Origin of the sequence: Enterobacter sp. BIGb0383 (genome assembly GCF_003751845.1) — a bacterium.
Lineage (GTDB): Bacteria > Pseudomonadota > Gammaproteobacteria > Enterobacterales > Enterobacteriaceae > BIGb0383.
The window spans coordinates 1-57,671 of record NZ_RJKQ01000004.1; the positions used below are offsets into that span (position 1 = coordinate 1).

Consider the following 57,671-nt stretch of genomic DNA (forward strand, 5'->3'; position numbering starts at 1 on the left):
AATCCGTATCTTCGAGTGCCCACACAGATTGTCTGATAAATTGTTAAAGAGCAGTGCGACGCGCCTTTCGGCTTACTGTCGCGAGGTGGCGTATATTACGCTTTCCCTCTGAGAAGTCAACCGTTTATTTTCGGTTACCTTCAACTGTCAGGCCGGTGTTTATGCCGTTGTGCCGTGTCAGTGGAGGCGCATTATAGGGAGTTATTCCGGGCTGACAAGAGGAAATTTAAAAAAAGATTCTAAGCGGGGATTTTTTCACCGCAATGGGGAGAAAAGCGCCATTAAACGCCCTGCTTGTCGTTTTTGTAATCGAAATCACATCTCTGGTGGCATACTTAGCCGCAGTAAAAAGAACATAAAGAAGGAACGGCATCTATGTCTTTACGCGCACAGCAGCTCGCCGCGCAAAAGAATCTCTCATATATAGTGGCGGAAAAGCTGGCCCGACACATTCTGGCGGGTAAATTTGCGCCGGGTTCCATTCTGCCCGGAGAGATGGCGCTGGGTGAACAATTCGGCGTGAGCCGCACGGCAGTCAGAGAAGCGGTCAAGACCCTGACCGCCAAAGGTATGGTTCTGCCGCGTCCGCGTATTGGCACTCGCGTCATGCCGCAAAGCAGCTGGAACTTCCTCGATAAAGAGCTGCTGACCTGGTGGATGACGGAAGATAACTTTGAAGAGGTCATCAGCCACTTCCTTATTATGCGCAGCAGCCTGGAGCCACAGGCCTGTCTCCTGGCCGCGACGCAGGGTAATGCGGAGCAAAAGGGACAGCTCAATACGTTGATGGAAGGGATGGTGCTGCTGAAGAAGCACTTTGACCGCCAGCGCTGGATAGAAGTGGATATGGCCTGGCATGAGCATATCTATCAAATGAGCGGTAATCCCTTCTTAACCTCGTTCGCTTCGCTGTTCCATTCGGTGTACCGTCACTACTTCTCCTCTATTACCCATAATGAAGTGGTTAAACTCGATCTGCATCAGGCGATAGTCGATGCCATTCAGGAGAGCGACGGGACGCGGGCATTACTGGCCTGTCAGGCTCTGCTGGCGGCACCCAACGCCCTTCCCCTCGACACACAGGACAAGGCATGACAGAGAAAAAAGCGCGCAGTATGGCAGGACTGCCGTGGATCGCCGCGATGGCGTTCTTTATGCAGGCGCTCGACGCGACCATTCTGAATACCGCCCTTCCCGCTATCGCCCAAAGCCTCAACCACTCGCCGCTGGCGATGCAATCCGCCATTATCAGCTATACCCTGACCGTTGCGATGCTGATCCCGGTCAGCGGCTGGCTGGCAGATCGCTTCGGCACCCGACGCGTCTTTATGCTGGCGGTTAGCCTCTTTACCCTCGGATCGCTGGCCTGTGCTCTTTCCGGCTCGCTGGCCGAGCTGGTAACTTTCCGTATTATCCAGGGCGTGGGCGGAGCGATGATGATGCCAGTGGCGCGTCTTGCTCTTCTGCGGGCATATCCGCGCAGCGAACTGCTCCCGGTTCTGAACTTTGTCACCATGCCGGGGCTGGTTGGCCCGATTTTGGGACCAGTGCTGGGTGGGGTGCTGGTCACCTGGGCCAGCTGGCACTGGATCTTCCTGATTAATATTCCTATCGGTATCGCCGGGCTGCTCTACGCCCGCAAATATATGCCGAACTTCACCACGCCGCGCCGCCGTTTTGACGGCGTTGGCTTTCTGCTGTTCGGCTTTAGCCTGGTACTGTTTTCCTGCGGGATGGAGATGTTCGGTGAGCGGCTGGTCACCAGCTGGATTGCGCTGGCCATTATCATCACCAGTCTGCTTCTGCTGGCGGCCTATGTCCGCCACGCCCGTCGCCATCCTACGCCGCTGATTGCGCTACCGATGTTTAAGATCCGCACCTTCTCGGTGGGCATCGCGGGCAACCTCGCCACGCGTCTCGGCACCGGCTGCGTACCCTTTTTGATGCCGCTAATGCTCCAGGTCGGTTTTGGTTACCCGGCGCTGATCGCCGGCTGCATGATGGCACCAACGGCGATGGGCTCAATCCTGGCGAAATCGATGGTCACCCAGGTACTGCGCTGGTGCGGTTACCGCAAGACGCTGGTTGGCGTGACGTTGTTTATCGGCCTGATGATTGCGCAGTTCTCGTTCCAGTCCCCGGCGATGCCGGTATGGATGCTGATCCTGCCGCTGTTTATTCTTGGAATGGCCATGTCGACCCAGTTTACCGCCATGAATACCATTACCCTTGCTGACCTGACCGACGAAAGCGCCAGCGGTGGCAATAGCGTGCTGGCCGTTACGCAGCAGCTGTCGATCAGTCTGGGTGTGGCGGTAAGCGCGGCGGTATTGCGTATCTATGAGGGAATAGAGGGCACCAGTACGGTGGATCAGTTCCACTATACCTTTATTAGCATGGGGGCGATTACGGTTCTGTCGGCGGGGATGTTTATGCTGTTAAAACCAAAAGACGGCCGCAACCTGATTAAGGAGCGGCATTAAACCGAACCGCGCACCATCAGTTCCGGGGTGAGCTGCAGGCGTTGCTGGGCAAGTTCCGGCTCCGCCATGCGGTTGATCAGCACATCAATCGCCAGCTCGCCGAGTTCATCTTTTGGCTGATGGATTGTCGTCAGAGGCGGCGTCATATAGCGCGCCAGTTCGATATCGTCATAGCCGACAATCGCCATATCCTGCGGAATATGCAGCCCGGCCTGATACAGCGCCTGATAGGCACCCACCGCCATCGCATCGTTACCGATAAATACCGCATCCGGTGGCGTCGCGTGGGCCAGCAGTTTCTGCATCGCATCAAAACCGCCGCCAAACTCAAAGTCGGCAATCACTTCATAATCTGCCGGAACGGTCAGCCCGCTGCGGGACATCGCCTCCCGATAACCTTCAAGACGAAGTCGCGCCGGGGTTTTATCCAATGGGCCAGTTATGCAGGCGATACGGGTATGGCCTTTATCAATCAGATACTGGGTCGCCATATCGCCACCCAGCAGAGAGTTATCCTGAATCAGATCGCTGTCGCCCTCGAACGGCGACCAGTCCATCATTACCGTCGGGATCGACGGGTAGCGGCGAATAATCTCAACCGAAGGCTGATGCGTTTCGGTGCACAGCAGCAGCAGCCCGTCGACGCGTTTTTGCATCAGCATCTCAAGGTTGCGGTTCATCCGCTGCTCGTCGCCTTCAGTATTGCAGAGCACGAGGCTGTAGCCACGCTCAAAACAGCTGCGCTCGACGCCGCGAACCAGTTCGGAATAGAAGGGGTTGCTGCTGGCGGTAATCAGCATGCCGATGGTGCGGGTCTGCTTCAGCTTAAGACTGCGTGCCAGCGCGGAAGGCGCGTAGTTGAGCGTCTTAATCGCCGCGTCCACTTTTTCAATAATCGCCTCGCTCACAAAGCGATCTTTATTGATAACGTGAGAGACGGTAGAAGTAGAAACACCCGCCAGGCGAGCAACATCCTTCATTGTGGCCAAAATTTACCCCTGCTGACCTAAGAATTCGTCTATCTCTTTGCGCCAGGGAACCGAAGGCTGCGCACCTTTGCGCGTCACGGCAATGGCCGCGGCGGCATGGGCAAAGCGAATCGCCTCGGCCAGTGGTTTCTCTTCCAGCAGCGCCGTAATCAACGCCCCGTTGAAGGTATCCCCGGCGGCGATAGTATCGATGGCCTGCACTTTAAAGCCGGGAATACGACTGCCTTCGCCGTTAACGCTGGCCCAGACGCCACGGCTGCCCAGGGTGATCAGTACGGTTTTGATGCCTTTGTCATGGAGGATCTGCGCCGCTTTTGCCGCGTCAGCTTCATTATCCACGCGAACGCCAGTCAGCTTTTCCGCCTCGGTTTCGTTCGGGGTAATGATATCGAGCAGCGACAGGAGCTCATCTGACAGTTCACGGGCCGGAGCCGGGTTTAGCGCCACCAGCGTCTGGTTCTCGCGGGCAATTTTTGCCGCCGCCAGCACGCTTTCAATCGGCGATTCCAGCTGCATCAGCAGCGCGGAAGCCCCGGCGATACGCTCGCGCTGAGCTTCAACCAGTTCCACCGTTAATGCCGCGTTGGCACCGGCATGAATACCGATGACATTCTCCCCTTCGCCGTTAACAAAGATTAGGGCCACACCGGTGGATTCACCCGCAATGACGCTAACGGGTGCGATGTCGATATTGTCGCTGGCCAGCTGTTTACGCACGCGTTCGCCGGTATCGTCATCGCCGGTACAGGCGATAAACGCAATCTTTGCGCCGCTGCGACCCGCCGCGACGGCCTGATTGGCACCTTTGCCGCCAAAGGCGATCTGGTACTGGCTCCCCAGCAGGGTTTCGCCCGGTGCAGGGAAGGATTCAAGGTTGAGAATGTGATCGGCATTGATACTGCCAAGGACGACGAGACTGCCTGCAGTTTTCATGTTCAGAATATCCACTAAGATGCGCCACCGGGAACCGGTGGCGCGTGCCCTGCTTTTCTTTTACGTAGTCCTTCAGGTCGTCTGCCCGTGGCGCGACCCAAATGGCTTTCTTACTGCTTGATAACCAGTTTCAGATCCACCGGGATTTTGGCGTAAACTTTTTCGCCTTTCAGGACTTTATCCGCGGTTTCAACGCCGGTAGCACCGATCTGCTCAGGCAGCTGAGCGATAGTTGCCGCCAGTTTGCCATCTTTAACGGCTTTTTCACCGTCCGGCGTACCGTCAAAGCCAACAACCATCACGTCGGTTTTGCCTGCGGTCTGCAGCGCACGCAGTGCACCCAGCGCCATTTCATCGTTCTGTGCAAATACAGCCTGCACGTCCGGATGCGCGGTCAGCAGGTTCTGCATAACGTTCAGACCTTTAGTACGGTCGAAGTCAGCAGGCTGGCTGGCCAGAACGTTAAATTTGTGTGCCGCAACGGCCTGCTGGAAGCCTTCGCCACGCTCACGCGCTGCTGAAGTCCCTGCAATGCCCTGCAGTTCAATCACTTTCGCGCCTTCACCGGCCTGCTTAGCGATGTAGTTACCGGCGATTTTGCCGCCCAGCACGTTATCAGAAGCGATGTGGCTGACCACTTCACCCTGAGAGGCCACGCGGTCAAGGGTGATCACCGGGATTTTCGCCTGGTTAGCCATTTTCACAGCGTTACCTACAGCGTCGGAATCGGTCGGGTTGATCAGCAGCAGTTTAGCGCCACGGACGGTCAGGTCCTGAACGTTCGCCAGCTCTTTGGCCGGGTTATTCTGGGAGTCGAGGATAACCAGGTCATAGCCCAGTTTGTCCGCTTCTTTCTGCGCGCCATCCTTCAGAGAAACGAAGAACGGGTTGTTGAGCGTGGAGATAACCAGTGCAATGGTGTCTTTTGCCATTGCGTTTGCGCTCACCGTCGCGCTCAGCGCCACGGCAGAAACCAGAGTAGCCAGCTTTTTCATGTTCATATTTATGATGTCCTGTATGTGTGAAGTACTTACTGCTTCTTGTTGTCTACCAGCACCGCCAGCAAAATCACCACGGCTTTTACAATCATCTGGTAGTAAGAGGAAACACCTAATAAATTCAAACCATTGTTAAGGAACCCGAGGATCAGCGCACCGATCAGCGTACCCACAATCCGGCCTTTACCGCCTGCCAGACTGGTTCCTCCTAATACAACTGCTGCAATCGCATCCAGCTCATAACCCGTCCCCGCCGTAGGCTGGGCGGAAGAGAGACGCGCCACTTCGATAATACCCGCCAGCGAAGCCAATAAACCGCACAGTGAATAAACGATAATTTTGACTTTGTCGACGCTAATCCCGGACAGACGAGTCGCAGACTCATTGCCGCCGAGGGCATAGATATAACGTCCCAGACGCGTGTGATGCAACATATACCAGGCCGCGATAAACACAATCGCCATAATCCATACCGGCGTCGGAATGCCCAGCGGGCGCCCTATCCCAAACCAGCCAAAGACATCGGCGTTGTCGGTGAAGCCGGTATTAACAGGACTGCCGTTGGTGTAGACCATGGTGACGCCGCGCAGCAGCAGCATCATCACCAGAGTGGCGATAAATGCCTGCACCCGACCTTTAGCAACAATCACCCCGGTGATCCCGCCAATCGCCGCACCCAGCGCCAGGGCCGCAGCCACTGCCACCAGCGCATTCACTTCGAAACCGACGATAGAGGCAGCAACCGCACCGGTCAGCGCCAGCAGCGAGCCGACGGACAGGTCAATCCCCGAGGTCAGGATCACCAGCGTCATCCCCACCGCCATAATGGCGTTCACGGAGGTCTGCTGCAGAATATTGAACAGGTTATTGACGGTAAAAAAGTTCGGGCTCATGGTCGAGACGATCGCGATCAGCACCAGCAGGGCAATCAGCGATTTTTGCTCCATCAGCCACGCTTTGGTGAAATAACGGCGACCAGTAACAGCCTGGGTAGTCATCTTTTTTACTCCTGATTCACACGATTAAGCTTGCCCACAGCGGCAGCCATCAATACTTCCTGGGTGGCCTGCTCGCGCGTGAATTCACCGCCGAGATGCCCTTCATGCATAACGATAATACGATCGCTCATACCTAATACTTCTGGCATTTCGGATGAGACCAGAATAATGCTCAGGCCATCGGCTTTAAACTGGTTAATTAATTGATAAATCTCTTTTTTCGCCCCAACATCCACCCCGCGGGTTGGCTCATCGAGGATCAGCACTTTCGGCCGGGTCATTAAGCCGCGGGCGATCGCCACCTTTTGCTGATTACCGCCGGACAGCAGGCCAATGGCCTGTTCCATTGACGGGGTTTTAACATTAAACAGACGGATGAAATCACCCACCGCCTGCTGTTCATCTTTATGTTTCAGGCCGCCGCCGCTGCGGCTAAAGTAGCGAAGGGCAGTCAGGGACATGTTCTCTTTGACCGACATCCCCAGCACCAGGCCATCGCGCTTACGGTCTTCGGAGATATACACAATCCCGTTCGCCAGCCCATCCTGCGGAGAGCGGGTAACCACTTCATGACCGTCGAGGGTGACGTAACCGCTGGCACGCGGCAGCGCGCCGTAGAGCACCTTCATCAGTTCAGTACGACCCGCGCCCATCAGGCCCGCCACGCCGAGGATTTCCCCTTCACGCAGCGTAAAGCTGACGTTATTCACGCCGGAGCCGCACAGGTTATCGACCTTCAGGCGCACGTTACCCGGCGCTTTGTCCAGACGCGGGTACTGGTCTTCCAGCTTGCGGCCCACCATCATCTCAATCAGCGAATCTTCCGTGAGGCTGACGACTTCACGTTCGGCAATAAACTGGCCGTCGCGGAAGACCGTCACGTCATCGCAGATTTCGAAGATCTCTTTCATGCGGTGGGAGATATAGACAATTCCGCGTCCCTGAGCTTTCAGCTCACGAATAACGCGGAACAGAGATTCGGTTTCGGTATCGGTCAGGGCATCGGTCGGTTCATCCATCACGATGACTTTCGACTCGAAGCTCAGCACTTTGGCGATCTCCACCATCTGCTGATCGCCGATGGACAGCTCGCCCACCAGCCGGTCGCTTTTAAAGCGCAGGTTCAGCTTCGCCAGCAGCTTATCGGCTTCGGCGTACATGGTTTTCCAGTCGATTTTGCCAAAGCGCCCCACGTACTCACGGCCAAGGAAGATATTCTCGGCAATGGAGAGCTGCGGGATCAGGTTCAGCTCCTGGTGAATAATCCCGATACCGGCTTCCTGGGAGGATTTAGGACCGTTAAACGTGGTCTCTTTTCCCAGCCACAGCAGCGAACCGGCGTCGCGCTGATAGATACCGGTCAGGACTTTCATCATGGTGGATTTGCCGGCGCCGTTTTCGCCAACCAGCGCCATAACGCGGCCAGCGTAGACATTCAACGCTGCGCCGGAGAGGGCTTTCACCCCGGGGAACGATTTTTCGATCCCTTTTAGCTGTAATAATGCGTCCATGAGGGCCTCAGAAGGTGACGCCAGCACAGAGAATGATATTCGCATACGGGGAACACTCCCCGCTGCGAATTACCGCCTGACTGTCTGCGGTTTTTTGTTTGAACTGCTCATGTGTGATGTAACGAATTTCTATGGTGTTTCCCTGGTGTTTCTGCAGCTGCCCGATATGGCCGAGCAACGTTTCGTGGAGCTGCGGATTGTGCTGCTTAATTTCCGCGGCAAGAATAGCCGATTCAACCTGCATTTCAGCCGTGACCACTTCCAGTACCTGCATAAACGCAGGCACGCCCTGGGTTAACGCCATATCAATACGCGTTGTGCTACCAGGAATTGGCAGACCGGCGTCACAAACCACCAGCGTATCAGTATGCCCAAGACGGGAAATGACTGACGAAATCTCAGAGTTAAGAACCGAACCTTTCTTCATTGTTTTATTACTCCATTAGCGAAACGTTTCGCTGATGATGAGTGTAATATGAGTAATGAACATAAAACCACCGCAAAGTGAAAGAAATGTGATCGCCATCGAAACGTTTCGCGACAGGGTTCATCAGGCTTTAGCTTTAACGGAAATTACCGATCGAAACGTATAAAAAACCCTCTTAAGAAAGCGGGTTTTCGCGTTTTAAATCTCGACCTGGGTACCCAGCTCAATGACCCGGTTGGGTGGGATCTCGAACTGGTCAGGCGCGCGCAGGGCGTTGCGCTGCAGGAGAAGGTAGAGCTTGCCGCGCAGGCGCAGATACCAGGGGCGCTTGCCCAGAATAAGCGACTCGTGCGACATAAAGAACGAGGTTTCCATCATCCGGCAGCTCAGCCCTTCCAGGCCGCAGCGGTGGAACACCTCCTCTACATTGGGCGTTTCGCGCCAGCCGTAGCTGGCCACCACCCGCCAGAAGGTCGGCGACAGCTGCTCGATCTGCACCCGGCGAACATTATGTACATAAGGCGCATCTTCCGTACGCAGCGTCAGCAGGATCACCCGCTCGTGAAGCACCTTGTTGTGCTTGAGGTTATGCATCAGCGCAAAGGGGATCACTTTCTGGGCGCGGGACATATAGACGGCGGTCCCCGGCACGCGAACCGGAGGCGACTTCTCCAGCGAGGCGATCATCGCCTCCAGAGAATTACCGTGCTCATGCATACGGCGCAGCAGGCGGAAGCGCTCGCTTTTCCAGGTGGTCATAATCACGAACATCACCAGGCCGAGGCTTAACGGCAGCCAGCCGCCGGACAGCAGCTTATCGAGGTTTGCAGAGAACAGCGGCACATCCACGCTCAGGAAGGCCACCACCATCAGCCCCACCAGCCAACCGCTCCACTGCCAGTTTTTACGGGCCACGGTGGCGCAAAGAATAGAGGTCAGTACCATGGTCCCGGTCACCGCAATCCCGTAGGCAGCGGCCAGGTTGCTGGAGTGCTCGAAGCTGACAATCACAATCACCACCGCGACGTAGAGCATCCAGTTAACAAACGGGATATAGATCTGCCCTGATTCCATTTCCGAGGTGTGAATAATGCGCATCGGCGACAGATAGCCCAGACGCACCGCCTGACGGGTCAGGGAGAAGACACCGGAGATCACCGCCTGGGACGCAATCACCGTCGCCAGAGTGGCAATAATTAACATCGGGATCAGCGCCCAGTCGGGCGCCAGCAGGAAGAAGGGGTTTTTAATCGCTTCCGGCGTTTTCAGCAGCAGCGCGCCCTGGCCAAAATAGTTCAACACCAGCGACGGCAGGACCAGGGAAAACCAGGCCAGGCGGATCGGCAGCTTGCCGAAGTGGCCCATATCGGCATACAGCGCCTCAACCCCGGTGATTGCCAGCACCACCGCGCCAAGCGCAACAAAGGAGACGGTTTTGTACTCAAGGAAGAAGTGCAGCGCCCAGGCCGGATTCAGCGCCTGCAGCACCTCGGGATTACTGATTATCCCGCGCAGGCCAAGCACGGCCAGGATCAGGAACCAGGCCAGCATAATCGGCGCGAAGAGTTTCCCCACCATGCCGGTCCCGTGCTTCTGGATAGCAAACAGCAGCGTCAGCACCACAATAGAGAGAGGCACAATCCAGGTATCGAGCGAGGGTGCGACGATTTCCAGCCCTTCCATCGCCGACATCACCGATATCGCCGGGGTGATCACCACCTCACCATAGAAGAAGCTGCCGCCGATAAGCCCCATAATCACCAGCACGGAGGTCATCCTCGCGCTGGTATTGCGCCCGGCCAGCGACATCAGGGTTAAGATCCCCCCTTCACCGGCATTATCAGCACGCATAACGAAGGTCAGATATTTAATGGAGACAACAACAATCAGCAGCCAGAAAATCAGGGACAGAAAACCAAAGACGGCGTCGCGTTCAACGCCAAAACCAAACTGGCCGGACAGACATTCACGAAGGGTATAGAGTGGGCTGGTGCCAATATCACCATAGACAACCCCAATGGCCGCAAGCGTAACCGCGGACAATGATTGCTTATTCTCAGAGCTCATAGACTCGTCTTTCGTTAACCAGGTGAAATGTGTGCTGAGTCCGTTCGCCCACAAAAAGGCGCACAGTATGCATGATTAATGGCAAATTCGTCTCTCTATATCAAGCGGGTTTAATCTGGCGCAAAGAAAACATGGCCGTTGTTCAGTCTATTAGCCCGGTTCAAAATGTCTATACTCGCTTCATAAAGCCGTAACCCGGCGAAAGGACGCAATTTTATTATGGCTCACCCTAATTTATTGGCTGAAAGAATTTCTCGCTTAGGCGCCGCGCTGGAAAAAGGGCTCTTCGAACGCAGCCACGCGATTCGCCTGTGCCTGCTGGCCGCGCTGTGCGGCGAAAGCGTTTTCCTGCTTGGCCCTCCGGGGATAGCGAAAAGCCTGATTGCCCGGCGACTGAAGTTCGCTTTTAGCCACGCAAGGGCCTTTGAGTATCTGATGACCCGTTTCTCCACGCCGGAGGAGGTCTTCGGCCCGCTGTCGATCCAGGCGCTAAAAGATGAAGGACGCTACGAGCGTCTGACCGCTGGCTATCTGCCGGAAGCGGAGATCGTCTTTCTGGATGAGATCTGGAAAGCTGGCCCGGCGATCCTCAATACCCTGCTGACCGCGATTAACGAACGCCACTTCCGCAACGGCGCGACGGAGGAAAAAATTCCCATGCGCCTGCTGGTGGCCGCCTCCAATGAATTACCGGAAGCCGACGGCAGCCTGGAAGCATTATATGACCGTATGCTGATCCGCCTGTGGCTCGACAAAGTGCAGGAGAAATCCAATTTCCGCGCCATGCTGATAAGCCAGCATAACGAGAGCGAAAACCCGGTCCCCACCGCGCTGCAGGTCACCGATGAAGAGTTTACCCGCTGGCAGCAGGAGATCGGCGAGGTCAGCCTGCCGGAGGCGGTATTTGAGCTTGTCTTTATGCTACGCCAACAGCTGGAGAATATGCCCGGTGCGCCCTATGTTTCCGACCGCCGCTGGAAAAAAGCTATCCGCCTGCTGCAGGCCAGCGCTTTCTTCAGCGGTCGCGATGCGGTCACACCTATCGACCTGATCCTGCTTAAAGATTGTCTGTGGCACGATGCGCAGGGCATGAACCTGCTTTCGCAGCAGCTGGATATTTTGATGACCGTGCACGGCTGGCAGCAGCAGACGATGCTGACCCGCCTGGGAACCATCGTCCAGCGGCGTATTCAGCTCCAGCAGCAGCAGAGCGACAAAACGGCGGTCAAAGTTAACCGCCACGGGGGCATGTTCAGCCGCCGCCCGCAGTACGATCTTCCGCCTGAGCTGAGCGACGCCACTCTGACGCTGCTGCTGCAAAAGCCGTTGAAGCTGCACGATATGGAGGTGATCCACCTGACGCTTGAGCGCAGTGCCCTGGAGCAGTGGCTGCTCAAGGGCGGGGAGATCCGCGGCAAGCTCAACGGCATTGGCTTTGCTCAGACTCTGAATCTTGAAGTCGATAGCAGCCAGCACCTGGTGGTGCGCGACGTCAGCCTCCAGGGATCGCGCCTGGCGCTGCCGGGCACTACGCAGGAAAATATGCCGGCGGAAATTAAACAGCAGCTGGAGACGCTGGACAACGACTGGCACCAGCAGCACACCCGCTTTAGCGAGCAGCAGAAGTGCCTGTTTATTGAAAACGACTGGCTGGGCCGTATCGAAGCCAGCCTGCAGGACGTTATTGATCAGATCAAACAGGCGCAGCAATGCTAAACCTGGATACGCTGAATGTGGCACTGGCGGTCAGTGAAGAGGGGTTAATCGAAGAGATGCTGATCGCGCTGCTGGCCTCGCCGCAGCTGGCGGTGTTCTTCGAAAAATTCCCCCGCTTAAAAAACGCCGTTCTTGACGATCTTCCTCAGTGGCGGGAGAACATCAAAAGCCGCATTAAAGAAGCGCACGTTCCGCAGGAGCTGGCGATGGAGCTGGTTTGCTATCAGCAGAGCCAGCTACTCTCCACCGGACAGTTTATTCTCCAGCTTCCGGCTCTGCTGAAACAGCTCAATCAGCTGCGCTCTCCCTTTTATAGCCAGGCAAAGCAGCTGGTGGAGAGTAACGCCGTCTTTACCCCCGCGCTGCAAACTCTCCTTCTGCAGCGCTGGCGTTTAAGCCTGGTGGTGCAGGCCACCGCCCTTAATCAGCAATTGCTGGAGGAGGAGCGCGAGCAGCTGCTCAGCGAGGTGCAGGAACGGATGACTCTCAGCGGCCAGCTGGCACCGGTGCTGACCGAAAATGAAAATGCGGCCGGGCGTCTGTGGGATATGAGCGCCGGGCGGCTAAAGCGCGGCGACTATCAGCTGATCGTCCGCTACGGGGATTTTCTCAACCAGCAGCCGGAGCTACAGCAGCTGGCAGAACAGCTGGGCCGCTCGCGGGAAGCGAAGTCCGTACCAAAGAAGGACGCGCCGATGGAAACCTTCCGCACCCTGGTGCGGGAGCCTGCCAGCGTGCCGGAACAGGTCGACGGACTACAGCAGAGCGACGATATTTTGCGCCTGCTGCCCACGGAGCTGGCCACTCTCGGTATCAGCGAGCTGGAGTTTGAATTTTACCGTCGACTGGTGGAAAAACGGCTGCTGACCTACCGTCTGCAGGGCGAAGCCTGGCGGGAAAAGGTGACCGAACGTCCGGTGGTCCATCAGGATGTAGAAGAACAGCCCCGCGGTCCCTTTGTGGTCTGCGTGGATACCTCAGGATCGATGGGCGGCTTTAATGAACAGTGTGCAAAAGCCTTTTGCCTGGCGCTGATGCGCGTCGCTATGGCCGATAACCGACGCTGCTTTATTATGCTCTTCTCAAGCGAAGTCGTGCGCTACGAACTCTCAGGCGCGGACGGGCTGGAGCAGGCCATACGCTTTCTCAGCCAGCGCTTTCGCGGCGGCACCGACATGGCGAGCTGCTTCCGGGCCATCGTTGAGCGCTTACAAAACCGGGAATGGGCCGATGCGGATGCGGTGGTGATCTCTGACTTTATTGCCCAGCGGCTGCCGGAAGAGGTGATTAACGCCGTGGGCGATTTACAGCGTAAACAGCAGCACCGCTTTCATGCCGTGGCGATGTCTGCGCACGGCAAACCCGGCATCATGCGCATTTTCGATCATATCTGGCGCTTTGATACCGGGATGCGGAGCCGTCTTCTGCGCCGCTGGCGGCGCTAAAGATTACAGCAGAGCGGCAACGCTTTCGCGAACCTGCGCAGGCCATACGCCGCACTGAACCTGACCGATATGCGGCAGCTGGAGCAGCAGCATTGTCAGGCGGGACTGGCCGATACCGCCGCCGATGGTCTGCGGCATCTCGCCGCGCAGCAGGGCCTGGTGCCACTCAAGCTGCAGGCGATCTTCATCATCGGTGATCTTCAGCTGGCGCTGCAGGGCAGCGGCATCCACGCGGATCCCCATCGATGAAATCTCAAATGCGTCTTCCAGAATCGGGTTCCAGACCAGGATATCGCCGTTCAGACCTTCCAGCTCGCCTTCACCGGAGGTGCTCCAGTCATCATAATCAGGGGCACGCACGTCGTGACGTGCGCCGTCGCTCAGCTTACCGCCGATCCCAATCAGGAAGACCGCGCCCAGCTCTTTGGCAATCGCCCGCTCGCGGCCTTTGGCATCGAGACCCGGGAAGCGGGTCAGCAACGCCTGGCTGTGAACAAAATGGATGGTTTCCGGCAGGAACGGCGTCAGGCCAAATTCTGCGGCCGCGGCCGTTTCGGTGGCTTTAATCCCGGCCCAGATAGCCTCAACCGTCGCCTTCAGCGTTCCGGTGTGGCGTTCGCCATCGCCCATTACGCGTTCCCAATCCCACTGATCGACGTAAACAGAGTGGATCGCGGAGAGTCGGTCTTCATCGGGGCGAAGGGCTTTCATGTGCGTGTAGAGCCCTTCGCCCGCGCTGAAGTCGTGTTGTCCCAGGGTTTGACGTTTCCATTTTGCCAGGGAGTGCACCACTTCAAACTGGGCATCCGGCAGCGTTTTCACTTTTACCTGTACCGCTTTTTCGCAGCCAGAAAGGTTGTCCTGCGTCCCGTCACCCACGCGACTTAAGATCGGAGCCTGAACTTCAACCAGTCCAAGCTTGTCTTCCAGCTGGCGGGAAAAATGGGATTTAACGAAACTGATCTGGCGTTGTTTTGTAATGTAAGCGGTTTTCATTTTTATACTCCTGCGTCCTGTTGGTATTGATTAAGCAACAGAACCGGCGTCAAATTCAATAATCAAACAACAAAAAGCCCTCTTCGATTTTGATTCATTAAAATAAGACGCTAAAATAGAGTGAATCATCAAACATCATAAGAAAATACTATGGAAAATTATCAGATCGACAATCTGGACCGCGGCATCCTGGAGGCACTGATGGCCAATGCCCGCACCGCCTATGCCGAACTGGCCAAACAGTTTGGCGTCAGCCCCGGCACAATCCACGTCCGGGTCGAGAAAATGAAACAGGCGGGTATCATTACCGGGGCGCGTATCGACGTCAGTCCCAAACAGCTGGGCTACGATGTGTGCTGCTTTATCGGCATCATTCTGAAGAGCGCCAAAGACTACCCGTCGGCGCTGGCGAGACTGGAAAGCCTGGAAGAGGTGACCGAAGCCTATTACACCACCGGGCACTACAGCATCTTTATTAAGGTCATGTGCCGCTCGATCGATGCGCTCCAGCAGGTACTTATCAACAAGATCCAGACTATCGACGAGATCCAGTCCACCGAGACGCTGATCTCCCTGCAGAACCCGATCATGCGCACCATTCGCCCGTAACAGGGCGATTTCATCCCCACGCAATACCCGCAATATCCACAGGTAGATCCCAGCCCTTACACAGCGTAGAATGTGCCTCTCGATGAAATGGGCGGGCGATCATGGCAGACATTACACTGATTAGTGGCAGCACCCTTGGCGGCGCGGAATACGTCGCAGAACATCTGGCAGAGCAACTGGAAGACGCTGGTTTCACAACGGAAACGCTGCACGGTCCTGTGGCAGACGAGCTCAGTACTGACGGTATCTGGCTGGTGGTCAGCTCCACACACGGCGCGGGCGACATTCCCGATAATCTGCTGCCGTTCTACGAGTACCTGCGCGAAGAGAAGCCCGACCTGTCGGCCGTTCGCTTTGGCGCTATCGGGATCGGCAGTCGCGAATATGACACCTTCTGCGGTGCGATTGACAAGCTGGATGCAGAAATGAAAGCCTGCGGCGCAAAACAGATCGGCGAAACGCTGAAGATCAACGTCCTGGAACACGATATTCCGGAGGATCCGGCAGAGCTTTGGCTGGGATCCTGGAAAAATTTACTCAAATAAGTGTAAAGATCGCGCGATCGAGTGTGGATAAGTCTGCTTAAAAGCACTGATCAACCGGTAGTTATCCCAGGAACAACCCTTGGTCAGTTTTTGGTCTGTGCATAACCCCGCATTTTGATCCCAGCTTATACGGGCCGGGATCACCGATCATTCACAGTTAATGATCCTTACTAAGCTTTTGATCTTAAATTGAGGATCCGGGTTATCCACAGACCTTCTCGATCCTAATAAGAGATCACAATAGAACAGATCTCTAAATAAAAAGATCTTCTTTTTAATAGCCCGGATCCCAGTGCTTTCTCCATCGACTAAAGTTGAGTAGAATCCACGGCCCGGGCTTCACTCCATTTTCAAACCGCGACACCGCGAGGCAATTACCATGTTTTATCCGGATCCTTTTGACGTCATCATCATTGGCGGGGGTCATGCAGGCACAGAGGCCGCGATGGCCGCTGCACGTATGGGCCAGCAAACGCTGCTGCTGACACACAATATCGACACGCTGGGGCAGATGAGCTGCAATCCGGCCATTGGCGGTATTGGGAAGGGACACCTGGTAAAAGAAGTGGATGCGCTTGGCGGCCTGATGGCACAGGCGATCGATAAAGCCGGCATCCAGTTTAGAATACTAAACGCCAGCAAAGGCCCGGCGGTACGCGCTACCCGTGCTCAGGCGGATCGCGTGCTCTATCGTCAGGCTGTACGCACTGCGCTGGAGAACCAGCCCAACCTGATGATCTTCCAGCAGGCCGTTGAGGATCTGATCGTCGAAAACGATCGTGTCGTCGGGGCCGTTACCCAGATGGGACTGAAATTCCGTGCTAAGGCGGTTGTGCTGACCGTAGGGACTTTCCTGGATGGCAAAATTCATATCGGGATGGATAACTACAGCGGTGGCCGTGCCGGTGACCCGCCGTCCATCTCCCTGTCGCGTCGTCTGCGTGAACTGCCGCTGCGCGTAAGCCGTCTGAAAACCGGTACGCCACCGCGTATTGACGCCCGCACTATCGATTTCAGCGTGCTCGGTGCGCAGTACAGCGATAACCCGATGCCGGTATTCTCGTTTATGGGTTCCGTCGAGCAGCATCCGCAGCAGATGGCCTGCCATATCACGTACACCAACGAGAAAACCCACGACGTTATCCGCAATAACCTCGATCGCAGCCCGATGTATGCCGGGGTGATCGAAGGGATCGGCCCGCGCTACTGTCCGTCGATCGAAGATAAAGTGATGCGTTTCGCGGATCGTAACCAGCACCAGATCTTCCTGGAGCCGGAAGGGCTGACCTCTAACGAAATTTATCCAAATGGCATCTCCACCAGCCTGCCGTTTGACGTACAGATGCAAATTGTCCGCTCGATGCAGGGGATGGAAAACGCGAAGATCGTTCGTCCTGGCTATGCCATTGAGTATGATTTCTTCGATCCGCGTGACCTGAAACCGACGCTTGAAAGCAAATATATCCAGGGTCTGTTCTTTGCCGGACAGATCAACGGCACCACCGGTTACGAAGAAGCCGCGGCCCAGGGCCTGCTGGCCGGTCTTAACGCCGGGCGCTTCTCGGCGGAAAAAGAGGGCTGGGCGCCGCGTCGCGATCAGGCTTATCTTGGCGTGCTGGTCGACGATCTCTGCACTCTGGGGACCAAAGAACCCTACCGCATGTTCACCTCCCGTGCTGAATATCGCCTGATGCTGCGCGAAGACAATGCCGATCTGCGACTGACCGAAGTCGGCCGTGAGATGGGCCTGGTGGACGATGCCCGCTGGGCACGCTTTAACGAGAAGCTGGAAAACATCGAACGCGAGCGTCAGCGTCTGAAATCCACCTGGGTGATGCCGCAGACCGAAAACATCGACGAAGTGAACGCTCACCTCAGCGCGCCGCTTTCACGTGAAGCCAGCGGTGAAGATCTGCTCCGTCGCCCGGAAATGACCTATCAGCAACTGACCCAGCTGACGCCGTTTGCCCCGGCGCTTGCCGATGCGCAGGCCGCAGAGCAGGTGGAAATTCAGGTCAAATACGAAGGCTATATCGCCCGTCAGCAGGATGAGATCAACAAGCAGCAGCGCAATGAAAATACGCAGCTGCCTGCGGACATGGATTATCGTCAGGTGACCGGCCTGTCCAACGAAGTGATCGCCAAGCTGAACGATCACAAGCCGGTCTCTATCGGCCAGGCGTCGCGTATTTCCGGCGTCACACCGGCGGCAATCTCCATTCTGCTGGTCTGGCTGAAAAAACAAGGCATGCTGCGCCGCAGCGCATAATCAGGCGTTTGCCCGGTGGCGGAAGCTGCCGGGTGACCGTTTCGCTCTCTCAACAGGTAATTACCGTGCTTAACAAACTCTCTCGTCTGCTGGATAAAGCAGGCATTTCGCTGTCCGTTCACCAGCAGGAACAGCTGGTGGCCTATGTCGATATGCTCAACAAATGGAACAAGGCCTACAACCTGACGTCGGTTCGTGATCCGAACGAGATGCTGATTCGTCATATTCTTGACAGTATTGTGGTGGCACCTTACCTGCAGGGAACACGTTTTATCGACGTGGGTACCGGACCAGGCCTGCCGGGTATTCCGCTCTCTATCGTGCGTCCTGAGTGCCATTTCACCCTGCTGGACAGCCTTGGCAAGCGCGTGCGCTTCCTGAAACAGGTCCAGCATGAGCTGAAGCTCGACAACATCACGCCGGTGCAGAGCCGCGTGGAGGACTTCCCGGCCGAACCGCCGTTTGACGGCGTGATTAGCCGTGCGTTTGCTTCGCTCAATGATATGGTCAGCTGGTGCCATCACCTCCCGGGCGAGCAGGGCCGTTTTTACGCGCTCAAGGGCCTGATTCCTGACGATGAGATTGCGCAGCTCCCGTCCGGTCTGGTCTTAGAGTCAGTGGTAAAACTGGAGGTTCCTCAGCTGGAAGGGGAGCGTCATCTGGTGGTTATTAAGCCAAACTCGATTTAATTTTTATCAAAAAAAGTAGAAAAAGTGCTGTTTTTTTAGTGTTAAAAAAGGGTGCAAACGGCGGTCGGGGATTGGGGTACATTTAACCTGGCCGTCACGAAGATTTTTCGAACACGCAACGACGCATTTTTTGTTTACCGGGAAGATAGTAAACCCTGAAAATATCAGGCTGCTAAAAATGGCGTTGTAATACGAATAACCCTTGTTAAATTTTTATTAAGAATGTCAATGAATCGTTCTTGTGATGTATAAGGGGTGTTTTGAAAAGAGTTGGTGAGTTTCATCTTAAATATCAAAAAGATGAAAAGGTGCTAATTCCTGCTTTATCTTTTCGCTTTAGGCCGAAAATGTTCGATTTGTGATCTGGTGCACGCTTTGTAGCCAGTGTTTTCGCGTTATTTGCAATTTTGCATGAATGTTCACAGTTTGGCGAAAAGTTGAAAAATAGCGCGGCGGAAAAATATTTAAACATTTGTTCACCTTTTCGCTACTTATTGTTTGAAATCACCGGGGCGCACCGTATAATTTGACCGCTTTTTGATGCTTGACTCTCAGTCTTAAAGAACGTTTTATACGACACGCGACATACCTCAAAGGTAGCAGGAGTTAAAAACGTGATGTCTTTGTCGCTCTTGAGTCGAAACGTTGCTCGTAAGCTTCTGTTCATTCAGCTAGTGGCAGTGATGGCAAGTGGATTGCTGTTTAGCCTTAAAGACCCCTTCTGGGGCATTTCCGCAGTGTGCGGAGGTATGGCAGTATTACTGCCCGGCATGCTGTTTATGATTTTTGCCTGGCGTCATCAGGTACATACTCCCGCGAAAGGCCTTGTGGCCTGGTCATTCGCCCTCGGTGAAGCGGTGAGAGTGTTAGCGACCTTTGGTCTGCTGGTGGTGGCGCTGGCTGTGTTTAAGGCGGTTTTTTGGCCGCTTATCGTGACGTGGGTTTTGGTGCTGGTACTTCAGATACTGGCGCCCGCTGTAATTAACAACAAAGGGTAAAGGCATCATGGCTTCTGAAAATATGACGCCGCAGGATTACATAAGCCACCATCTGACTAACCTTCAGCTGGACTTACGTACATTCTCGCTGGTAGATCCGCATAACCCCCCAGCCACCTTCTGGACGCTCAATATCGACTCCATTTTCTTCTCGGTGGTGCTGGGTCTGTTGTTCCTGGTGATGTTCCGTAGCGTTGCGAAGAAAGCAACCAGCGGCGTTCCCGGTAAGTTTCAGACGTTTATTGAGCTGGTGATAGGCTTTGTTAATGGTAGCGTGAACGACATGTACCATGGCAAAAGCAAGCTTATCGCACCGTTGGCTCTGACGATCTTCGTCTGGGTGTTCCTGATGAACCTGATGGATTTACTGCCAATCGATCTGCTGCCGTATATCGGTGAGCATGTCTTTGGGCTGCCTGCGCTGCGTGTTGTACCGTCTGCGGACGTCAACGTCACGCTCTCTATGGCGCTGGGCGTGTTTATCCTGATTCTGTTCTACAGCATCAAAATGAAAGGCATCGGCGGCTTCGCGAAAGAACTGACGCTGCAGCCGTTCAATCACTGGGCATTTATTCCGTTCAACTTAATCCTTGAAGGGGTAAGCCTGCTGTCCAAACCGATTTCACTCGGTCTGCGACTGTTCGGCAACATGTATGCCGGTGAGCTGATTTTCATTCTGATTGCTGGTCTGCTGCCGTGGTGGTCTCAGTGGCTTCTGAATGTGCCTTGGGCCATTTTCCACATCCTGATCATTACGCTGCAAGCCTTTATTTTCATGGTTCTGACGATTGTCTATCTGTCGATGGCGTCTGAAGAGCATTGATTTTTACCAACACTACAACGTTTTAACTGAAACAAACTGGAGACTGTCATGGAAAACCTGAATATGGATCTGCTGTACATGGCTGCCGCGATTATGATGGGCTTAGCGGCGATCGGTGCTGCAATCGGTATCGGCATCCTCGGAGGTAAATTCCTGGAAGGCGCAGCGCGTCAGCCGGATCTGATTCCTCTGCTGCGTACACAGTTCTTTATCGTTATGGGTCTGGTGGATGCTATCCCGATGATCGCTGTAGGTCTGGGTCTGTACGTGATGTTTGCTGTCGCGTAAGCGTTGCTTTAACTAAGCAATTATTTAGAACGTTAACCAGATAAGAGGCATTGTGCTGTGAATCTTAACGCAACAATCCTCGGCCAGGCCATCGCGTTTGTCCTGTTCGTTCTGTTCTGCATGAAGTATGTATGGCCGCCGATTATGGCTGCCATTGAGAAGCGTCAAAAAGAAATTGCTGACGGTCTCTCTTCTGCTGAACGGGCTAAGAAGGATTTGGACCTTGCACAGGCCAACGCGACCGACCAGCTGAAAAAAGCGAAAGCGGAAGCCCAGGTGATCATCGAGCAGGCGAACAAACGCCGCGCTCAGATCCTGGACGAAGCTAAAGCTGAAGCAGAACAGGAACGTACCAAAATCGTGGCACAGGCTCAGGCGGAAATTGACGCCGAGCGTAAACGTGCTCGCGAAGAACTGCGTAAGCAAGTTGCTATCCTGGCTGTTGCTGGCGCCGAGAAGATCATCGAACGTTCCGTGGATGAAGCTGCTAACAGCGACATCGTGGATAAACTTGTCGCTGAACTGTAAGGAGGGAGGGGCTGATGTCTGAATTTGTTACGGTAGCTCGCCCCTACGCCAAAGCAGCTTTTGACTTTGCCGTCGAACACCAGGGCATCGATCGCTGGCAGGATATGCTGGCGTTTGCCGCTGAGGTGACGAAAAACGAACAAATGGCAGAGCTACTTTCTGGCGCACTGGCGCCGGAAACACTTGCGAAGTCGTTTATCGCCGTTTGCGGTGAGCAGCTGGACGAAAACGGTCAGAACCTGATTAAGGTGATGGCTGAGAATGGTCGTCTTGTCGCGCTCCCGGATGTTCTTGAGCAGTTTATTCAGTTACGTGCGGCCAGCGAGGCCATTGCAGATGTGGAAGTCACCTCTGCAAGCGCACTGAGTGAAGAACAGCTTTCGAAGATCAGCGCTGCGATGGAACAACGTTTGTCACGCAAAGTTAAGCTGAATTGCAAAATCGATAAGTCTGTAATGGCGGGCGTAATCATCCGAGCGGGTGATATGGTCATTGATGGCAGCGTACGCGGCCGTCTTGAACGCCTTGCAGACGTCTTGCAGTCTTAAGGGGACTGGAGCATGCAACTGAATTCCACCGAAATCAGCGAACTGATCAAGCAGCGCATTGCTCAGTTCAGTGTTGTGAGTGAAGCTCACAACGAAGGTACTATTGTTTCTGTAAGTGACGGTGTTATCCGCATCCACGGCCTGGCCGATTGTATGCAGGGTGAGATGATTTCCCTGCCGGGTAACCGTTACGCTATCGCACTGAACCTGGAGCGCGACTCCGTAGGTGCAGTTGTGATGGGTCCGTATGCTGACCTTGCCGAAGGCATGAAGGTTAAGTGTACCGGCCGTATTCTGGAAGTGCCGGTTGGTCGTGGCATGCTGGGCCGTGTGGTAAACACACTGGGTGCGCCGATCGACGGTAAAGGTGCAGTTGATAACGACGGCTTCTCGCCGATCGAAGTTATCGCACCGGGCGTAATCGATCGTCAGTCGGTCGATCAGCCTGTACAGACCGGTTATAAAGCCGTTGACGCCATGATCCCAATCGGCCGTGGCCAGCGTGAGCTGATCATCGGTGACCGTCAGACCGGTAAAACCGCGATGGCGATCGATGCGATCATCAACCAGCGCGATTCCGGCATCAAATGCGTGTACGTGGCTATCGGCCAGAAAGCGTCCACCATTTCGAACGTGGTTCGTAAACTGGAAGAGCACGGCGCACTGGCGAATACCATCGTTGTGGTAGCGACCGCGTCTGAATCCGCTGCACTGCAGTACCTGGCACCGTATGCCGGTTGCGCAATGGGCGAATACTTCCGCGACCGCGGCGAAGATGCACTGATCGTTTACGATGACCTGTCTAAACAGGCCGTTGCTTACCGTCAGGTTTCCCTGCTGCTCCGTCGTCCGCCAGGACGTGAAGCCTTCCCGGGCGACGTATTTTACCTCCACTCTCGTCTGCTGGAGCGCGCATCCCGCGTAAACGCGGAATACGTTGAGAACTTCACCAAAGGTGAAGTGAAAGGTAAAACCGGCTCCCTGACCGCACTGCCGATCATCGAAACCCAGGCGGGTGACGTTTCTGCGTTCGTTCCGACCAACGTAATCTCCATTACCGATGGTCAGATCTTCCTGGAAACCAACCTGTTTAACTCCGGTATTCGTCCGGCGGTTAACCCGGGTATCTCCGTATCCCGTGTGGGTGGTGCAGCGCAGACCAAGATCATCAAGAAACTGTCCGGTGGTATTCGTACCGCACTGGCACAGTATCGTGAGCTGGCGGCGTTCTCTCAGTTCGCATCCGATCTTGACGAAGCAACCCGTAAGCAGCTGAGCCACGGTCAGAAAGTAACTGAACTGCTGAAACAGAAACAGTATGCCCCTATGTCTGTTGCACAACAGGGCCTGGTGCTGTTCGCGGCGGAACGCGGTTACCTCGATGACGTGGAACTGGCGAAAGTCGGTAGCTTCGAAGCCGCTCTGCTGGCTTACGTCGACCGTGATCACGCTCCGCTGATGCAAGAGATCAACCAGTCCGGTGGCTATAACGACGAAATCGAAGGCAAGCTGAAAGGCATCCTCGATTCCTTCAAAGCAACCCAGTCCTGGTAAAGTCTGACGGCCTGCCTTAGGGCGGGCCGCAAGGCATTGAGGAGACGCTCATGGCCGGCGCAAAAGAGATACGTAGTAAGATCGCAAGCGTCCAGAACACGCAAAAGATCACTAAAGCGATGGAGATGGTCGCCGCTTCCAAAATGCGTAAATCGCAGGAGCGCATGGCAGCCAGCCGTCCTTATGCAGATACCATGCGCAAAGTGATTGGTCACCTTGCTAACGGTAATCTGGAATATAAGCACCCTTACCTGGAAGAGCGCGACGTTAAACGCGTGGGCTACCTGGTGGTGTCGACCGACCGTGGTCTGTGCGGTGGCTTGAACATTAACCTGTTCAAGAAACTGCTGGCGGATATGAAAGAGTGGTCCGATAAAGGCGTTCAGTGCGATCTCGCAATGATCGGCTCTAAAGGCGTGTCTTTCTTTAACGCCGTTGGCGGCAACGTTGTCGCACAGGTGACAGGCATGGGGGATAACCCTTCCCTGTCTGAACTGATCGGTCCGGTTAAAGTGATGTTGCAGGCCTATGATGAAGGCCGTCTGGACAAGCTGTACGTTGTCAGCAACAAATTTATTAACACCATGTCCCAGGCTCCAACTATCACCCAGCTGCTGCCGCTGCCGGCATCAGAGGATGATGGTCTGAAGCATAAATCCTGGGATTACCTGTATGAACCCGATCCGAAAGCGCTGCTGGATACCCTGCTGCGTCGTTATGTCGAATCTCAGGTTTATCAGGGCGTGGTAGAAAACCTGGCCAGCGAGCAGGCCGCACGTATGGTGGCGATGAAAGCCGCAACCGATAATGGTGGCAGCCTGATTAAAGAGCTGCAGTTGGTATACAACAAAGCTCGTCAGGCCAGCATTACTCAGGAACTTACCGAGATCGTCGGTGGTGCGTCCGCGGTATAACCAGGTTATTCGTAGAGGATTTAAAATGGCTACTGGAAAGATTGTCCAGGTAATCGGCGCCGTGGTCGACGTCGAGTTCCCTCAGGACGCCGTACCGCGCGTGTACGACGCCCTCGAGGTGACAAATGGTTCTGAAACTCTGGTGCTGGAAGTTCAGCAGCAGCTCGGCGGCGGTATCGTACGTACCATCGCCATGGGTTCTTCTGACGGCCTGCGCCGTAGTCTGGAAGTAAAAGACCTCCAGCACCCGATTGAAGTTCCGGTGGGTAAAGCGACCCTGGGTCGTATCATGAACGTACTGGGTCAGCCGATCGATATGAAAGGCGACATCGGTGAAGAAGAGCGTTGGGCTATTCACCGTTCAGCTCCGTCCTATGAAGAGCTCTCCAGCTCTCAGGAGCTGCTGGAAACCGGCATCAAGGTAATCGACCTGATGTGTCCGTTCGCTAAGGGCGGTAAAGTCGGTCTGTTCGGTGGTGCTGGCGTAGGTAAAACCGTAAACATGATGGAGCTGATCCGTAACATCGCGATCGAACACTCCGGTTACTCCGTGTTTGCAGGCGTGGGTGAGCGTACTCGTGAGGGTAACGACTTCTACCACGAAATGACCGACTCTAACGTTATCGATAAAGTATCCCTGGTTTACGGCCAGATGAACGAGCCGCCGGGAAACCGTCTGCGCGTTGCGCTGACCGGCCTGACCATGGCTGAGAAATTCCGTGACGAAGGTCGTGACGTTCTGCTGTTCGTAGACAACATCTACCGTTACACCCTGGCCGGTACTGAAGTATCCGCACTGCTGGGCCGTATGCCTTCAGCGGTAGGTTATCAGCCGACCCTGGCGGAAGAGATGGGTGTTCTTCAGGAACGTATCACCTCTACCAAAACCGGTTCTATCACCTCCGTTCAGGCGGTATACGTACCTGCGGATGACCTGACTGACCCGTCACCAGCCACCACCTTTGCGCACCTTGACGCAACCGTGGTACTGAGCCGTCAGATCGCGTCTCTGGGTATCTACCCGGCCGTTGACCCGCTGGACTCCACCAGCCGTCAGCTGGACCCGCTGGTTGTGGGTCAGGAACACTACGACACCGCGCGTGGCGTACAGTCCCTGCTGCAGCGTTACCAGGAGCTGAAAGACATCATCGCCATCCTGGGTATGGATGAACTGTCTGAAGAAGATAAACTGGTGGTAGCACGCGCACGTAAGATCCAGCGCTTCCTGTCCCAGCCGTTCTTCGTTGCAGAAGTATTCACCGGTTCTCCGGGTAAATACGTCTCGCTGAAAGACACCATCCGTGGCTTTAAAGGCATTATGGACGGCGAATACGATCACCTGCCGGAGCAGGCGTTCTATATGGTCGGTTCCATCGACGAAGTCGTGGAAAAAGCCAAAAAACTTTAACGCCTTAATCGGAGGGTGATATGGCAATGACTTACCACCTGGACGTCGTCAGCGCAGAGCAGCAAATGTTCTCTGGTCTGGTCGAGAAAATCCAGGTAACGGGTAGCGAAGGTGAACTGGGTATTTACCCGGGGCACGCACCGCTGCTCACCGCCATTAAGCCTGGTATGATCCGCATCGTGAAACAGCACGGTCATGAAGAGTTTATCTATCTGTCCGGCGGTGTGCTTGAAGTGCAGCCTGGCAGCGTGACCGTTCTGGCTGATACCGCGATTCGTGGTCAGGATCTCGACGAAGCGCGAGCCCTGGAAGCGAAGCGTAAAGCTGAAGAGCACATTCAGAACTCTCACGGTGACGTGGATTACGCTCAGGCATCTGCGGAGCTGTCTAAAGCTATCGCAAAACTGCGTGTTATTGAGTTGACCAGAAAAGCGATGTAACACCGGCTTGAAAGCATAAAGGCCAGTCTGGATCCCAGGCTGGCTTTTTTTTTGCTTTCGTTTCAGATTATTTGAAACTGAAAAGATGTTTTAATTTTTTGTGATTCCCATCACAAAAATGTTGATCGGTTAAAAAATGAAGAGTAGACTTCTTTTCTGTGAGGTAAGTCACAAAAAAGAACACTCAAACAAACGAGGAAGACATCATGAAACTGATCAACAAAATCATCGCTTTCTTCAACAACATGAACGTATCTTTCGGTACTTTCAATCTGTAACCATCACGCTGTACCGCTAACTAAAACGACAACACATGCGGTGTGAACAGAGTTGAAAAAGTCGCCTGATGGCGTAAAGCCAGTCAGCTAAACTTCGGAAAGAGGCCGCAACGGATAACGTTGCGGCCTCTTCTTTTATGGCTCCAGAGCACGTTATTGAACCCATCTTAAATTTCACTGTCATTATCCTGTCATATTTCATATATTGCGCTCAAAAGTCACCCACCCCGGGTGACTTTTTTAGTGAGTAAAAGCCACCGTAGTGTCCATAACTAAGGCTTTCTTAAGGTTCATTCGTTACGGTTTGTTATTATTTTTTTTCGTACAGGCAAGAGTATGCACTTCACACAGAATCAGGCTGAACGGAAGTTCAGTTTAAAAGCCCTGGGATGGGTTTTGCTCTATTTTTGGTATTTCTCTTCGGTTCTTCAGATTGTCATCTATGCAACGGGATACAGCGGTTCGACCGGCCTGCGTGACTCTCTGCTATACAGCTCTTTGTGGTTCATTCCCGTCTTTCTGTTCCCACAGCGTACGCGCATTATCGCTGCCGTTATTGGTATCGTCCTCTGGGCCGCCTCTGTCGCCGCGCTGGGTTATTACGTCGTTTACGGACAGGAGTTTTCACAAAGCGTTCTGTTTGTCATGTTTGAAACCAACGCCAGCGAAGCCAGCGAGTATCTGAGCCAGTATTTCAGCATCAAGCTACTGCTGATTACGCTTGCCTATACCCTGGGGGCGATCCTGCTGTGGACGCGCCTGCGGCCGGTTTATATTCCCAATCCGTGGCGTTGGCTGATTTCCTTTGCCATCCTGTTTGGCCTGGTACTGAACCCGGTTGGTAAACAGTGGCTTATTAAGAAACACAGCATCGGGGATTCATTCTCAAGCATTTCTTCCCGCATTGAGCCCGCTGCGCCCTGGCAATTTATCATTGCTTATACGGAATACCGCGCTCAGTTAGATAGCCTGAACAGCCTGCTGACCTCCAACAACGCGCTTGCCCCATTGGCGAATCTGAAAGATGCTTCCGGTAACGAGCCGCGTACGCTGGTACTGGTGATCGGTGAGTCCACGCAGCGTGGCCGCATGAGTTTGTACGGCTATCACCGCCAGACGACGCCTGAACTGGACGCATTGCATAAAACCGATCCGCAAATGACGGTGTTTAATAACGTCGTTACTTCACGTCCTTATACCATCGAAATTCTGCAGCAGGCGCTGACCTTTGCGAACGAAAAAAATCCGGACCTGTATCTGACCCAGCCGTCGCTGATGAACATGATGAAGCAGGCCGGCTATAAGAGCTTCTGGATAACCAACCAGCAGACGATGACCGAGCGCAACACGATGCTGACCGTGTTCTCAAGGCAGACTGACAAGCAATACTATATGAATCAGCAGCGCACCCAGAGCGCTCGCGAATATGACTCCAACGTCCTGGCGCCGTTTAAAGAAGTGCTGGCCGACCCGGCGCCGAAGAAATTTATCATCGTGCATCTGCTGGGAACGCATATTCGCTACGACTTCCGCTACCCGAACGGCTGGAACAAATTTGACGGTAAAACCGATGATTTACCTCCAGGTTTAACCGGAAGTGAGCAAGAGTCGTATAACAGCTACGATAATGCCAATCTGTTCAACGACCATATTGTCTCGACGCTGATCAAAGACTTTAAAGCCACCGATCCTAACGGCTTTATGCTCTATTTCTCTGACCACGGAGAAGAGGTTTACGACACCACACCGCATAAGACCCAGGGACGCAACGAAAGCGACCCTACGCGCCGTATGTATACCGTGCCGTTTATTCTCTGGACGTCGCCAGCCTGGCAGCAGAAACATCCCCGGGACTTCACGGGTGATGTTAACCGTAAATACAGCAGCTCAGAGCTTATCCACACCTGGTCTGATTTGGCTGGCTTAACCTACAACGGCTATGAGCCAACCCGCTCAATCACCAGCCCGCAGTTTGTTGAGACAACCCGCTGGATTGGCAACCCTTATAAGAAGAACGCGCTGAGGGATTATGACACGCTGCCTTATGGCAATGAGGTGGGTAATCAGTAAAGCACAGAGGCGCGATACGTTGAGCCTCTGAAGAAAGAAAGCAGGCCTGAGCATTCAGGCCTGCATAACGTTAAGGTTTACGCAGAAAATCCCCGGTATTAAAGCTTCCGTCGGCGTTGCGCAGCAGCGGCTGCGGCAGATCCAGCGACTTATACGCTTTCATATCCAGCGCCTTACCCTCTTTATTGACGCTCTTTCCATCGACAATAAAGTAGTTAGTGGCATCAATATTCCCGATCACCGCATCATCATATTTCCCCGGTTCGCTGCGCAGAGACAGGTTGCCAGTAAAGACGGCCTGGGTGCTGGCATCGCCGTAAGGACTCGGCCGGAAGATATAGTTAAAGCGCAGATTGTTGGCCGCAACGTTGTCGGCGACCACCAGCTTGCCCGGGTTGAAGTTATCGGTGAAGCCGTCCAGGTGATTACCCACCGCAATGCTGTTACGCACCACGTGGGCCACCGGCTGACCTTCGCCGCCCAGCTTAAAGCCGTTGCTGGTGTTGTTACGGGCAATTGAATCAACAATGGTGACTACGCCGTTCGCGCCGTCTTCGATTTTATTAAACAGATCGAAGCCATCATCGATATTGTCGTGCGAGTAGCAGCCTTCCAGGTGGTTGCCATCGCCCACGCGCATTTTCACCGCAAAACCGTCGGCGTTGATTTTGCCCGGATCCTCATTGCTGAAGGACTCGGAGTTCAGCACCCGATTATGGCTGGCCCACAGCGGGCGACCGATCTTATCCGGTGAGGAGATCTGAATACCGGTGTCGTCGTTTTTATACGCCACTACGTTCTCGATCAGGTTATGGCTACCCTGGACGCGCAGGCTTTTTTCGGTGATCTCAATCCCTTTCAAATGCCAGTAGCTGGCGTCGAGCAGCATGCCGTGGATCACCGCTTTACCGTCGGCTTCGAGCGCTTTGGGCTTATCCTTCAGGCCGCTGGCCGATACCGGGATATCGGTTTTCGGGTAATCACCGGCGGCCAGGATGATTTTGCCTCCGGCAGGTACCAGGGCAATGGCCGTCGCCAGATCCAGCGGTGACGCTGAGGTTCCGCTGGCATCGGCTTTACCCTGCGGCGCAGCATAGAGCGTGGATGCGGTAACGGCGCTGACGCGCTCAACGTTCAGGCTCTGCTCCACCGGCGTTTTGTCTTTTCCGCTGGTGGGGGTGAAGACAATGTTAAAGCTGTTCTGCGCCTGCAGTTTTGCCGGCAGGGTGAACATTTCCCCGGCCTTCACTGGTTTATCAGACCCGATCACCACTTCGTTCTGACGGACGCTAAACTGCCCGTCATAGTTGGCGCGGGCCTGAACCACATAATGCTCAGTGGTACTTTTGCTGGTGGAAGCAACCTGCATCACTACCGGCCAGGCTTTGGCAACATACGGCTTTGACGGCACGGTTTGCGCGGCGGAGGTGGTGAGCGTCGCATCGCTGACGGTGATTTTTGCGTTACGGGAGGCAAAGAAACCTACGTAGAACTGGTTCTTATCCTGGACGGTGACCAGGTCAGCATGGGGAACGGTTTTGGTTTCCCACTGGTCGCTGCCTGCCGGAGCCCAGCCGGTGATAAAGCCGTCGTTGGTGCGTTCGAGGCGTAGTTTGAAGGTCGGCGTTTTTTGCAGATCCACCTCTTCTTTGTAGCTCTCTTTCTTGATCGATGAGCCGGCATTGCCCCAGGGCTGGCTGATACCTTCGCGGGCGATAGCCTGCATTTTGACCCGGTTAGCGTCCTTTTTATCCTGGGTCATAATGGCGTTCATCACCATATTTGACGCCGCCGGAAACTCCTCATATCCCTCTTTCAACGGCTCCTGGCGTGGATGACCAATGATGTCGCGTACCAGCAGACCCGCGCCTTCCTGGGCTGCCGGTTTTGCACCGTTTTCCGGGCCGAAGTGATCGACCGTCACCGTGGCCTGCAGGACAAAGTTTTCGCTGGCGGGCAGGGTGGTGTAAAAGAAGGTGAGGCCATCGTGGGAGTTGGCGATTTTGCCGCCGCGACTTTCAATGGTGATGGGCTTATCCAGACCCGCCGTGCTCTCCACGGACAATTTCTTGCCGTCGATCGTCACGTTATTCACGCCGATCTTTTCCGGCAGGACGTTGGATGAGAAATTCACATCCGTCGACTGGCCAAAAGCAATTGCTTTCCAGACCGGGGTATCAGCTGCTTGTGTAGTAAAGGCAACAGCAGAACAACAAAGGGTCAGGGCCAGAGGTATCTTATTATTCATCTTATTCTCCTGAGTAAAAATTGGCCTTATTATGGTCAAAATGAAATGCCGTTTCTTTTTTGTGCGTCACAATAATCACTTATTAAAACAGTGTTTTGCTTTAGGATTCTCTTTATTCAGGTGTCAAAAAAACAGCAAAAGCATTGGGATAGCGCGATGTACGGGAAATGAGCGGTTTTTTTCCGCGACAAAGCGCGGTGAAATGGTCGAAAATAGCCGTCTGAATCACAGTACCGGGCCGGCATTGAGCGTTTTATCTGCATCTCGTTTCATGACGAAAAATATGTAGAATTTTCAACGTCGAAACGGTTTACTTCACTCCTTAATTTATCGTCAGGATGCGTATGTCAAACAGTGCGATGAGCGTGGTCATTCTTGCCGCTGGCAAGGGAACCCGCATGTATTCCGATCTCCCGAAAGTGCTGCATACGCTGGCAGGGAAAGCGATGGTGCAGCATGTTATTGATGCGGCTAACCATCTGGGTTCCCGTCAGGTGCATCTGGTTTACGGCCACGGTGGCGATCTGCTGAAGCAGGCGCTGCACGGTGACACGCTGAACTGGGTCCTGCAGGCGGAACAGCTGGGAACGGGCCATGCGATGCAGCAGGCCGCGCCTTTCTTTGCCGATGACGAAGATATTCTGATGCTCTACGGCGACGTGCCGCTGATTTCCGTCGCCACCCTCGAGCGTCTGCGCGCGGCGAAGCCGCAGGGCGGTATCGGTCTGTTAACGGTCACGCTTGACGATCCGAACGGCTATGGCCGTATTACCCGTGAAAACGGCGCGGTAACCGGCATCGTCGAGCAAAAAGATGCGACCGAGGCCCAGCGTCAGATTCAGGAAATTAACACCGGCATTCTGATCGCCAACGGCGCAGAGATGAAACGCTGGTTGTCGAAACTCACCAACAACAATGCCCAGGGTGAATACTACATCACCGATATCATTGCGATGGCGTACCAGGAAGGGCGTGAGATTGCTGCTGTACATCCTGAGCGCATTAGCGAAACGGACGGCGTTAACAACCGCCTGCAGCTTTCCCGTCTGGAGCGTATTTATCAGTCCGAGCAGGCCGAAAAGCTGCTGCTGGCGGGCGTGATGCTGCGCGACCCTTTACGTTTCGACCTGCGCGGCGAGCTCGTCCACGGGCGGGATATCGAGATCGATGCTAACGTGATTATCGAAGGCCGCGTCGTGCTTGGCGATCGCGTTAAGATTGGCGCGGGCTGCGTGCTTAAAAACAGCGAGATTGGCGACGACTGCGAAATCAGTCCTTACAGCGTGGTTGAGAACGCCCGTCTGGAAGCCGAGTGCACTATCGGGCCATTCGCCCGCCTGCGCCCGGGCGCAGAGCTGCTGGTGGGCGCTCACGTAGGCAACTTCGTGGAAATCAAAAAGGCGCGTCTTGGCAAAGGCTCTAAAGCAGGCCATCTGAGCTATCTGGGCGATGCGGAAATCGGCGATAACGTCAATATCGGTGCCGGTACCATCACCTGTAACTACGACGGTGCCAACAAACACCTGACCCGGATCGGTGATGACGTCTTTGTCGGCTCCGATACACAGCTAGTGGCACCGGTTAGCGTTGGTAACGGAGCGAGCATTGCCGCGGGCACCACGGTGACCCGTGATATTGCCGATAACGAATTAGTATTAAGCCGCGTGCCGCAGGTTCACAAGCAAGGCTGGCAGCGCCCGGTGAAGAAGAAATAATTTTTCCCTCTCCGTCAGGAGAGGTTGGGATGAGGGTAATAAGATAATTACCCCGTCCCGAGGCAGTAAATATAAAAATAACCCCACTCTCTACAAGGCTCGGGGTGCCCGTAAAGGGCAAACAACAGGTTAGCGACAACGCATGGCATCATGCCAAAATCGGAATCAAATACTATGTGTGGAATTGTTGGCGCAGTCGCGCAACGTGATGTAGCGGAAATTCTGTTAGAAGGTTTACGCCGTCTGGAATACCGGGGCTATGACTCAGCCGGTCTGGCGGTGGTGGATGAAGCCGGAAATATGTCCCGTCTTCGTCGTCTCGGTAAGGTGCAGGTACTCTCCCAGGCGGCGGAAGAACATCCGCTGCACGGCGGTACCGGCATCGCGCATACCCGCTGGGCGACTCACGGTGAACCTTCCGAAAGTAACGCGCATCCGCATGTTTCTGAACACATTGTGGTGGTGCATAACGGCATCATTGAAAACCACGAACCGCTGCGCGACACCCTGAAAGAACGCGGCTACATTTTCGTTTCGGAAACCGACACGGAAGTGATTGCTCACCTGGTGCACTGGGAGCTGGCACAGGGCGGTACGCTGCGCGAAGCCGTACTGCGTGCGATCCCGCAGCTGCGCGGTGCCTACGGCACGGTGATTATGGACTCCCGCGATCCGAGCACGCTGCTGGCGGCCCGCTCCGGTAGCCCGATGGTTATCGGTATGGGGATGGGTGAAAACTTTATCGCCTCCGATCAGCTGGCTCTGCTGCCGGTGACCCGTCGCTTTATCTTCCTTGAAGAGGGCGATATCGCGGAAGTGACCCGTCGTAGCGTGGTGGTGTTCGATAACACCGGCGCGCAGGTGAAGCGTCAGGAGATCGAATCTAATCTGCAGTACGACGCGGGCGACAAAGGTGCCTATCGTCACTATATGCAGAAAGAGATCTACGAGCAGCCGAACGCGATTAAAAACACGCTCACCGGGCGTATCAGCCACGGCGAAGTGGATTTAAGCGAGCTGGGCCCGCAGGCTAACGCGCTGCTGGAGAAGGTTGAGCATATCCAGATCGTCGCCTGCGGCACCTCGTATAACTCCGGGATGGTTTCCCGTTACTGGTTTGAAGCCCTGGCGGGCGTCTCCTGTGACGTTGAGATTGCCTCTGAATTCCGCTACCGCAAATCCGCGGTGCGCCGCAACAGCCTGATGATCACCCTATCCCAGTCCGGTGAGACGGCAGATACCCTGGCCGCGCTGCGCCTGTCCAAAGAACTGGGCTATCTCGGTTCTCTGGCCGTGTGTAACGTGCCTGGCTCGTCGCTGGTGCGCGAATCCGATCTGGCGCTGATGACCAACGCCGGGACCGAAATTGGCGTCGCCTCTACCAAAGCCTTCACCACTCAGCTGACCGTTCTGCTGATGCTGGTGGCGAAGCTGGGACGTCTGAAAGGTCAGGATGCGTCGATTGAGCACGATATTGTGCACGGTCTGCAGGCGCTGCCGAGCCGTATCGAGCAGATGCTGTCTCAGGACAAACGTATTGAAGCGCTGGCGGAAGATTTCTCCGACAAGCATCATGCGCTGTTCCTCGGTCGTGGCGATCAGTACCCTATTGCCCTCGAAGGTGCGCTGAAGCTGAAAGAGATCTCCTACATTCACGCGGAAGCCTATGCGGCAGGGGAGCTGAAACACGGCCCGCTGGCGCTGATTGACGCGGATATGCCGGTTATCGTGGTGGCACCGAATAACGAACTGCTGGAAAAGCTGAAGTCCAACATTGAAGAAGTGCGCGCCCGTGGCGGCCAGCTGTACGTCTTCGCTGACCAGGATGCCGGTTTTGTCAGCAGCGACAATATGCACATCATCGATATGCCGCACGTCGAAGAGGTGATTGCGCCTATCTTCTACACCGTGCCGCTACAGTTACTGGCTTATCACGTGGCGCTGATTAAAGGCACCGACGTTGACCAGCCGCGTAACCTTGCAAAATCGGTTACCGTAGAGTAAAGACTAAAACGCCCTGCACTGCAGGGCGTTCTCTTTTATTTCACTTTGCTTTCCAGCGAGCTCAGGCTGCGATCCATATCATTCAGTCTCTGACTTAGCCTGTCGTTGCTGCTGCTCAGCTTATCGTTTTCGCGGCTTAACTCTTCCACCGACCTTTTCAGACCGTCCATTTCACGGCTGACGTTGCTGCTATTACTGCTGCCGCTGGACGCTGTCTGGCTCTGCTGGCGCTTCACGTCATCCAGTGCACTTTTGAGCGACTGGTTCTCTCTTTTCAGATCGTCAATCTCTTTGCTAAGGTTTGCGCTACTGTCTTTCAGGCCGGATGCTGCCTGATTCTGCTGAGTGCTGAGCTGGCGCTTCATTTCTTCGGCATTTCTTTGCACTTCGGCGAGTTCCCTCTTCAGCGTAGAGACCTCCTCCTGTGTTTTTTTGATTGCCGGGACTGAGATTGCTGAACTGATAGATAAATACGCGGTTCTGGCATTATTGTTGGCGCCGTCACTGACAACGATCCCGTCACTCTGGCCTGAACCCTGACTCCATTCTACTTTTTCGGCATGGCTATACATTGAGGACGCCAGCGCCAGCAGTCCAACGGTAAACGCAGTTCTTCTGAACATCATGTTCTTCCTGATTAGCAAGTGATGGGATTACGTTAAGGGATAAAGCCTCTGAACAAACCAGATTTTAATCAATTATTTCTGCATTTATTTATGACAAACCGTCATCTTCAGCTACTTTTTTCAGTGTCACAAAAATAAAATTTTACTGCAAAGCCATTGTCATAACGATTGTCATCTATTTGACTTACAACGATTTTTATTGAAAATTTAAGATGAGATTATCGTTGTCATAAAACTGTAATAATTCGTACATTTATCTGTCACCAAAGTGTCCTACTTTGCTCAACGTAGCAACTCAAACAACGATTTACGAATCACTGCAGGAGACATTATGAACGTTATGCGTACCACTGTCGCAACTGTTGTCGCCGCGACCTTATCTCTGAGTGCTTTTGCTGCTAACGCTGCAGCGAGCCTGACTGGCGCGGGTGCAACTTTCCCTGCGCCGGTGTATGCCAAATGGGCAGATACCTATCAGAAAGAAACTGGTAACAAAGTAAACTACCAGGGTATCGGCTCCTCCGGTGGTGTTAAACAGATTATCGCAAACACCGTTGATTTCGGTGCTTCTGATGCTCCGCTGTCTGACGAAAAACTGGCTCAGGAAGGCCTGTTCCAGTTCCCGACCGTGATCGGCGGGATCGTTCTGGCAGTGAATATTCCGGGTCTGAAATCTGGCGAGCTGGTGCTGGATGGCAAAACCCTCGGCGACATCTACCTCGGTAAAATCAAGAAGTGGGATGATGCGGCCATCACTAAACTGAACCCGGGCGTTAAGCTGCCTTCGCAGAACATCGCGGTTGTGCGTCGTGCTGACGGTTCCGGTACTTCCTTCGTCTTCACCAGCTACCTGGCGAAAGTGAACGAAGAGTGGAAATCTAAAGTCGGTTCCGGCTCTACTGTTAACTGGCCGACCGGTCTGGGCGGTAAAGGTAACGACGGTATCGCTGCGTTCGTACAGCGTCTGCCGGGCTCCATTGGCTACGTTGAGTATGCCTATGCCAAGCAGAACAACCTGACCTACACCAAACTGAAGTCTGCTGACGGTAAAGACGTTAGCCCGACTGAAGAAAACTTTGCTAACGCAACCAAAGACATCGACTGGAGCAAATCCTTCGCACAGGATCTGACCAACCAGAAAGGTGACAACGCGTGGCCGATTACTTCCACCACTTTCATCCTGGTTCACACCAAACAGGCTAAGCCGGAGCAGGGCGCTGAAGTGCTGAAGTTCTTCGACTGGGCTTACAAAAACGGTGGCCAACAGGCAAGCGATCTGGACTACGCCAGCCTGCCGGCAAGCGTTGTTGAGCAGATTCGCGCTGGCTGGAAAGCTAACGTGAAAGACAGCAGCGGTAAAGCGGTCTACTAAGCAGAATGTTGCTACCCTGACCTGATGGAAAGGGGCGGGGTGAGGCGGAAACGCCTCACCCCAAACTTTCTCTCCGGTAGAGAGAATAAAAAGCTAACTACCTGAAAAACGATTAATATGCTCGCTTTCAGGTCCAAACTTAAAGAGTGAAATATGGCTGCAACTAAGCCTGCTTTTAACCCGCCGGGTAAAAAAGGTGACATGATCTTCAGCGCGCTGGTCAGACTGGCTGCGCTGATTGTGCTATTGATGCTCGGTGGCATTATCGTTTCCCTGATTATCTCCTCCTGGCCAAGCATGAAAGAGTTTGGCTTTGCGTTCTTGTGGACCAAAGAGTGGGATGCGCCGAACGATATTTACGGTGCGCTGGTACCGATCTACGGCACCCTGGTGACCTCCTTTATCGCACTGCTGATCGCCGTACCGGTGAGCTTCGGCATTGCTCTGTTTCTGACGGAACTGGCCCCCAACTGGCTGAAGCGCCCGCTGGGTATCGCGATTGAACTGCTGGCGGCTATTCCGAGTATCGTTTACGGCATGTGGGGCCTGTTTATCTTTGCTCCCCTGTTTGCCACCTATTTCCAGGAGCCGGTGGGCAATGTCCTGTCGAACATTCCGTTTGTGGGTGCCCTCTTCTCCGGCCCGGCGTTCGGTATTGGTATCCTGGCTGCGGGCGTTATCCTCGCCATTATGATCATTCCTTACATCGCAGCGGTGATGCGCGATGTGTTCGAACAAACCCCGGTGATGATGAAAGAGTCGGCCTACGGTATTGGCTGCACCACCTGGGAAGTGATCTGGCGAATCGTTTTGCCCTTTACCAAAAACGGGGTGATAGGCGGGGTGATGCTGGGATTAGGCCGTGCGCTGGGTGAAACCATGGCGGTGACCTTTATCATCGGTAACACCTACCAGCTCGACAGCGTATCCCTGTTTATGCCGGGGAACAGTATTACCTCTGCGCTGGCCAATGAGTTCGCGGAAGCGGAATCCGGCCTGCACGTTGCAGCGCTGATGGAACTCGGTCTGATCCTGTTTGTGATTACCTTTATTGTGCTGGCGATTTCTAAGTTTATGGTGATGCGTCTGGCTAAAAATGAGGGGGCCCGCTAATGGCTACGCTCGAAATGCAATCTACCGCGGAGCTTGCGGAATCACGCCGCAAAATGCAGGCGCGTCGTCGTAACAAAAACCGTCTGGCGCTGACGCTCTCGATGGCGACGATGGCTTTTGGTCTGTTCTGGCTGATCTGGATCCTGATGTCGACCGTGACGCGTGGGATCGACGGGATGTCGCTGGCGCTGTTTACCGAAATGACCCCGCCGCCGAATACGGCAGGTGGCGGTCTGGCTAACGCCCTGGCGGGTAGTGGACTGCTGATCCTCTGGGCGACCATTTTTGGTACGCCGCTGGGCATTATGGCCGGGATTTACCTGGCGGAATACGGTCGTAAATCATGGATTGCCGAAGTGATCCGCTTTATTAACGACATTCTGCTCTCCGCGCCGTCTATCGTTGTGGGTCTGTTCGTTTACACCATCGTGGTGGCGCAGATGCAGCACTTCTCCGGCTGGGCGGGCGTGATTGCGCTGGCGCTGCTGCAGGTGCCCATCGTTATTCGTACCACTGAGAACATGATGAAACTGGTGCCGGACAGCCTGCGTGAAGCGGCCTACGCACTGGGCACACCGAAATGGAAAATGATCTCCTCTATTACCCTGAGGGCATCAGTCTCCGGCATTATCACCGGCGTCCTGCTGGCGATTGCGCGTATCGCGGGTGAAACCGCCCCGCTGCTGTTTACCGCGCTCTCCAACCAGTTCTGGAGCACCGATATGATGCAGCCGATTGCCAACCTGCCGGTGACCATCTTCAAATTCGCCATGAGCCCGTTTGCCGAGTGGCAGCAGCTGGCCTGGGCGGGCGTGCTGATCATCACCCTGTGCGTACTGTTGCTGAACGTTCTGGCGCGCGTCATTTTCGCGAAGAATAAACACGGCTAATTTTTTGCGGCGCGGCGAAACGCGGTGCCGGATGAGGAAAGAGACAAAGATGAGTATGGTTGAACAGACTCCGGGCAAGATTCAGGTTCGCGATTTGAACTTCTACTACGGTAAGTTCCATGCGCTGAAAAACATCAACCTGGATATCGCGAAAAACCAGGTCACCGCGTTTATCGGGCCGTCAGGCTGCGGTAAATCCACGCTGCTGCGTACCTTTAACAAAATGTACGAGCTCTATCCGGATCAGCGTGCGGAAGGTGAAATCCTGCTGGACGGTGACAATATTCTCACCAACACTCAGGATATCGCGCTGCTACGCGCCAAAGTCGGGATGGTTTTCCAGAAGCCGACGCCGTTTCCGATGTCTATCTATGACAACATCGCCTTTGGCGTGCGCCTGTTTGAGAAACTCTCGCGTGCCGATATGGACGAGCGCGTGCAGTGGGCTTTGACCAAAGCCGCATTGTGGAATGAAAGCAAAGATAAGTTACACCAGAGCGGGTACTCTCTCTCAGGTGGTCAGCAGCAGCGTCTGTGTATCGCACGCGGTATCGCGATTCGCCCGGAAGTACTGCTGCTGGACGAACCGTGCTCGGCGCTGGATCCGATCTCTACCGGTCGCATCGAAGAGCTGATCACCGAGCTGAAGCAGGATTACACCGTGGTGATTGTGACCCACAACATGCAGCAGGCTGCACGTTGCTCCGACCATACGGCGTTTATGTATCTTGGCGAGCTGATTGAATACAGCAAAACGGACGATCTGTTTACCAAGCCCGCCAAGAAACAGACTGAAGACTACATTACTGGTCGTTACGGCTAATCAGGAGTGCGCAATGGACAGTCTTAACCTTAACAAACATATTTCCGGCCAGTTCAATGCTGAACTGGAGCATATTCGCACTCAGGTCATGACCATGGGCGGGCTGGTGGAGCAGCAGTTATCTGATGCGATCACCGCGATGCATAATCAGGATGGCGAGCTGGCGAAGCGCGTTATCGACGGCGACAAGCAGGTCAATATGATGGAAGTTGCCATCGATGAAGCCTGCGTGCGGATTATCGCCAAGCGTCAGCCGACGGCAAGCGACCTGCGTCTGGTGATGGCGATTATCAAAACCATCTCCGAGCTGGAGCGTATTGGTGACGTGGCGGATAAAATCTGCCGCACGGCGCTGGAGAAATTCTCCCAGCAGCACCAGCCGCTGCTGGTAAGCCTGGAGTCGCTGGGCCGTCACACCGTGCAGATGCTGCACGATGTGCTGGACGCGTTTGCCCGGATGGATCTCGACGAAGCGGTGCGTATCTATCGTGAAGACAAGAAAGTGGACCAGGAGTACGAAGGCATTGTACGTCAGCTGATGACCTACATGATGGAAGACTCCCGCACGATCCCGAGCGTACTGACCGCGCTGTTCTGCGCCCGTTCTATCGAGCGTATCGGCGACCGCTGCCAGAATATCTGCGAGTTTATTTTCTACTTCGTGAAGGGGCAGGATTTCCGTCACGTTGGCGGTGATGAGCTGGATAAACTGCTCGCCGGTAAAGATCCGAAAGAGTGATACAGAAAGGCCGGATACGATTCCGGCCTTATTTTTTAGCGGGTAATATTCCACCCGCGTTGACGCCACAGCTCAGGCAGCGCTGCCAGATCCGTAAAGGTGGTCACTTTTGGGTGATCGAGCGGCTGATTGTGTGGGTCGGCACAGAAGTAGTACACCTCCATTCCTGCAGCAATTCCCGACTGCGCCCCCGCTGAAGAGTCATCGACCAGAATGCAGTTTTCCGGATTCACGTTCATCGCTTTCGCCGCGTGGAACATCAGGGCCGGGTCCGGCTTCCAGCGCTGGATATCGTAGCCGCTAAACAGTTTTTCCGGGAAGTGGTGCAGCATGCCGGTTTTGCCCAGAGAGTGCTGCATTTTGCTGACCGGACCGTTCGATACCACGCACATCGGCACACTCAGCGCATCCAGCAGCGCATTCGCGCCGGCAATCACCTGCAGTTCGCTGTCGAACAGACGTGCGACCTCAGCGCGAAAAACAGGTTCCAGATCGGTTTTGGCCAGATTAACCCCGTGATCGGCGTTAATCATATCGATGATCTCGTAGAGCTTAACGCCCTTAAACCGCTTAAAGACGGTTTCCAGATCCAGCGTGATGCCATATTCCGCGAACATATGGACGTAGGCGCGTGAACAGATGACTTCGCTGTCGACCAGCGTGCCATCACAGTCAAAAAATACCGCTTCAATGTGGGACATCACTTTCCCCTGCTAGTTTATCGTTTACGTAATACAATTTTCCGCACGCAATCGTTGCCGTATAAGCAAATTCAATGAAAAAAAGTATGCGACAACCGTCAATAGTGCCTCATTTTGGTATAGGATAGCGACGAATTTTCCCTCCTATTGTTTGGAAACAGAGAATGAGCCAACAGCACAATACCCAGGCCTCAAACCCGGGATTGCTTGAACGCGTGTTTAAACTGCGTGATCACGGCACAACGGCACGCACCGAAGTGATCGCCGGTTTCACCACTTTTTTAACGATGGTTTACATCGTTTTTGTTAACCCGCAAATTCTTGGCGCGGCGGGAATGGACACCAGCGCGGTCTTTGTGACCACCTGTCTGATCGCCGCGTTCGGTAGCATTTTAATGGGTCTGTTCGCCAATCTGCCGGTTGCACTGGCACCGGCTATGGGTCTGAACGCCTTCTTCGCCTTTGTGGTCGTTGGGGCGATGGGTCTGCCGTGGCAGATCGGGATGGGTGCCATCTTCTGGGGCGCCGTTGGCCTGCTGCTGCTGACGATTTTCCGCGTCCGCTACTGGATGATTGCCAATATTCCGATGAGCCTGCGCGTGGGCATTACCAGCGGTATTGGCCTGTTTATCGGAATGATGGGGCTGAAAAACGCCGGTATTATTGTCGCAAACCCGGAAACCCTGGTCACTATCGGTAACCTGACCTCGCACAGCGTCCTGCTGGGCGCGCTGGGCTTCTTTATCATCGCTATTCTGGCATCCCGCAATATTCATGCTGCGGTGCTGGTGTCGATTATCGTGACCACCCTGCTGGGCTGGCTGATGGGCGACGTGCAGTATCACGGTATTGTTTCTGCGCCGCCGAGCGTCACCAGCGTGGTCGGTCAGGTTGACCTTGCCGGTTCCTTTAACCTGGGCCTGGCGGGCGTGATTTTCTCCTTTATGCTGGTCAACCTTTTTGACTCCTCCGGCACCCTGATTGGCGTGACCGATAAAGCCGGTCTGGCCGATGAGAAAGGCAAATTCCCGCGCATGAAGCAGGCGCTGTACGTGGACAGCATTTCCTCGGTAGCCGGTTCCTTTATTGGTACCTCTTCCGTGACGGCCTATATCGAGTCCTCTTCCGGCGTTTCCGTGGGTGGCCGTACCGGCCTGACGGCCATCGTAGTGGGCCTGCTGTTCCTGCTGGTGATCTTCCTGTCGCCGCTGGCCGGGATGGTGCCGCCGTATGCCGCTGCGGGCGCGCTGATTTACGTTGGCGTACTGATGACCTCCAGCCTGGCACGCGTGAAGTGGGACGACCTCACTGAATCCGTACCGGCCTTTATCACCGCCGTGATGATGCCGTTCAGCTTCTCCATTACTGAAGGGATCGCCCTGGGCTTTATCTCTTACTGTGTGATGAAGTTGGGTACCGGCCGTGTGCGTGAAATCAGCCCGTGCGTGGTTGTGGTGGCGCTGCTGTTCGTACTGAAGATTGTGTTTATCGACGCCCACTAAGCGTCAAACTGCCCTGGCGTATTACGTCAGGGCAGGCTTCCCCCACCGGACTCTTTTCACCGCGTCCGAATCAGTTGAGCGTAAATCCTTTTTCCGTTGGCAGGCTGGTAAAGCGCATCAGGCGTCCGGCAGGTTCATTAATGCGAGAATGGGCATCGGGCAGGCTCGTCCAGCCGTGCAGGCTATCATATTCCCAGATTTTCAGGCGTTCGATGGCCGGGCTGACGGCGACGGACCAGACCAGGACGTCTTCTGCATCACAGATCGCTTCGATGGGCGCCGGGGTGGCAAGGCGCAAACGTCCCGCGCCGGGCTGTAGCTGCAGAAATGCCGGGTCGGTGTTATGCAGATTGCCGCTCAGCTTCAGGACGCTACGACGCAGGGTCGTCATCTGGGAGCGGGCTTCGTTGGGATCGTTCTGGTTATTGATCCACAGGGTTTCGTTGCTGGAAAACGTCGGTTTCTCCGTGACGCGGGGCAGCTGAAAACCATGGCTGGCGCGCTGAAGCTCCATATCCAGGCCGCATTCACCTTCGGTGGTCAGGGCGACGCCGACCATATTGCCCGTGTACGTCAGTGAAAAGCGCGGCAGAAGTTCATCCTTAAAGCGCGGTCTACCATCAGGCAGAGTGATGATTTCCGGCAGCGTTCCGATACCGTAAAGCATAAACATCAGCTCGGCCAGCAGCGTTCTGGAAGCCAGAAAACGAATGCGTCGATGTTCGGGCAGACGGTTTGCCTCGCTGTGACAAGGGTCCGATAGCCTCAGAGGAATGAGATGGTCGTGCTTAAGGATCCCTCTTGCAAAATGCGTTGCCATTTTTCGCTCCGTGATAATGGTCAATGATAAATAAAGGCGGTAAATATATTATCGCTCAATATGCGTAGTTTTTAATCCGTAAATGCGTAAATGAGAAGACCTTAAGTGGGTTTTTTACATTTCCTTTGATGTAACATCAGGGTTGTTTACGAATCAGCTCCCCGATCGCGGGTATTCTGCCCACTTCTTATACCGCCACCCACCGTACCCTTTTTTCTACCTAATGTCTTTGTTGTTGAAATTCTCAATAATCTTTTAAAACGATAATCATTTTCATTTAGATATAGCTTGTGCTATATAAATTAGCATGAGCTATATTTGAAGTAATTTTAATCATCTTATGGAGAAACCGGCATGCTCCTGAAAACCAAAAAACTGATCCTGCTGGCCTGCGCGCTGTCGGCGATGACGACTTCCGCCTGGGCTGAACAAAAGTTCAAAGTGGTCACCACCTTTACGGTCATTGCCGATATGGCAAAAAACGTGGCGGGTGATGCGGCAGAGGTGACCTCGATCACCCGCGCCGGGGCAGAGATTCATGAGTACCAGCCGACGCCGGGGGATATTAAACGCGCCCAGGGTGCGCAGCTTATTCTCTCCAACGGTATGAACCTGGAACTGTGGTTCCAGCGCTTCTACCAGCATCTGAAAGGGGTGCCGGAAGTGGTGGTGACCACCGGGATTACGCCGATGGGCATCAGCGAAGGGCCCTATAACGGCAAGCCTAATCCCCATGCCTGGATGTCGCCGGATAACGCCCTGATCTACGTTGATAATATCCGCGATGCGCTGGTGAAGTACGATCCGGCCAATGCCGCTACCTATCAGCGTAATGCCGAAACCTATAAGCAGCAAATTACCGCAGCTATTGCACCGATCCGCGATGAACTGGCCGCTATCCCGCAGGAAAAACGCTGGATAGTCACCAGCGAAGGCGCTTTCTCCTATCTGGCCCGCGACTTTGGCCTGCGCGAACTCTATCTGTGGCCGATTAACGCCGATCAGCAGGGAACGCCGCAGCAGGTGCGTAAGGTTATCGATAAGGTGAAGCAGGACAAGATTCCGGCCATCTTCAGTGAGAGCACCGTTTCAGACAAACCGGCCCGCCAGGTGGCGCGTGAAACGGGCGCGCATTACGGCGGCGTACTCTACGTCGACTCCCTCAGTGCGGAAAAAGGCCCGGTTCCCACCTATATTGATCTCTTGAAGGTCACGACGCGCACCCTGGTGCAGGGTATCAATGACGGGTTGAAGGAGTGAGGCCATGACCATAGCGCAGCAGTCTGAAGAACGACGCCCGGCCATTGATGTCAGGGAGGTCGGCGTCACCTACCGTAACGGACATACCGCACTGCGCGATGCCAGCTTTCAGGTACCTGGCGGCTCGATTGCTGCGCTGGTGGGCGTGAACGGCTCCGGGAAATCGACCCTGTTTAAGGCGATTATGGGCTTTGTTCGCCTCTCTTCCGGGACGATTTCTATTCTCGATATGTCGGTTCGTCAGGCGCTGCGGCAAAACCGCGTGGCCTATGTTCCCCAGGCGGAAGAGGTGGACTGGTCATTCCCGGTGCTGGTGGAAGATGTGGTGATGATGGGCCGCTATGGCCATATGGGCATGCTGCGTCGGCCAAAGGAGAAGGACCACCAGATCGTCACCGATGCGCTGGAGCGGGTCAATATGCTGGAGTACCGCCACCGGCAAATCGGCGAGCTCTCCGGTGGGCAGAAAAAACGCGTCTTTCTGGCGCGGGCCATTGCCCAGCAGGGGCAGGTGATCCTGCTGGATGAGCCCTTTACCGGTGTGGATGTGCAGACCGAGGCTAAAATTATTAGCCTGCTGGCGGAGCTGCGCGATGAAGGGAAAACCATGCTGGTATCGACCCACAATCTCGGATCGGTCACCGAATTCTGCGACTACACGGTGATGGTGAAAGGCACCGTGCTGGCCAGCGGTCCGACGGAAACCACCTTTACCGCCCAGAATCTGGAGAAGGCGTTTAGCGGCGTCCTGCGTCGCGTGGTGCTGAGCGGTTCGGAAGAGCACATCATCACCGATGATGAACGGCCGTTTATCTCTCACCGTCCTGCGCCGCGGAGCGAATCATGATGAGCTGGCTGCTGGAGCCGTTCGGCTATCAGTACATGCTTAACGCCATGTGGGTCTCCGCGATGGTCGGCGGTCTGTGTGCGTTTTTATCCTGCTACCTGATGCTGAAAGGCTGGTCCCTGATTGGCGATGCGCTCTCGCACTCCATTGTGCCGGGTGTCGCCGGAGCCTATATGCTGGGCCTGCCGTTTGCGCTGGGAGCGTTTCTCTCCGGTGGCCTGGCGGCGGGCAGCATGCTGTTTCTGAACCAGCGAACCCGGCTAAAAGAGGATGCCATTATCGGCCTGATCTTCTCCTCTTTCTTTGGCCTGGGGCTGTTTATGGTCTCACTGAACCCGACCTCGGTAAATATTCAGACCATCGTGCTGGGCAATATTCTGGCGATTGCGCCGGAGGATATTATCCAGCTGACGGTGATAGGCGTGGTGTCCATTGCGCTGCTGCTGTTGAAATGGAAAGACCTGATGGTGTGCTTCTTTGACGAGAACCACGCCCGCGCCATTGGCCTGCGTCCTGAGCGCTTAAAAGTGCTGTTCTTCACCCTGCTGGCGGTATCGACGGTGGCGGCATTGCAGACCGTTGGCGCGTTTCTGGTGATCTGCCTGGTGGTGACGCCGGGGGCAACGGCCTGGCTGCTGACCGATCGCTTTCCGCGCCTGCTGATGATCGCCGTGGCGATCGGCAGCATCACCAGTTTTGTCGGGGCGTGGGCCAGCTATTATCTCGACGGTGCGACCGGCGGCATTATTGTCGTCGCCCAGACGCTGCTATTCCTGGTGGCGTTTGTCTTTGCGCCTAAGCACGGCATCCTGGCGAACCGCCGACGCGCCCGCCTGGCCGCTCAGGAGGCATTATGATTGAACTCCTTCTGGAACCCCTGCAGTTCGGGTTTATGAACAACGGATTGCTGATCTCGCTGATTGTTTCCATCCCCTGTGCGCTGCTCTCGGTCTTCCTGGTGCTGAAGGGCTGGGCGCTGATGGGCGATGCTATGAGCCATGCGGTTTTCCCTGGCGTGGTGCTGGCCTGGATGGTCGGCGCGCCGCTGGCGGTCGGGGCCTTTATCGCCGGGCTATTTTGCGCGGTGGCCAGCGGCTATATCAAAGATAACAGCCGCATTAAGCAGGATACGGTGATGGGGATTGTCTTCTCCGGCATGTTTGGCGCGGGGCTGATCCTCTATATCGCCGTGCAGCCGGAAGTGCATCTCGACCATATTCTGTTTGGCGATATGCTCGGGGTAAACGGCAGCGATATTCTGCAGACGGCGATTATCTCTGCGCTGGTGATTCTGGTGCTGCTGGTGAAATGGCGTGATTTCCTGCTCTACTGCTTCGATGCCCACCAGGCCAGAGCCTGCGGTCTGAATACGGGATTCCTGCACTATGGCCTGCTCTGTATGGTGGCGCTGACCATTGTGGCGACGCTGAAATCCGTGGGGATTATCCTCTCGATTTCCCTGCTGATTGCGCCTGGTGCGATTGCCGTGCTGCTGACCCGCCGTTTCCATCTGGCGCTGATCCTCGCGGCCTGCCTGTCTGCGGTGATCTCGGTGAGTGGGGTCTGGCTGTCGTTCTTTATTGATAGCGCGCCCGCGCCGACGATTGTACTGCTGTTTACGCTGGTGTTTATCGCTGCCTTTATCTATTCCTCCCTTCAGGAGAGGCGTATGGAGCGACGACGGCTGGCGGCGGAATAGGATGTTATGACAGGAAAGCTCTCCCAAACGCCGGGAGAGCTTTTTAACGCGGTGAGATTAGAAGTCGTAGCTCATTGATACTTTTAGGGTGCGAGGCTCGCCCTGGAACAGATAAATGCCTGAGTCATCCACACCAGACCAGTAGTTTTCGTTGGTCACGTTACTAATGCCCATGCGCCAAACCATCTGATTTTTATCCTGGTTCAGCTGCATACGGTAGCGTACCCCCAGATCCAGGGTAGTGTAGTTATCCAGTTTCTTAGTGTTGGTCACGTTGGCATACTGAGAGCCGGTATGGTTAACACGTGCGGTAGCTGTCAGGCCTTCAACTGGCTTGATGTCGTACTCTGCGCCCAGGACGGCGGTAAAGCTCGGTACGCCGATGGCATCATTACCTTTATTTGCAGGATCCTCTGTTTTGGTCAGCTCAGCATCCACCCAGGTTACGCCGCCGTTCAGACGCAGGCCCAGAACTGGCTCACCAAACACATTCAGTTCAACGCCACGGTTACGCTGCTCTCCACCAAGGGAGAGATCCTTGAATACGTAAGGCTTTTGGATTTCGAAGACCGACATCGTGCCGCCCACGTTGCCAAAGTCGAGTTTCACGCCCATTTCATTCTGCTTAGAGTGGGCAATATTCATACGAGTACCATACTGCGGAAACCCGTTAATTTTACTGGGCTGTGGCTGCAGGGCTTCGGTATGGTTTGCGTAGAAGGAAACCTCTTCCCATGGCTTATAAACAACACCGTAGGCAGGCAACCAGCGATTTTTATTCTGAGAATCTCCATCTACCGGGAGCCCGAAATTGACGTCATAAGTACGTGCAACCACTTCCTGATAACGGGCACCGAGAGTAAATAGCAGGGTATCGTCGAGGACGCCGAGTGTATCGCTTAGCAGTACGCTTTTCGTACGGCTGCGTTCGGTGGTGAGCGGATCGCTAAAGCTTTTCCCACCAAAAGAGCCAAGCTTCGGCGGATCAATCTGCTGTGGGTTATAGAAATCCATCAGCGGTCGATCTTCTGTTTTTGTCATACCCCAGGCTTTTTTGATTCTTTTGGTCGTCGCAGCATAACCAATATTCACTTTGTGAGAGACAAAGCCCGTATCAAAGGCGCCACGAATGCCTCCCATAGTGCTGAACGTATCGATATAGTAGTTATTTATCATGCGGCTGACATTCACCGTGCCGGTGTTATTCAGCAGAGTCGGAGTAGAGTAATCCCCTACTTCATGCGCATGCTGGCCACCGAGTGCACCATATACCGTCCAGTCGCTGGTGATATCGTATTCAGCGCGTGTCATCCCGAACTGATTTTCGATATCGCTAAAGTTCCATTTCTGATTGTAGTTCGTACTATTGCTGCCCGGCAGACGAGGTACCTCTGTCAGATTAGCATTGTCAATTTTGACGCCCATATTAGAGCCGTGGAACGTTTTCTTCTGATAACCAAAGTCCAGGGAGCCGCGCAGGGCATCACCGCGGTAGTCCAGTCCCAGAGACGCCAGTGTGGTACGACGACGATCGTTCTCTATGCGGCCTTCACCTTCGCGATGGAGGAGGTTAACGCGGGCGCCAAACTGGTTGTTATCGCCGAAGCGACGGCCCGCATCCAGGGAAGTACCAATCTGTGAGTCGGAGGTATAATCCATACCAACACGTGCCATCGGTGTATCTTCTGCGCGTTTCGGCTCAAGGTTAATTGTCCCGCCAACGGCGGTGCCCGCTGCACCGTTAAGAATCGCGTTGGCCCCTTTAAAGACTTCGACACGCTCCAGCATCTGAGTATCCAACACCTGACGCGGCACTATGCCCGGCAGGCCGCCCATCAGCATATCGTCGCCATCCATTTTGAGGCCACGGATGCGGAAGGTTTCCGCCTGGTTACCATAGCCTTTTACGGACTGAACCCCTGCGTCGTTAGCCACTACATCGGCAATAGTATGTGCCTGCTGATCCTCCACCAGCTTCGAGGTATAGCCGATGATATTAAAGGGCACATCCATCGCTTTCTGCTGGCCTAACATCCCCAGGCGACCGCCGTTAGCGATCTGCCCGTCAAGATAAGCTGGAACCAGCGTATCTCCTCCGGCTTTAAAATCGCTTGCGGCGCTTTCCTGTACCACAATGGTATCTTCCGCATTTTTTGCGGCTGAGGCGGTGTTGGTTGCGGAGTGGGCGTTACTCGCCAGCGCGCCAATTGCCAGCGCAAGCATCGTTTTGCGCAATGCCAGCTGCTTGTTTTTTGGGTTTTGCATGATTTTCTCTGATAAATTTAAATTAACAATGCAGAGTTGTTATTAATAATTAGTAAATTCAAATGGTTAACCATACAATTCCCTTTGTTTTTTATTCCACTCTGCATTCGGCCCCGACATTTAAGCGCAAACGATAATCTCACTCAATATCATTTACATACAAATTGCCATTACCTGAGGGGACTGGCTCGCCAGGCACATAAGAATTTCTTTATAATATTTATTACAAATAGTGTAATTTTTACGCGATAATAACTCTCATTCGCTTCTTTATGCTTGTCTTAAGGGTTTAAAAGCATGTTTAATCATTCACTGAAACAATCAGGTTTTTCAGTAAGTAAGCTGGCAGTGTTCATTGCTGGCGCAACGGGTTGTTTCTCTGTTCAGGCTGCCGTTACCGGCGCATCTCCTGAAGACACCATCACCGTGACCTCTTCCGCGTCATCTCCGGAAGAGAGCGCGTGGGGGCCTGCGCCGACGATTGCCGCTAAGCGTTCTGCAACCGCCACCAAAACCGATACGCCCGTTGAGAAAACCCCACAGTCCGTTTCCATCGTGACGCGGCAGGAAATGGAAATACACCAGCCGAAATCGGTGAAAGAAGCCCTGGGATATACTCCTGGCGTGTCAGTCAGTAGCCGTGGCGCGTCAAGCACCTATGACTTTGTTATTATCAGGGGCTTTACTTCTGTCGGCCTGAGTCAGAACAATTATCTTGATGGGTTAAAATTACAGGGTAATTTCTATAATGATGCGGTAATCGATCCCTACATGCTGGAGCGCGTTGAATTAATGCGCGGCCCAACCTCCGTGCTTTATGGAAAGAGCAACCCCGGCGGTATCATTTCAATGGTGAGTAAGCGTCCCGGCACCGAGCCATTGAAGGAAGTTCAGTTCAAGATGGGAACGGATAATCTGTTCCAGACCGGTTTTGATTTCGCTGACTCCTTTGACGAGAATAATGAGTTCTCCTGGCGTTTGACGGGTGTCGCACGTTCGAACAGTGAACAGCAAGATAAGCAACATAATCAACAGCGATACGCGATAGCGCCGACTTTCTCATGGCGCCCGGATGATAAGACCAACTTTACCTTCCTTTCATATTTCCAGAATGAACCGGAAACAGGTTATTACGGCTGGCTGCCTAAAGAGGGCACTGTACAACCGTTACCTGACGGTTCACGCCTCCCGACAAGCTTTAATGAAGGGGCCAAAAATAATACCTATTCCCGCAACCAGAAGATGGTTGGGTACAGTTTTGAACACGGCTTTAACGATACGTTTACCGTTCGTCAGAACCTGCGCTTCAGTGAAATGAAGACCGCTCAGAAAAGTGCTTACGGTACGGGGATCTGTACGGTTGCCGACTGTCCGACGGTACCGGCAGCAGATGTCGGGCATTATCTGAAGCGCGGCACGATCGTGGATAACGAGCGTCTGCAAAACTTCAGCGTTGATACCCAGCTTCAAAGTAAATTTGCTACCGGTGATGTGGATCATACGTTGCTGGCAGGTGTCGACTACATGCGTATGCGTAATGACATCAATGCGACTTTCGGCTCAGCTACTCCTATAGATCTCTACAATCCGGTTAATGAAGACTTTGATTTTGGCGATGCCGCACCTTATCAATTGAATGAAAGTAAGCAGACCGGGCTCTACCTTCAGGATCAGGCCCAGTGGGATAAGTGGTATTTAACCTTAGGCGGACGCTACGACTGGTCACAACAGGCAACCACGGTACGTGGTGACGGCGGCGGTTATGTCGAACGTAACGATAAGAAATTCACCTGGCGCGGTGGGGTTAACTATCTGTTCGATAATGGTATTACGCCTTACTTCAGCTATAGCCAGTCCTTCGAACCAAGCGCCTTCGATTTATGGAGCACGCCTCGTCAGTCTTATGCCCCATCAAAAGGAGAGCAATACGAGGCTGGCGTTAAATATGTACCAAAAGATCGTCCAGTTGTTCTGACGGCGGCGGTTTATGAGCTGACCAAAACGAATAATCTTACCGCCGATCCGTCAAATCCCCTGGGACAGGTTCCTGCGGGTGAGATCAGGGTGCGTGGTATTGAGCTGGAGGCAAAAGCGGCAGTCAATGCCAATATTAACCTGACCGCTTCTTATACCTATACCGATGCTGAATACACCAAAGACACCAACCTGAAAGGAAACCGACCGGAGCAGGTACCTGAAAACATGGCATCGCTCTGGGGTGATTACACCTTTAATGAGGGCCTGCTCTCTGGTCTGACATTAGGTACGGGTGGGCGTTACGTGGGGTCAACCTATGGTTCGCCGGACAACAGCTTCAAAGTTGGAAGTGCCACGGTGATGGATGCCGTCGTTAAATATGATTTAGCGCGATTCTCTCTGCCGGGTTCCAGCATTGCCGTCAACGTAAACAACCTGCTCGATCGTGACTACGTGGCCAGCTGCTTCCAGACGTATGGTTGCTTCTGGGGAGCGGAACGTCAGGTCGTTGCAACAGCGACATTCCGTTTCTGATAATCGCTTAAAAAGCTCTCCCGCATTGCGGGAGAGCTTTCCTGCCTTACTTCCCGATACAAAAACTCGAGAAAATCCGTCCCAGCAGATCGTCTGAGGTAAACTCGCCGGTGATCTCGCTTAACGCCTGCTGTGCCAGACGCAGCTCTTCCGCCAGTAGTTCGCCGGCCCATGCGCCCAGCAGCTGTGCTTTGCCCTGTTGCAGATGCTCTGCGGCCGTTTCCAGCGCCTGCAGATGGCGACGACGGGCGAGGAAGCCACCTTCCATACGGGTATCAAAGCCCATACTCTGCTTAAGATGGTTGCGCAGCGCGTCCACGCCGTCGGTGGTGCGTGCGGAGAGGCGAACCAGTGAGTGACCATTCATCTCGCTGAGACCCAGCGTCTCGCCGGTGATATCCGCTTTGTTACGCACCACGGTAATCGGCAGTTTGGCCGGTAGACGGGCGACAAAGTCGGGCCAGATGCTGGCCGGATCGACGGCGTCGGTGGTGGTGCCGTCAACCATAAACAGGACGCGGTCGGCCTGCTCAATCTCCTGCCAGGCACGCTCGATCCCGATACGTTCAACTTCATCGCTGGCGTCGCGCAGCCCGGCGGTATCGATAATATGCAGCGGCATACCGTCGATATGGATATGCTCGCGCAGCACGTCGCGGGTAGTCCCGGCAATATCGGTCACAATAGCCGCTTCACGGCCCGCCAGGGCGTTCAGCAGGCTGGATTTACCGGCGTTAGGACGTCCGGCAATCACCACCTTCATCCCTTCACGCAGCAGGCTGCCCTGGCGCGCTTCGGCCCGGACGGCGTCGAGATCGCCGATCGTCGTATTCAGCAGGGCTTCGATTTTGCCATCGGAGAGGAAATCGATCTCTTCATCCGGGAAATCGATGGCCGCTTCAACGTAGATACGCAGGTGAGTAAGTGCTTCCACCAGATGATTAACGCGGGCAGAGAATGCGCCCTGGAGCGAGTTCAGCGCCGAGCGTGCGGCCTGCTCTGAACTGGCGTCAATCAGGTCGGCGATCGCTTCCGCCTGGGCCAGGTCCAGCTTATCGTTCAGAAACGCCCGCTCGGAGAACTCGCCGGGACGGGCGATACGCACGCCGGGCAGGGTAAGAATACGTTTTAACAGCAGGTCGAGGATTACCGGACCGCCGTGGCCCTGCAGCTCCAGCACGTCTTCGCCGGTAAAGGAGTTCGGGCCCGGGAACCAGAGCGCAATCCCCTGATCCAGCGCCGAGCCGTCCGTATCGTTAAACGGCAGGTAATCGGCGTAGCGCGGCTTTGGCAGCTTGCCCAGTACCGCCTGAGCGACGTCGCGTGCGCCGAGGCCGGAGATACGCAGAATGCCGACGCCACCGCGTCCCGGTGGGGTGGCCTGGGCGACGATAGTGTCGTTATGGCTCATGGTTTTTCTCGTTTAATACCAATAAAAAAAGGCGGTCATCTGACCGCCTTTATTCTAGCTACTGCTTAACGTAATCAGGAGCTTTTCTTTTCGCGGCTATGCAGGCCACGTTTCTCCAGACCACGATAAATCAGCTGCTGCTGAAGGATCGTCACCAGGTTGCTGACGATATAGTACAGCACCAGGCCTGACGGGAACCACAGGAAGAAGACGGTGAAGATGACCGGCATAAAGGTCATGATCTTCTGCTGCATCGGGTCGGTCACGGTGGTCGGCGACATCTTCTGAATGAAGAACATCGTTACGCCCATCAGGATCGGCAGGATGTAGTACGGGTCCTGTGCGGACAGGTCATGGATCCACAGTGCGAACGGCGCATGACGCAGTTCAACGGAGCCCATCAGCATGTAGTACAGCGCAAGGAAGATTGGCATCTGGATCAGCAGCGGGAAGCAGCCGCCCAGTGGGTTCACTTTCTCAGCTTTGTACAGCGCCATCATCTCCTGGCTCTGACGCTGTTTGTCATCGCCCAGACGCTCACGCATAGCCTGAATCTTCGGCTGCAGCATGCGCATCTTCGCCATCGAGGTGTACTGCGCCTTGGTCAGCGGGTACATGATACCGCGCACGATAAAGGTGATCACGATGATGGAGAAGCCCCAGTTGCCCAGGAAGCTGTGGATGAACTTCAGCAGTTTGAACAGCGGCTGAGAGATAAACCACAGCCAGCCGTAGTCAACGGTCAGATCCAGGTGCGGCGCAACGGCGGCCATCTTGTCCTGAATTTCCGGCCCGACCCACAGCGTGCTGTTCAGCGCGGTAGTCTGGCCCGGCTGTACCACAACCGGCTGCGATTTGTAGCCGATGGCTGCAATGTCGTTGCCAATTTTAGTGGTGAAGAAGTTATTGCTGCCGTCGTTGTTCGGAACCCATGCGGTGGCGAAGTACTGCTGCAGCATCGCTACCCAGCCGCCGTTAGAATTCACGTTCAGCTGTTCGTTTTCGGCGATGGTGTCGAATTTGTACTTCTCGTACTTCGTATCCGCCGTCGAGAACGCCGCACCGCGGAAGGTATGCAGCGCAAAGTTGCTGCTACCGGTATCGAGGTGGGCTGGCAGTTTGATGGATTGCTTCAGCTGACCAAAGGTGGAGATCTCCAGCGGTTTTTCACCGGCGTTCTGCACGTTATAGCCCACGTTCACCGCATATTCACCGCGTTTCAGGGTGAAGGTTTTGGTGAAGGTGTTGCCTTTTTCGTCAGTCCAGGTCATCGGGATCGCCAGCTCTTTCTGACCATCGGCCAGTACGAACGTGTCGCTATCGACGTTGTACAGCGGACGCTCACCGTTAGCCGGGTTATCCGGACCGTCGCGACCGGTCAGACCGCTCTGCGCCTGGTAGATAAACTGCGATGAGGTTTCCAGTAACTGGAACGGCTCGTTTGAACCGAGCTCTTTCGGGTAGCCCAACAGGCGAGCCTGCTCAACATCACCGCCACGGGTGTTGATGGTCAGTTCGAGCACGTCGGTTTTAACCGTAATCAGTTTCCCCTGGCCACTGGCCGGCACGCCCTGGTCTGCGGCGCTACCCGCTGCGGTGGTCGTAGTCTGCGTGGTCTGCTGCTGAGGCTGAGGATTTTTATCCTGCTCCCAGGCTTGCCAGATCATGAAAGACACGAACAACAAAGCGATGATAAGAAGATTGCGTTGCGAATCCATCGTTAGTGTTCTCTGGTTTTAGAAGGTCCTGGCGGGACGGGGTCGTCTCCACCCGGGTGTAAAGGGTGGCATTTTAATACGCGTTTCACCGTCAACCAACTGCCTTTTATCATTCCGAACCTGCGCAATGCCTCAATTCCATAGCTTGAACAGGTCGGCGTGAAACGACAGTGTGGCCCGAGCAGCGGACTGATCAGGCGTTGATAGACCCTGATAAGGGCTATCAGGACCCGCGAGCCTGGCGACAGTGGCGGCGCCATAATTTTTCCAACGTTTCCGTAAGAGCACGGTTATCGAGGTCAGCAACCCCCTTCTTCGCCACCACCACGAAATCCATTGACGGCAGTTCGTGTTGACGCAAGCGGAAGCTTTCGCGCGTCAGGCGTTTAATCCTGTTGCGTTCATGCGCACGTTTGACGTTTTTCTTGGCGACGGTAAGACCGATGCGGGGATGCCCCAGCGAATTCTGGCGGCCGAGGATGGTGATTTGCGGCGTGCCAGCACGTTGTGGCTGCTGGAAGACGAATGTGAAATGACTGGGAGTTAACAAACGTAACTCCCTGGGAAATGCTAGCTTAACCACCGAGGGTTAGCTTTCTTACTTGGAAACGGTCAGACGAGCGCGGCCTTTAGCACGACGACGTGCCAGAACCTGACGACCATTTTTAGTAGCCATACGAGCACGGAAGCCGTGAGAACGGTTGCGCTTCAGTACAGACGGTTGAAAAGTGCGTTTCATGGCGATTTCTACCTAAACTTGAATAAATTCACTGACTTTTGCGTATGTCCGATCGCCGAACGACCAGCTAACGCCGAAGTAATGGGTAATTAAAGAGGCCGGATTGTAATAATTGTACACTCCAGAGTCAATTCTCTTTACCGCATTGCGCATACTTTTCCACGCATCTTTGCGCAAAAAATCTGCGTTTTCGACGCCCGGAATCGAGCATTACGCACCGGGTGGAGAATTATACGGCCTCATCAGTAAAGCGCAAGGATCGTTCGGGATCTTCCTGAGATCGTTTAAGCATGATTTTGTCCCTGCTCATTAAATTTTCAATATGTGTTCTGAATCGTGCCGCGCCCTCGCCAGGATCGATTACACTTAGCCGGTTGCGATCCTTGCCTGTGGATAACCAGGCAAGAAACTGTGAGAAACAGAAGATCTCTGCCTCACTTTAGGCTATGATCCGCGGTCCCGATCGCGATCCGTGGTTAACGATCGGACAAAAACCGCAGATAGCGGTTCGCGCATCGCCCTTTTGGGTCTTGTCGGTGTGCGTCAAAAATCATTAATGTTTCCGCCTTACCTTTTATCGACTTTTGTTCGAGTGGAGTCCGCCGTGTCACTTTCGCTTTGGCAGCAGTGTCTTGCCCGATTGCAGGATGAGTTACCAGCCACAGAATTCAGTATGTGGATACGCCCTTTGCAGGCGGAACTGAGCGATAGCACGCTGGCTCTGTATGCGCCAAACCGCTTTGTCCTCGACTGGGTAAGAGATAAGTATTTAAATAATATCAATGGACTGCTGAATGAGTTCTGCGGTGCAGATGCCCCACAGCTGCGTTTTGAGGTGGGGACTAAGCCAGCGGTACAGACCCTGAGAGAACCTGCAAGCGTTGCGGCGCAGGCGGCTCAGGCCCAGGTTGCTCGTGTGGCCCAGCCAGCGCGTTCGAGCTGGGACAACGTCCCGGCTGCGGCGGAACCGGTCTACCGTCCTAACGTTAACTTCAAGAATTCGTTCGATAACTTCGTTGAAGGTAAATCCAACCAGCTGGCCCGTGCGGCGGCACGCCAGGTGGCGGATAACCCCGGCGGCGCCTATAACCCACTCTTCCTTTATGGTGGTACGGGTCTGGGTAAAACCCACCTGCTGCATGCGGTGGGCAACGGCATTATTGCGCGCAAGCCCAATGCTAAAGTGGTGTATATGCACTCCGAGCGCTTTGTTCAGGATATGGTCAAAGCCCTGCAAAACAACGCGATCGAAGAGTTTAAACGCTACTACCGTTCCGTTGACGCGCTGCTGATCGATGACATTCAGTTCTTTGCTAATAAAGAGCGTTCTCAGGAAGAGTTCTTCCACACCTTCAACGCCCTTCTTGAAGGCAATCAGCAGATCATTTTGACCTCGGATCGTTACCCGAAAGAGATCAACGGGGTTGAGGATCGTCTGAAATCCCGCTTTGGCTGGGGCCTGACGGTGGCGATCGAGCCGCCTGAACTGGAAACCCGCGTGGCGATCCTGATGAAAAAGGCCGACGAAAACGACATTCGTCTGCCGGGCGAAGTGGCGTTCTTTATTGCCAAGCGTCTGCGGTCTAACGTTCGTGAGCTGGAAGGCGCGCTGAACCGCGTTATCGCCAACGCCAACTTTACCGGCCGCGCTATCACCATCGACTTTGTGCGTGAAGCCCTGCGCGATCTGCTGGCGCTGCAGGAAAAACTGGTCACCATCGACAATATTCAGAAGACGGTGGCGGAGTACTATAAAATTAAGGTGGCGGATCTGCTCTCCAAACGGCGTTCCCGTTCGGTTGCGCGTCCGCGCCAGATGGCCATGGCACTGGCCAAGGAACTGACCAACCATAGCCTGCCGGAAATCGGCGATGCGTTTGGTGGCCGCGACCATACAACCGTGCTGCACGCCTGCCGTAAGATTGAGCAGTTGCGTGAAGAAAGCCACGATATTAAAGAAGATTTCTCTAACTTAATCAGAACATTATCCTCGTGACGCTATGAAATTTACCGTTGAACGTGAACTCTTATTAAAACCGCTTCAGCAGGTCAGTGGCCCGCTGGGGGGACGTCCTACGCTGCCGATCCTGGGTAACCTGCTGCTGCAGGTCGCGGACGGTACGCTTTCCCTGACCGGTACCGAT

Annotated in this window: 51 protein-coding genes (1 of these 51 running past the window's edge); 33 read left to right on the forward strand and 18 right to left on the reverse strand. The window is 54.4% G+C overall.

The genetic code is table 11. The features are described 5' to 3' along the window. Positions 1-375 precede the first annotated feature (375 nt). Together EDF81_RS18060 and mdtD are read left to right on the forward strand one after the other, a co-directional pair. Complete coding sequence (locus EDF81_RS18060) at positions 376-1,095, forward strand: FadR/GntR family transcriptional regulator (RefSeq protein ID WP_123349558.1); 720 nt, start codon at positions 376-378, stop codon at positions 1,093-1,095. Then, the gene (mdtD, locus tag EDF81_RS18065) at positions 1,092-2,483 is read left to right on the forward strand and encodes a multidrug transporter subunit MdtD (protein WP_123349559.1); all 1,392 of its coding nucleotides are present in this window, start codon (positions 1,092-1,094) and stop codon (positions 2,481-2,483) included. The genes EDF81_RS18060 and mdtD overlap by 4 nt, the downstream gene beginning before the upstream one ends. Here the strand turns inward: mdtD and rbsR are convergent. From rbsR to kup, 7 genes are all read right to left on the reverse strand, one after another. After that, entirely contained in the window at positions 2,480-3,463 is a 984-nt protein-coding gene (gene rbsR, locus EDF81_RS18070; RefSeq protein WP_184999568.1) for a ribose operon transcriptional repressor RbsR, read from the reverse strand. The two genes, mdtD and rbsR, sit on opposite strands and share 4 nt — an antisense overlap. A gap of 12 nt (positions 3,464-3,475) precedes the next feature. After that, positions 3,476-4,405, reverse strand: coding sequence for a ribokinase (gene rbsK, locus EDF81_RS18075; RefSeq protein ID WP_123349930.1), 930 nt, complete (start codon positions 4,403-4,405; stop codon positions 3,476-3,478). Positions 4,406-4,515: 110 nt separating this feature from the next. Continuing rightward, a complete protein-coding gene (rbsB, locus tag EDF81_RS18080) occupies positions 4,516-5,406 on the reverse strand; it encodes a ribose ABC transporter substrate-binding protein RbsB (RefSeq protein WP_123349561.1) in 891 nt (296 codons plus the stop codon). Between the two features lie 29 nt (positions 5,407-5,435). Further along, entirely contained in the window at positions 5,436-6,401 is a 966-nt protein-coding gene (gene rbsC / locus EDF81_RS18085; protein WP_123349562.1) for a ribose ABC transporter permease, read from the reverse strand. Positions 6,402-6,406: 5 nt separating this feature from the next. Next, a complete protein-coding gene (gene rbsA, locus EDF81_RS18090) occupies positions 6,407-7,912 on the reverse strand; it encodes a ribose ABC transporter ATP-binding protein RbsA (protein WP_123349563.1) in 1,506 nt (501 codons plus the stop codon). A 7-nt stretch (positions 7,913-7,919) separates the two neighbouring features. Beyond that, positions 7,920-8,339, reverse strand: a complete 420-nt coding sequence (gene rbsD / locus EDF81_RS18095; RefSeq protein WP_123349564.1) for a D-ribose pyranase — start codon at positions 8,337-8,339, stop codon at positions 7,920-7,922. 198 nt (positions 8,340-8,537) lie between these two features. After that, entirely contained in the window at positions 8,538-10,406 is a 1,869-nt protein-coding gene (gene kup / locus EDF81_RS18100) for a low affinity potassium transporter Kup (RefSeq protein WP_123349565.1), read from the reverse strand. Positions 10,407-10,625: 219 nt separating this feature from the next. Between kup and ravA the strand changes: the two genes are divergently transcribed. After that, positions 10,626-12,122: an ATPase RavA gene (ravA, locus tag EDF81_RS18105; RefSeq protein ID WP_123349566.1), complete on the forward strand. Its 1,497-nt coding sequence runs from the start codon at positions 10,626-10,628 to the stop codon at positions 12,120-12,122. Continuing rightward, positions 12,116-13,567 (forward strand): ATPase RavA stimulator ViaA, encoded by a 1,452-nt coding sequence (gene viaA / locus EDF81_RS18110; protein WP_123349567.1) that lies wholly within the window; start codon positions 12,116-12,118, stop codon positions 13,565-13,567. Before ravA ends, viaA begins: the two co-directional genes overlap by 7 nt. Positions 13,568-13,570: 3 nt before the next feature. On the opposite strand, the gene asnA is transcribed toward viaA, so the two are convergent. Beyond that, on the reverse strand, positions 13,571-14,563 hold the full coding sequence (asnA, locus tag EDF81_RS18115) for an aspartate--ammonia ligase (RefSeq protein ID WP_123349568.1): 993 nt from the start codon (positions 14,561-14,563) through the stop codon (positions 13,571-13,573). 150 nt (positions 14,564-14,713) lie between these two features. Here asnA and asnC point away from each other — a divergent pair, with 150 nt between their 5' ends. From asnC to EDF81_RS18185, 14 genes are all read left to right on the forward strand, one after another. Continuing rightward, positions 14,714-15,172, forward strand: coding sequence for a transcriptional regulator AsnC (asnC, locus tag EDF81_RS18120; protein WP_041689565.1), 459 nt, complete (start codon positions 14,714-14,716; stop codon positions 15,170-15,172). 101 nt (positions 15,173-15,273) lie between these two features. Continuing rightward, positions 15,274-15,717, forward strand: coding sequence for an FMN-binding protein MioC (gene mioC / locus EDF81_RS18125; RefSeq protein ID WP_123349569.1), 444 nt, complete (start codon positions 15,274-15,276; stop codon positions 15,715-15,717). A gap of 379 nt (positions 15,718-16,096) precedes the next feature. Then, entirely contained in the window at positions 16,097-17,986 is a 1,890-nt protein-coding gene (gene mnmG, locus EDF81_RS18130) for a tRNA uridine-5-carboxymethylaminomethyl(34) synthesis enzyme MnmG (RefSeq protein WP_123349570.1), read from the forward strand. 65 nt (positions 17,987-18,051) lie between these two features. Continuing rightward, a complete protein-coding gene (gene rsmG, locus EDF81_RS18135; RefSeq protein ID WP_123349571.1) occupies positions 18,052-18,675 on the forward strand; it encodes a 16S rRNA (guanine(527)-N(7))-methyltransferase RsmG in 624 nt (207 codons plus the stop codon). A 617-nt stretch (positions 18,676-19,292) separates the two neighbouring features. Continuing rightward, positions 19,293-19,673, forward strand: coding sequence for a F0F1 ATP synthase subunit I (gene atpI / locus EDF81_RS18140; RefSeq protein WP_123349572.1), 381 nt, complete (start codon positions 19,293-19,295; stop codon positions 19,671-19,673). A 7-nt stretch (positions 19,674-19,680) separates the two neighbouring features. Continuing rightward, positions 19,681-20,496 carry a F0F1 ATP synthase subunit A gene (gene atpB, locus EDF81_RS18145; protein WP_123349573.1) on the forward strand — a complete coding sequence of 272 codons (816 nt, stop codon included), beginning with the start codon at positions 19,681-19,683 and terminating at the stop codon, positions 20,494-20,496. A gap of 48 nt (positions 20,497-20,544) precedes the next feature. Then, positions 20,545-20,784 (forward strand): F0F1 ATP synthase subunit C, encoded by a 240-nt coding sequence (atpE, locus tag EDF81_RS18150; protein ID WP_004393045.1) that lies wholly within the window; start codon positions 20,545-20,547, stop codon positions 20,782-20,784. A 57-nt stretch (positions 20,785-20,841) separates the two neighbouring features. Continuing rightward, entirely contained in the window at positions 20,842-21,312 is a 471-nt protein-coding gene (atpF, locus tag EDF81_RS18155) for a F0F1 ATP synthase subunit B (RefSeq protein ID WP_123349574.1), read from the forward strand. Positions 21,313-21,326: 14 nt separating this feature from the next. Next, a complete protein-coding gene (atpH, locus tag EDF81_RS18160; RefSeq protein ID WP_123349575.1) occupies positions 21,327-21,860 on the forward strand; it encodes a F0F1 ATP synthase subunit delta in 534 nt (177 codons plus the stop codon). A gap of 12 nt (positions 21,861-21,872) precedes the next feature. After that, positions 21,873-23,414 (forward strand): F0F1 ATP synthase subunit alpha, encoded by a 1,542-nt coding sequence (gene atpA / locus EDF81_RS18165; RefSeq protein WP_123349576.1) that lies wholly within the window; start codon positions 21,873-21,875, stop codon positions 23,412-23,414. A gap of 50 nt (positions 23,415-23,464) precedes the next feature. Beyond that, entirely contained in the window at positions 23,465-24,328 is an 864-nt protein-coding gene (atpG, locus tag EDF81_RS18170) for a F0F1 ATP synthase subunit gamma (protein WP_123349577.1), read from the forward strand. A gap of 25 nt (positions 24,329-24,353) precedes the next feature. After that, positions 24,354-25,736: a F0F1 ATP synthase subunit beta gene (gene atpD / locus EDF81_RS18175; RefSeq protein ID WP_123349578.1), complete on the forward strand. Its 1,383-nt coding sequence runs from the start codon at positions 24,354-24,356 to the stop codon at positions 25,734-25,736. 20 nt (positions 25,737-25,756) lie between these two features. Next, positions 25,757-26,176 (forward strand): F0F1 ATP synthase subunit epsilon, encoded by a 420-nt coding sequence (locus EDF81_RS18180; protein ID WP_123349579.1) that lies wholly within the window; start codon positions 25,757-25,759, stop codon positions 26,174-26,176. Positions 26,177-26,790: 614 nt separating this feature from the next. Next, positions 26,791-28,524 carry a phosphoethanolamine transferase CptA gene (locus EDF81_RS18185; RefSeq protein ID WP_123349580.1) on the forward strand — a complete coding sequence of 578 codons (1,734 nt, stop codon included), beginning with the start codon at positions 26,791-26,793 and terminating at the stop codon, positions 28,522-28,524. Positions 28,525-28,594: 70 nt separating this feature from the next. Here the strand turns inward: EDF81_RS18185 and EDF81_RS18190 are convergent, their stop codons facing one another. Beyond that, positions 28,595-30,772 (reverse strand): right-handed parallel beta-helix repeat-containing protein, encoded by a 2,178-nt coding sequence (locus tag EDF81_RS18190; protein WP_123349581.1) that lies wholly within the window; start codon positions 30,770-30,772, stop codon positions 28,595-28,597. 344 nt (positions 30,773-31,116) lie between these two features. On the opposite strand from EDF81_RS18190, the gene glmU reads away from it, so the two are divergent. Both glmU and glmS read left to right on the forward strand, forming a co-directional pair. Next, on the forward strand, positions 31,117-32,487 hold the full coding sequence (glmU, locus tag EDF81_RS18195) for a bifunctional UDP-N-acetylglucosamine diphosphorylase/glucosamine-1-phosphate N-acetyltransferase GlmU (protein WP_123349582.1): 1,371 nt from the start codon (positions 31,117-31,119) through the stop codon (positions 32,485-32,487). Between the two features lie 174 nt (positions 32,488-32,661). Then, positions 32,662-34,491: a glutamine--fructose-6-phosphate transaminase (isomerizing) gene (gene glmS, locus EDF81_RS18200; protein ID WP_123349583.1), complete on the forward strand. Its 1,830-nt coding sequence runs from the start codon at positions 32,662-32,664 to the stop codon at positions 34,489-34,491. A gap of 35 nt (positions 34,492-34,526) precedes the next feature. Here the strand turns inward: glmS and EDF81_RS18205 are convergent, their stop codons facing one another. After that, positions 34,527-35,117 carry a hypothetical protein gene (locus tag EDF81_RS18205; RefSeq protein WP_148049942.1) on the reverse strand — a complete coding sequence of 197 codons (591 nt, stop codon included), beginning with the start codon at positions 35,115-35,117 and terminating at the stop codon, positions 34,527-34,529. A 331-nt stretch (positions 35,118-35,448) separates the two neighbouring features. Here EDF81_RS18205 and pstS point away from each other — a divergent pair, with 331 nt between their 5' ends. The 5 genes from pstS (at position 35,449) to phoU (ending at position 40,054) form a co-directional block, all read left to right on the forward strand. Further along, positions 35,449-36,489, forward strand: coding sequence for a phosphate ABC transporter substrate-binding protein PstS (pstS, locus tag EDF81_RS18210; RefSeq protein WP_123349585.1), 1,041 nt, complete (start codon positions 35,449-35,451; stop codon positions 36,487-36,489). A 153-nt stretch (positions 36,490-36,642) separates the two neighbouring features. Then, positions 36,643-37,602 (forward strand): phosphate ABC transporter permease PstC, encoded by a 960-nt coding sequence (gene pstC / locus EDF81_RS18215; RefSeq protein WP_123349586.1) that lies wholly within the window; start codon positions 36,643-36,645, stop codon positions 37,600-37,602. Continuing rightward, entirely contained in the window at positions 37,602-38,492 is an 891-nt protein-coding gene (pstA, locus tag EDF81_RS18220) for a phosphate ABC transporter permease PstA (RefSeq protein WP_123349587.1), read from the forward strand. The genes pstC and pstA overlap by 1 nt, the downstream gene beginning before the upstream one ends. 49 nt (positions 38,493-38,541) lie before the next feature. Continuing rightward, a complete protein-coding gene (pstB, locus tag EDF81_RS18225) occupies positions 38,542-39,315 on the forward strand; it encodes a phosphate ABC transporter ATP-binding protein PstB (RefSeq protein WP_221180831.1) in 774 nt (257 codons plus the stop codon). A 13-nt stretch (positions 39,316-39,328) separates the two neighbouring features. Beyond that, a complete protein-coding gene (gene phoU / locus EDF81_RS18230; RefSeq protein WP_123349589.1) occupies positions 39,329-40,054 on the forward strand; it encodes a phosphate signaling complex protein PhoU in 726 nt (241 codons plus the stop codon). 35 nt (positions 40,055-40,089) lie between these two features. Here the strand turns inward: phoU and yieH are convergent, their stop codons facing one another. Next, a complete protein-coding gene (gene yieH / locus EDF81_RS18235) occupies positions 40,090-40,755 on the reverse strand; it encodes a 6-phosphogluconate phosphatase (protein ID WP_123349590.1) in 666 nt (221 codons plus the stop codon). A 164-nt stretch (positions 40,756-40,919) separates the two neighbouring features. Here yieH and EDF81_RS18240 point away from each other — a divergent pair, with 164 nt between their 5' ends. Then, a complete protein-coding gene (locus tag EDF81_RS18240; protein ID WP_123349591.1) occupies positions 40,920-42,257 on the forward strand; it encodes an NCS2 family permease in 1,338 nt (445 codons plus the stop codon). Between the two features lie 70 nt (positions 42,258-42,327). On the opposite strand, the gene EDF81_RS18245 is transcribed toward EDF81_RS18240, so the two are convergent. Next, entirely contained in the window at positions 42,328-43,077 is a 750-nt protein-coding gene (locus tag EDF81_RS18245; RefSeq protein WP_123349592.1) for a 4'-phosphopantetheinyl transferase superfamily protein, read from the reverse strand. 405 nt (positions 43,078-43,482) lie between these two features. Here EDF81_RS18245 and EDF81_RS18250 point away from each other — a divergent pair, with 405 nt between their 5' ends. From EDF81_RS18250 to EDF81_RS18265, 4 genes are read left to right on the forward strand one after another with little or no spacing between them, the layout of a single operon-like run. After that, complete coding sequence (locus EDF81_RS18250) at positions 43,483-44,337, forward strand: metal ABC transporter substrate-binding protein (RefSeq protein WP_260232737.1); 855 nt, start codon at positions 43,483-43,485, stop codon at positions 44,335-44,337. Positions 44,338-44,341: 4 nt separating this feature from the next. Beyond that, positions 44,342-45,184 (forward strand): manganese/iron ABC transporter ATP-binding protein, encoded by an 843-nt coding sequence (locus tag EDF81_RS18255; RefSeq protein ID WP_123349594.1) that lies wholly within the window; start codon positions 44,342-44,344, stop codon positions 45,182-45,184. Next, positions 45,184-46,041, forward strand: coding sequence for an iron/manganese ABC transporter permease subunit SitC (gene sitC, locus EDF81_RS18260; RefSeq protein WP_123349931.1), 858 nt, complete (start codon positions 45,184-45,186; stop codon positions 46,039-46,041). The genes EDF81_RS18255 and sitC overlap by 1 nt, the downstream gene beginning before the upstream one ends. Further along, complete coding sequence (locus tag EDF81_RS18265; protein WP_123349595.1) at positions 46,038-46,883, forward strand: metal ABC transporter permease; 846 nt, start codon at positions 46,038-46,040, stop codon at positions 46,881-46,883. Before sitC ends, EDF81_RS18265 begins: the two co-directional genes overlap by 4 nt. 57 nt (positions 46,884-46,940) lie before the next feature. Here EDF81_RS18265 and EDF81_RS18270 read toward each other — a convergent pair whose 3' ends face one another. Continuing rightward, a complete protein-coding gene (locus EDF81_RS18270) occupies positions 46,941-49,148 on the reverse strand; it encodes a TonB-dependent siderophore receptor (RefSeq protein WP_123349596.1) in 2,208 nt (735 codons plus the stop codon). A gap of 297 nt (positions 49,149-49,445) precedes the next feature. On the opposite strand from EDF81_RS18270, the gene fhuA reads away from it, so the two are divergent. Continuing rightward, complete coding sequence (gene fhuA, locus EDF81_RS18275; protein ID WP_123349597.1) at positions 49,446-51,659, forward strand: ferrichrome porin FhuA; 2,214 nt, start codon at positions 49,446-49,448, stop codon at positions 51,657-51,659. A 46-nt stretch (positions 51,660-51,705) separates the two neighbouring features. On the opposite strand, the gene mnmE is transcribed toward fhuA, so the two are convergent. The 5 genes from mnmE to rpmH form a co-directional block, all read right to left on the reverse strand. Continuing rightward, positions 51,706-53,070, reverse strand: coding sequence for a tRNA uridine-5-carboxymethylaminomethyl(34) synthesis GTPase MnmE (gene mnmE / locus EDF81_RS18280; RefSeq protein ID WP_123349598.1), 1,365 nt, complete (start codon positions 53,068-53,070; stop codon positions 51,706-51,708). 74 nt (positions 53,071-53,144) lie between these two features. Then, positions 53,145-54,788, reverse strand: coding sequence for a membrane protein insertase YidC (yidC, locus tag EDF81_RS18285; protein ID WP_123349599.1), 1,644 nt, complete (start codon positions 54,786-54,788; stop codon positions 53,145-53,147). Positions 54,789-54,790: 2 nt separating this feature from the next. After that, positions 54,791-55,048, reverse strand: coding sequence for a membrane protein insertion efficiency factor YidD (gene yidD / locus EDF81_RS18290; protein ID WP_123349600.1), 258 nt, complete (start codon positions 55,046-55,048; stop codon positions 54,791-54,793). Next, positions 55,012-55,371, reverse strand: a complete 360-nt coding sequence (rnpA, locus tag EDF81_RS18295; protein ID WP_123349601.1) for a ribonuclease P protein component — start codon at positions 55,369-55,371, stop codon at positions 55,012-55,014. Before rnpA ends, yidD begins: the two co-directional genes overlap by 37 nt. 15 nt (positions 55,372-55,386) lie before the next feature. Further along, positions 55,387-55,527: a 50S ribosomal protein L34 gene (gene rpmH, locus EDF81_RS18300; RefSeq protein WP_000831330.1), complete on the reverse strand. Its 141-nt coding sequence runs from the start codon at positions 55,525-55,527 to the stop codon at positions 55,387-55,389. 604 nt (positions 55,528-56,131) lie between these two features. On the opposite strand from rpmH, the gene dnaA reads away from it, so the two are divergent. Together dnaA and dnaN are read left to right on the forward strand one after the other, a co-directional pair. Next, a complete protein-coding gene (dnaA, locus tag EDF81_RS18305; protein WP_123349602.1) occupies positions 56,132-57,523 on the forward strand; it encodes a chromosomal replication initiator protein DnaA in 1,392 nt (463 codons plus the stop codon). Between the two features lie 4 nt (positions 57,524-57,527). Further along, positions 57,528-57,671, forward strand: the 5' end (the start) of a protein-coding gene (gene dnaN / locus EDF81_RS18310; RefSeq protein ID WP_123349603.1) for a DNA polymerase III subunit beta. It continues 957 nt past the right edge of the window; 144 of the gene's 1,101 nt are visible here — the first part of the coding sequence; it begins with the start codon at positions 57,528-57,530; its stop codon lies beyond the right edge, outside the window.

Bases quoted from the DNA above. Each gene is read 5' to 3' on its own strand.
- EDF81_RS18060 (WP_123349558.1), top strand. From the start codon at position 376: ATGTCTTTACGCGCACAGCAGCTCGCCGCGCAAAAGAATCTCTCATAT.
- mdtD (WP_123349559.1), top strand. From the start codon at position 1,092: ATGACAGAGAAAAAAGCGCGCAGTATGGCAGGACTGCCGTGGATCGCC.
- rbsR (WP_184999568.1), bottom strand. From the start codon at position 3,463: ATGAAGGATGTTGCTCGCCTGGCGGGTGTTTCTACTTCTACCGTCTCT.
- rbsK (WP_123349930.1), bottom strand. From the start codon at position 4,405: ATGAAAACTGCAGGCAGTCTCGTCGTCCTTGGCAGTATCAATGCCGAT.
- rbsB (WP_123349561.1), bottom strand. From the start codon at position 5,406: ATGAACATGAAAAAGCTGGCTACTCTGGTTTCTGCCGTGGCGCTGAGC.
- rbsC (WP_123349562.1), bottom strand. From the start codon at position 6,401: ATGACTACCCAGGCTGTTACTGGTCGCCGTTATTTCACCAAAGCGTGG.
- rbsA (WP_123349563.1), bottom strand. From the start codon at position 7,912: ATGGACGCATTATTACAGCTAAAAGGGATCGAAAAATCGTTCCCCGGG.
- rbsD (WP_123349564.1), bottom strand. From the start codon at position 8,339: ATGAAGAAAGGTTCGGTTCTTAACTCTGAGATTTCGTCAGTCATTTCC.
- kup (WP_123349565.1), bottom strand. From the start codon at position 10,406: ATGAGCTCTGAGAATAAGCAATCATTGTCCGCGGTTACGCTTGCGGCC.
- ravA (WP_123349566.1), top strand. From the start codon at position 10,626: ATGGCTCACCCTAATTTATTGGCTGAAAGAATTTCTCGCTTAGGCGCC.
- viaA (WP_123349567.1), top strand. From the start codon at position 12,116: ATGCTAAACCTGGATACGCTGAATGTGGCACTGGCGGTCAGTGAAGAG.
- asnA (WP_123349568.1), bottom strand. From the start codon at position 14,563: ATGAAAACCGCTTACATTACAAAACAACGCCAGATCAGTTTCGTTAAA.
- asnC (WP_041689565.1), top strand. From the start codon at position 14,714: ATGGAAAATTATCAGATCGACAATCTGGACCGCGGCATCCTGGAGGCA.
- mioC (WP_123349569.1), top strand. From the start codon at position 15,274: ATGGCAGACATTACACTGATTAGTGGCAGCACCCTTGGCGGCGCGGAA.
- mnmG (WP_123349570.1), top strand. From the start codon at position 16,097: ATGTTTTATCCGGATCCTTTTGACGTCATCATCATTGGCGGGGGTCAT.
- atpI (WP_123349572.1), top strand. From the start codon at position 19,293: ATGTCTTTGTCGCTCTTGAGTCGAAACGTTGCTCGTAAGCTTCTGTTC.
- atpB (WP_123349573.1), top strand. From the start codon at position 19,681: ATGGCTTCTGAAAATATGACGCCGCAGGATTACATAAGCCACCATCTG.
- atpE (WP_004393045.1), top strand. From the start codon at position 20,545: ATGGAAAACCTGAATATGGATCTGCTGTACATGGCTGCCGCGATTATG.
- atpH (WP_123349575.1), top strand. From the start codon at position 21,327: ATGTCTGAATTTGTTACGGTAGCTCGCCCCTACGCCAAAGCAGCTTTT.
- atpA (WP_123349576.1), top strand. From the start codon at position 21,873: ATGCAACTGAATTCCACCGAAATCAGCGAACTGATCAAGCAGCGCATT.
- atpG (WP_123349577.1), top strand. From the start codon at position 23,465: ATGGCCGGCGCAAAAGAGATACGTAGTAAGATCGCAAGCGTCCAGAAC.
- atpD (WP_123349578.1), top strand. From the start codon at position 24,354: ATGGCTACTGGAAAGATTGTCCAGGTAATCGGCGCCGTGGTCGACGTC.
- EDF81_RS18180 (WP_123349579.1), top strand. From the start codon at position 25,757: ATGGCAATGACTTACCACCTGGACGTCGTCAGCGCAGAGCAGCAAATG.
- EDF81_RS18185 (WP_123349580.1), top strand. From the start codon at position 26,791: ATGCACTTCACACAGAATCAGGCTGAACGGAAGTTCAGTTTAAAAGCC.
- EDF81_RS18190 (WP_123349581.1), bottom strand. From the start codon at position 30,772: ATGAATAATAAGATACCTCTGGCCCTGACCCTTTGTTGTTCTGCTGTT.
- glmU (WP_123349582.1), top strand. From the start codon at position 31,117: ATGTCAAACAGTGCGATGAGCGTGGTCATTCTTGCCGCTGGCAAGGGA.
- glmS (WP_123349583.1), top strand. From the start codon at position 32,662: ATGTGTGGAATTGTTGGCGCAGTCGCGCAACGTGATGTAGCGGAAATT.
- EDF81_RS18205 (WP_148049942.1), bottom strand. From the start codon at position 35,117: ATGATGTTCAGAAGAACTGCGTTTACCGTTGGACTGCTGGCGCTGGCG.
- pstS (WP_123349585.1), top strand. From the start codon at position 35,449: ATGAACGTTATGCGTACCACTGTCGCAACTGTTGTCGCCGCGACCTTA.
- pstC (WP_123349586.1), top strand. From the start codon at position 36,643: ATGGCTGCAACTAAGCCTGCTTTTAACCCGCCGGGTAAAAAAGGTGAC.
- pstA (WP_123349587.1), top strand. From the start codon at position 37,602: ATGGCTACGCTCGAAATGCAATCTACCGCGGAGCTTGCGGAATCACGC.
- pstB (WP_221180831.1), top strand. From the start codon at position 38,542: ATGAGTATGGTTGAACAGACTCCGGGCAAGATTCAGGTTCGCGATTTG.
- phoU (WP_123349589.1), top strand. From the start codon at position 39,329: ATGGACAGTCTTAACCTTAACAAACATATTTCCGGCCAGTTCAATGCT.
- yieH (WP_123349590.1), bottom strand. From the start codon at position 40,755: ATGTCCCACATTGAAGCGGTATTTTTTGACTGTGATGGCACGCTGGTC.
- EDF81_RS18240 (WP_123349591.1), top strand. From the start codon at position 40,920: ATGAGCCAACAGCACAATACCCAGGCCTCAAACCCGGGATTGCTTGAA.
- EDF81_RS18245 (WP_123349592.1), bottom strand. From the start codon at position 43,077: ATGGCAACGCATTTTGCAAGAGGGATCCTTAAGCACGACCATCTCATT.
- EDF81_RS18250 (WP_260232737.1), top strand. From the start codon at position 43,483: ATGACGACTTCCGCCTGGGCTGAACAAAAGTTCAAAGTGGTCACCACC.
- EDF81_RS18255 (WP_123349594.1), top strand. From the start codon at position 44,342: ATGACCATAGCGCAGCAGTCTGAAGAACGACGCCCGGCCATTGATGTC.
- sitC (WP_123349931.1), top strand. From the start codon at position 45,184: ATGAGCTGGCTGCTGGAGCCGTTCGGCTATCAGTACATGCTTAACGCC.
- EDF81_RS18265 (WP_123349595.1), top strand. From the start codon at position 46,038: ATGATTGAACTCCTTCTGGAACCCCTGCAGTTCGGGTTTATGAACAAC.
- EDF81_RS18270 (WP_123349596.1), bottom strand. From the start codon at position 49,148: ATGCAAAACCCAAAAAACAAGCAGCTGGCATTGCGCAAAACGATGCTT.
- fhuA (WP_123349597.1), top strand. From the start codon at position 49,446: ATGTTTAATCATTCACTGAAACAATCAGGTTTTTCAGTAAGTAAGCTG.
- mnmE (WP_123349598.1), bottom strand. From the start codon at position 53,070: ATGAGCCATAACGACACTATCGTCGCCCAGGCCACCCCACCGGGACGC.
- yidC (WP_123349599.1), bottom strand. From the start codon at position 54,788: ATGGATTCGCAACGCAATCTTCTTATCATCGCTTTGTTGTTCGTGTCT.
- yidD (WP_123349600.1), bottom strand. From the start codon at position 55,048: ATGGCGCCGCCACTGTCGCCAGGCTCGCGGGTCCTGATAGCCCTTATC.
- rpmH (WP_000831330.1), bottom strand. From the start codon at position 55,527: ATGAAACGCACTTTTCAACCGTCTGTACTGAAGCGCAACCGTTCTCAC.